Annotated in this window: 68 protein-coding genes and 1 pseudogene; 59 read left to right on the forward strand and 10 right to left on the reverse strand. The window is 39.2% G+C overall.

Annotated features, from left to right (window positions below; translation table 11 throughout):
* Window positions 1-107 precede the first annotated feature (107 nt).
* The 12 genes and pseudogenes from IGI94_RS16755 (at window position 108) to IGI94_RS16810 (ending at window position 9,474) form a co-directional block, all read left to right on the forward strand.
* The gene (locus IGI94_RS16755) at window positions 108-731 is read left to right on the forward strand and encodes a recombinase family protein (protein ID WP_438900060.1); all 624 of its coding nucleotides are present in this window, start codon (window positions 108-110) and stop codon (window positions 729-731) included.
* Between the two features lie 92 nt (window positions 732-823).
* Entirely contained in the window at window positions 824-2,173 is a 1,350-nt protein-coding gene (locus tag IGI94_RS16760; protein ID WP_438900022.1) for a PIN domain-containing protein, read from the forward strand.
* Window positions 2,174-2,338: 165 nt separating this feature from the next.
* Window positions 2,339-2,540, forward strand: a pseudogene (locus tag IGI94_RS16765) (hypothetical protein).
* Between the two features lie 249 nt (window positions 2,541-2,789).
* Window positions 2,790-4,061 (forward strand): Y-family DNA polymerase, encoded by a 1,272-nt coding sequence (locus tag IGI94_RS16770; RefSeq protein ID WP_219295141.1) that lies wholly within the window; start codon window positions 2,790-2,792, stop codon window positions 4,059-4,061.
* A gap of 15 nt (window positions 4,062-4,076) precedes the next feature.
* A complete protein-coding gene (locus IGI94_RS16775; protein WP_438900023.1) occupies window positions 4,077-4,442 on the forward strand; it encodes a hypothetical protein in 366 nt (121 codons plus the stop codon).
* 117 nt (window positions 4,443-4,559) lie between these two features.
* Window positions 4,560-4,928, forward strand: coding sequence for a hypothetical protein (locus tag IGI94_RS16780; RefSeq protein WP_438900024.1), 369 nt, complete (start codon window positions 4,560-4,562; stop codon window positions 4,926-4,928).
* Between the two features lie 484 nt (window positions 4,929-5,412).
* On the forward strand, window positions 5,413-6,255 hold the full coding sequence (locus tag IGI94_RS16785; RefSeq protein ID WP_325844367.1) for a ParA family protein: 843 nt from the start codon (window positions 5,413-5,415) through the stop codon (window positions 6,253-6,255).
* 1 nt (window position 6,256) lies between these two features.
* Window positions 6,257-6,805, forward strand: a complete 549-nt coding sequence (locus IGI94_RS16790; protein WP_438900025.1) for a hypothetical protein — start codon at window positions 6,257-6,259, stop codon at window positions 6,803-6,805.
* A gap of 602 nt (window positions 6,806-7,407) precedes the next feature.
* Window positions 7,408-8,442 (forward strand): replication initiator protein A, encoded by a 1,035-nt coding sequence (locus tag IGI94_RS16795; RefSeq protein ID WP_438900026.1) that lies wholly within the window; start codon window positions 7,408-7,410, stop codon window positions 8,440-8,442.
* Window positions 8,443-8,572: 130 nt separating this feature from the next.
* The gene (locus IGI94_RS16800) at window positions 8,573-8,860 is read left to right on the forward strand and encodes a hypothetical protein (RefSeq protein WP_016612503.1); all 288 of its coding nucleotides are present in this window, start codon (window positions 8,573-8,575) and stop codon (window positions 8,858-8,860) included.
* A gap of 128 nt (window positions 8,861-8,988) precedes the next feature.
* Window positions 8,989-9,141 (forward strand): hypothetical protein, encoded by a 153-nt coding sequence (locus IGI94_RS16805; RefSeq protein ID WP_438900027.1) that lies wholly within the window; start codon window positions 8,989-8,991, stop codon window positions 9,139-9,141.
* A 99-nt stretch (window positions 9,142-9,240) separates the two neighbouring features.
* A complete protein-coding gene (locus tag IGI94_RS16810) occupies window positions 9,241-9,474 on the forward strand; it encodes a hypothetical protein (RefSeq protein ID WP_438900028.1) in 234 nt (77 codons plus the stop codon).
* A 333-nt stretch (window positions 9,475-9,807) separates the two neighbouring features.
* On the opposite strand, the gene IGI94_RS16815 is transcribed toward IGI94_RS16810, so the two are convergent.
* Window positions 9,808-10,599, reverse strand: coding sequence for a hypothetical protein (locus tag IGI94_RS16815; RefSeq protein ID WP_438900029.1), 792 nt, complete (start codon window positions 10,597-10,599; stop codon window positions 9,808-9,810).
* A 967-nt stretch (window positions 10,600-11,566) separates the two neighbouring features.
* Here IGI94_RS16815 and IGI94_RS16820 point away from each other — a divergent pair.
* The 3 genes from IGI94_RS16820 to IGI94_RS16830 all read left to right on the forward strand — a co-directional run bounded on the left by IGI94_RS16820 (window position 11,567) and on the right by IGI94_RS16830 (window position 13,125).
* On the forward strand, window positions 11,567-11,977 hold the full coding sequence (locus IGI94_RS16820) for a hypothetical protein (protein WP_438900030.1): 411 nt from the start codon (window positions 11,567-11,569) through the stop codon (window positions 11,975-11,977).
* A 333-nt stretch (window positions 11,978-12,310) separates the two neighbouring features.
* Complete coding sequence (locus tag IGI94_RS16825) at window positions 12,311-12,577, forward strand: hypothetical protein (RefSeq protein WP_086333124.1); 267 nt, start codon at window positions 12,311-12,313, stop codon at window positions 12,575-12,577.
* Window positions 12,578-12,921: 344 nt separating this feature from the next.
* Window positions 12,922-13,125 (forward strand): hypothetical protein, encoded by a 204-nt coding sequence (locus IGI94_RS16830; RefSeq protein ID WP_086333125.1) that lies wholly within the window; start codon window positions 12,922-12,924, stop codon window positions 13,123-13,125.
* A gap of 198 nt (window positions 13,126-13,323) precedes the next feature.
* On the opposite strand, the gene IGI94_RS16835 is transcribed toward IGI94_RS16830, so the two are convergent.
* Window positions 13,324-13,725, reverse strand: coding sequence for a hypothetical protein (locus tag IGI94_RS16835; RefSeq protein WP_438900031.1), 402 nt, complete (start codon window positions 13,723-13,725; stop codon window positions 13,324-13,326).
* A gap of 5 nt (window positions 13,726-13,730) precedes the next feature.
* Window positions 13,731-14,000, reverse strand: coding sequence for a hypothetical protein (locus IGI94_RS16840; protein ID WP_086333127.1), 270 nt, complete (start codon window positions 13,998-14,000; stop codon window positions 13,731-13,733).
* A gap of 132 nt (window positions 14,001-14,132) precedes the next feature.
* Here IGI94_RS16840 and IGI94_RS16845 point away from each other — a divergent pair, with 132 nt between their 5' ends.
* The 32 genes from IGI94_RS16845 to IGI94_RS17000 all read left to right on the forward strand — a co-directional run bounded on the left by IGI94_RS16845 (window position 14,133) and on the right by IGI94_RS17000 (window position 45,249).
* The gene (locus tag IGI94_RS16845) at window positions 14,133-14,966 is read left to right on the forward strand and encodes a LysM peptidoglycan-binding domain-containing protein (protein ID WP_438900032.1); all 834 of its coding nucleotides are present in this window, start codon (window positions 14,133-14,135) and stop codon (window positions 14,964-14,966) included.
* Between the two features lie 151 nt (window positions 14,967-15,117).
* The gene (locus tag IGI94_RS16850) at window positions 15,118-18,363 is read left to right on the forward strand and encodes a SpaA isopeptide-forming pilin-related protein (RefSeq protein WP_438900061.1); all 3,246 of its coding nucleotides are present in this window, start codon (window positions 15,118-15,120) and stop codon (window positions 18,361-18,363) included.
* 65 nt (window positions 18,364-18,428) lie between these two features.
* On the forward strand, window positions 18,429-18,941 hold the full coding sequence (locus IGI94_RS16855) for a hypothetical protein (protein ID WP_438900033.1): 513 nt from the start codon (window positions 18,429-18,431) through the stop codon (window positions 18,939-18,941).
* A gap of 422 nt (window positions 18,942-19,363) precedes the next feature.
* Window positions 19,364-20,731 carry a peptidoglycan DD-metalloendopeptidase family protein gene (locus IGI94_RS16860; RefSeq protein ID WP_438900034.1) on the forward strand — a complete coding sequence of 456 codons (1,368 nt, stop codon included), beginning with the start codon at window positions 19,364-19,366 and terminating at the stop codon, window positions 20,729-20,731.
* A gap of 70 nt (window positions 20,732-20,801) precedes the next feature.
* The gene (locus tag IGI94_RS16865) at window positions 20,802-21,215 is read left to right on the forward strand and encodes a hypothetical protein (RefSeq protein ID WP_429947946.1); all 414 of its coding nucleotides are present in this window, start codon (window positions 20,802-20,804) and stop codon (window positions 21,213-21,215) included.
* Window positions 21,216-21,236: 21 nt separating this feature from the next.
* Window positions 21,237-21,422, forward strand: coding sequence for a hypothetical protein (locus IGI94_RS16870; RefSeq protein WP_016620731.1), 186 nt, complete (start codon window positions 21,237-21,239; stop codon window positions 21,420-21,422).
* Between the two features lie 12 nt (window positions 21,423-21,434).
* The gene (locus IGI94_RS16875; protein ID WP_438900035.1) at window positions 21,435-21,614 is read left to right on the forward strand and encodes a hypothetical protein; all 180 of its coding nucleotides are present in this window, start codon (window positions 21,435-21,437) and stop codon (window positions 21,612-21,614) included.
* Window positions 21,611-21,949: a hypothetical protein gene (locus IGI94_RS16880; RefSeq protein WP_429962121.1), complete on the forward strand. Its 339-nt coding sequence runs from the start codon at window positions 21,611-21,613 to the stop codon at window positions 21,947-21,949. Before IGI94_RS16875 ends, IGI94_RS16880 begins: the two co-directional genes overlap by 4 nt.
* 28 nt (window positions 21,950-21,977) lie before the next feature.
* On the forward strand, window positions 21,978-23,075 hold the full coding sequence (locus IGI94_RS16885) for a hypothetical protein (RefSeq protein ID WP_438900036.1): 1,098 nt from the start codon (window positions 21,978-21,980) through the stop codon (window positions 23,073-23,075).
* The gene (locus IGI94_RS16890) at window positions 23,050-24,816 is read left to right on the forward strand and encodes an immunoglobulin-like domain-containing protein (RefSeq protein WP_438900037.1); all 1,767 of its coding nucleotides are present in this window, start codon (window positions 23,050-23,052) and stop codon (window positions 24,814-24,816) included. The genes IGI94_RS16885 and IGI94_RS16890 overlap by 26 nt, the downstream gene beginning before the upstream one ends.
* Before the next feature lie 242 nt (window positions 24,817-25,058).
* Entirely contained in the window at window positions 25,059-25,364 is a 306-nt protein-coding gene (locus IGI94_RS16895; RefSeq protein WP_438900038.1) for a hypothetical protein, read from the forward strand.
* Between the two features lie 4 nt (window positions 25,365-25,368).
* Entirely contained in the window at window positions 25,369-26,199 is an 831-nt protein-coding gene (locus IGI94_RS16900) for a hypothetical protein (protein WP_438900039.1), read from the forward strand.
* Between the two features lie 371 nt (window positions 26,200-26,570).
* Window positions 26,571-26,717 (forward strand): SEC-C metal-binding domain-containing protein, encoded by a 147-nt coding sequence (locus IGI94_RS16905; RefSeq protein ID WP_438900040.1) that lies wholly within the window; start codon window positions 26,571-26,573, stop codon window positions 26,715-26,717.
* Window positions 26,718-26,827: 110 nt separating this feature from the next.
* Window positions 26,828-27,046, forward strand: coding sequence for a hypothetical protein (locus tag IGI94_RS16910; protein WP_438900041.1), 219 nt, complete (start codon window positions 26,828-26,830; stop codon window positions 27,044-27,046).
* Complete coding sequence (locus IGI94_RS16915) at window positions 27,043-27,246, forward strand: hypothetical protein (RefSeq protein WP_016619368.1); 204 nt, start codon at window positions 27,043-27,045, stop codon at window positions 27,244-27,246. The genes IGI94_RS16910 and IGI94_RS16915 overlap by 4 nt, the downstream gene beginning before the upstream one ends.
* Complete coding sequence (locus IGI94_RS16920) at window positions 27,230-28,861, forward strand: ArdC-like ssDNA-binding domain-containing protein (protein ID WP_438900042.1); 1,632 nt, start codon at window positions 27,230-27,232, stop codon at window positions 28,859-28,861. Before IGI94_RS16915 ends, IGI94_RS16920 begins: the two co-directional genes overlap by 17 nt.
* The gene (locus IGI94_RS16925) at window positions 28,858-31,398 is read left to right on the forward strand and encodes a VirD4-like conjugal transfer protein, CD1115 family (protein ID WP_438900043.1); all 2,541 of its coding nucleotides are present in this window, start codon (window positions 28,858-28,860) and stop codon (window positions 31,396-31,398) included. Before IGI94_RS16920 ends, IGI94_RS16925 begins: the two co-directional genes overlap by 4 nt.
* Window positions 31,399-31,405: 7 nt before the next feature.
* The gene (locus IGI94_RS16930; protein WP_438900044.1) at window positions 31,406-33,724 is read left to right on the forward strand and encodes a pLS20_p028 family conjugation system transmembrane protein; all 2,319 of its coding nucleotides are present in this window, start codon (window positions 31,406-31,408) and stop codon (window positions 33,722-33,724) included.
* A 1-nt stretch (window position 33,725) separates the two neighbouring features.
* Window positions 33,726-34,037 (forward strand): DUF5592 family protein, encoded by a 312-nt coding sequence (locus tag IGI94_RS16935; protein WP_429960480.1) that lies wholly within the window; start codon window positions 33,726-33,728, stop codon window positions 34,035-34,037.
* Between the two features lie 44 nt (window positions 34,038-34,081).
* Window positions 34,082-36,763, forward strand: coding sequence for a hypothetical protein (locus tag IGI94_RS16940; RefSeq protein ID WP_438900045.1), 2,682 nt, complete (start codon window positions 34,082-34,084; stop codon window positions 36,761-36,763).
* Window positions 36,764-36,778: 15 nt separating this feature from the next.
* The gene (locus IGI94_RS16945) at window positions 36,779-37,921 is read left to right on the forward strand and encodes a lysozyme family protein (protein ID WP_086333144.1); all 1,143 of its coding nucleotides are present in this window, start codon (window positions 36,779-36,781) and stop codon (window positions 37,919-37,921) included.
* Between the two features lie 26 nt (window positions 37,922-37,947).
* The gene (locus tag IGI94_RS16950; protein ID WP_016619375.1) at window positions 37,948-38,250 is read left to right on the forward strand and encodes a hypothetical protein; all 303 of its coding nucleotides are present in this window, start codon (window positions 37,948-37,950) and stop codon (window positions 38,248-38,250) included.
* A 9-nt stretch (window positions 38,251-38,259) separates the two neighbouring features.
* On the forward strand, window positions 38,260-38,910 hold the full coding sequence (locus IGI94_RS16955) for a hypothetical protein (protein ID WP_086333145.1): 651 nt from the start codon (window positions 38,260-38,262) through the stop codon (window positions 38,908-38,910).
* A gap of 2 nt (window positions 38,911-38,912) precedes the next feature.
* On the forward strand, window positions 38,913-39,779 hold the full coding sequence (locus IGI94_RS16960) for a hypothetical protein (protein WP_429962110.1): 867 nt from the start codon (window positions 38,913-38,915) through the stop codon (window positions 39,777-39,779).
* A gap of 23 nt (window positions 39,780-39,802) precedes the next feature.
* Window positions 39,803-40,024: a hypothetical protein gene (locus tag IGI94_RS16965; RefSeq protein ID WP_429962109.1), complete on the forward strand. Its 222-nt coding sequence runs from the start codon at window positions 39,803-39,805 to the stop codon at window positions 40,022-40,024.
* Window positions 40,025-40,168: 144 nt separating this feature from the next.
* Window positions 40,169-40,333, forward strand: a complete 165-nt coding sequence (locus IGI94_RS16970) for a hypothetical protein (protein WP_270290955.1) — start codon at window positions 40,169-40,171, stop codon at window positions 40,331-40,333.
* 3 nt (window positions 40,334-40,336) lie between these two features.
* A complete protein-coding gene (locus tag IGI94_RS16975; protein ID WP_270277384.1) occupies window positions 40,337-40,798 on the forward strand; it encodes a hypothetical protein in 462 nt (153 codons plus the stop codon).
* A complete protein-coding gene (mobP2, locus tag IGI94_RS16980; RefSeq protein WP_438900046.1) occupies window positions 40,788-42,023 on the forward strand; it encodes a MobP2 family relaxase in 1,236 nt (411 codons plus the stop codon). The genes IGI94_RS16975 and mobP2 overlap by 11 nt, the downstream gene beginning before the upstream one ends.
* A gap of 37 nt (window positions 42,024-42,060) precedes the next feature.
* Window positions 42,061-44,208, forward strand: a complete 2,148-nt coding sequence (locus IGI94_RS16985; RefSeq protein WP_438900047.1) for a DUF3991 domain-containing protein — start codon at window positions 42,061-42,063, stop codon at window positions 44,206-44,208.
* 12 nt (window positions 44,209-44,220) lie between these two features.
* Window positions 44,221-44,670: a single-stranded DNA-binding protein gene (locus IGI94_RS16990; RefSeq protein WP_086333151.1), complete on the forward strand. Its 450-nt coding sequence runs from the start codon at window positions 44,221-44,223 to the stop codon at window positions 44,668-44,670.
* A 79-nt stretch (window positions 44,671-44,749) separates the two neighbouring features.
* Window positions 44,750-44,977 (forward strand): type II toxin-antitoxin system RelB family antitoxin, encoded by a 228-nt coding sequence (gene relB, locus IGI94_RS16995; protein WP_086333152.1) that lies wholly within the window; start codon window positions 44,750-44,752, stop codon window positions 44,975-44,977.
* Between the two features lie 2 nt (window positions 44,978-44,979).
* Window positions 44,980-45,249: a type II toxin-antitoxin system RelE family toxin gene (locus tag IGI94_RS17000; protein WP_086333153.1), complete on the forward strand. Its 270-nt coding sequence runs from the start codon at window positions 44,980-44,982 to the stop codon at window positions 45,247-45,249.
* A 23-nt stretch (window positions 45,250-45,272) separates the two neighbouring features.
* Here IGI94_RS17000 and IGI94_RS17005 read toward each other — a convergent pair whose 3' ends face one another.
* From IGI94_RS17005 to IGI94_RS17035, 7 genes are all read right to left on the reverse strand, one after another.
* On the reverse strand, window positions 45,273-45,740 hold the full coding sequence (locus IGI94_RS17005) for a hypothetical protein (protein ID WP_223347183.1): 468 nt from the start codon (window positions 45,738-45,740) through the stop codon (window positions 45,273-45,275).
* Window positions 45,741-45,831: 91 nt separating this feature from the next.
* Window positions 45,832-46,470 (reverse strand): N-6 DNA methylase, encoded by a 639-nt coding sequence (locus IGI94_RS17010; RefSeq protein ID WP_438900048.1) that lies wholly within the window; start codon window positions 46,468-46,470, stop codon window positions 45,832-45,834.
* A 571-nt stretch (window positions 46,471-47,041) separates the two neighbouring features.
* Window positions 47,042-47,449: a hypothetical protein gene (locus IGI94_RS17015; RefSeq protein WP_438900049.1), complete on the reverse strand. Its 408-nt coding sequence runs from the start codon at window positions 47,447-47,449 to the stop codon at window positions 47,042-47,044.
* A 4-nt stretch (window positions 47,450-47,453) separates the two neighbouring features.
* A complete protein-coding gene (locus tag IGI94_RS17020; protein ID WP_438900050.1) occupies window positions 47,454-47,792 on the reverse strand; it encodes a hypothetical protein in 339 nt (112 codons plus the stop codon).
* 1 nt (window position 47,793) lies between these two features.
* The gene (locus IGI94_RS17025; RefSeq protein WP_086333066.1) at window positions 47,794-48,225 is read right to left on the reverse strand and encodes a hypothetical protein; all 432 of its coding nucleotides are present in this window, start codon (window positions 48,223-48,225) and stop codon (window positions 47,794-47,796) included.
* 580 nt (window positions 48,226-48,805) lie between these two features.
* Window positions 48,806-49,336, reverse strand: a complete 531-nt coding sequence (locus tag IGI94_RS17030; protein ID WP_438900051.1) for a hypothetical protein — start codon at window positions 49,334-49,336, stop codon at window positions 48,806-48,808.
* Between the two features lie 1,035 nt (window positions 49,337-50,371).
* Window positions 50,372-50,866: a hypothetical protein gene (locus tag IGI94_RS17035; protein ID WP_438900052.1), complete on the reverse strand. Its 495-nt coding sequence runs from the start codon at window positions 50,864-50,866 to the stop codon at window positions 50,372-50,374.
* 630 nt (window positions 50,867-51,496) lie between these two features.
* On the opposite strand from IGI94_RS17035, the gene IGI94_RS17040 reads away from it, so the two are divergent.
* The 12 genes from IGI94_RS17040 to IGI94_RS17095 all read left to right on the forward strand — a co-directional run.
* Window positions 51,497-51,736 carry a hypothetical protein gene (locus IGI94_RS17040; RefSeq protein ID WP_438900053.1) on the forward strand — a complete coding sequence of 80 codons (240 nt, stop codon included), beginning with the start codon at window positions 51,497-51,499 and terminating at the stop codon, window positions 51,734-51,736.
* A 58-nt stretch (window positions 51,737-51,794) separates the two neighbouring features.
* Window positions 51,795-52,028: a hypothetical protein gene (locus IGI94_RS17045; RefSeq protein ID WP_086333156.1), complete on the forward strand. Its 234-nt coding sequence runs from the start codon at window positions 51,795-51,797 to the stop codon at window positions 52,026-52,028.
* A gap of 32 nt (window positions 52,029-52,060) precedes the next feature.
* A complete protein-coding gene (locus tag IGI94_RS17050) occupies window positions 52,061-52,246 on the forward strand; it encodes a hypothetical protein (protein ID WP_086333157.1) in 186 nt (61 codons plus the stop codon).
* A 22-nt stretch (window positions 52,247-52,268) separates the two neighbouring features.
* On the forward strand, window positions 52,269-52,502 hold the full coding sequence (locus tag IGI94_RS17055; RefSeq protein WP_086333158.1) for a hypothetical protein: 234 nt from the start codon (window positions 52,269-52,271) through the stop codon (window positions 52,500-52,502).
* A gap of 46 nt (window positions 52,503-52,548) precedes the next feature.
* Window positions 52,549-53,469, forward strand: coding sequence for a DNA (cytosine-5-)-methyltransferase (gene dcm, locus IGI94_RS17060; protein ID WP_086333159.1), 921 nt, complete (start codon window positions 52,549-52,551; stop codon window positions 53,467-53,469).
* 63 nt (window positions 53,470-53,532) lie between these two features.
* Window positions 53,533-53,820 carry a hypothetical protein gene (locus IGI94_RS17065; RefSeq protein ID WP_242691847.1) on the forward strand — a complete coding sequence of 96 codons (288 nt, stop codon included), beginning with the start codon at window positions 53,533-53,535 and terminating at the stop codon, window positions 53,818-53,820.
* A 59-nt stretch (window positions 53,821-53,879) separates the two neighbouring features.
* Window positions 53,880-54,605 (forward strand): DNA/RNA non-specific endonuclease, encoded by a 726-nt coding sequence (locus IGI94_RS17070; RefSeq protein ID WP_438900054.1) that lies wholly within the window; start codon window positions 53,880-53,882, stop codon window positions 54,603-54,605.
* Between the two features lie 83 nt (window positions 54,606-54,688).
* The gene (locus IGI94_RS17075; RefSeq protein WP_438900055.1) at window positions 54,689-55,276 is read left to right on the forward strand and encodes a hypothetical protein; all 588 of its coding nucleotides are present in this window, start codon (window positions 54,689-54,691) and stop codon (window positions 55,274-55,276) included.
* 90 nt (window positions 55,277-55,366) lie between these two features.
* A complete protein-coding gene (locus IGI94_RS17080; RefSeq protein ID WP_438900056.1) occupies window positions 55,367-55,789 on the forward strand; it encodes a helix-turn-helix domain-containing protein in 423 nt (140 codons plus the stop codon).
* Between the two features lie 8 nt (window positions 55,790-55,797).
* Window positions 55,798-56,049 carry a hypothetical protein gene (locus tag IGI94_RS17085; RefSeq protein WP_438900057.1) on the forward strand — a complete coding sequence of 84 codons (252 nt, stop codon included), beginning with the start codon at window positions 55,798-55,800 and terminating at the stop codon, window positions 56,047-56,049.
* An 11-nt stretch (window positions 56,050-56,060) separates the two neighbouring features.
* Window positions 56,061-56,294 (forward strand): hypothetical protein, encoded by a 234-nt coding sequence (locus IGI94_RS17090; protein WP_438900058.1) that lies wholly within the window; start codon window positions 56,061-56,063, stop codon window positions 56,292-56,294.
* 18 nt (window positions 56,295-56,312) lie between these two features.
* Window positions 56,313-56,503: hypothetical protein (locus tag IGI94_RS17095; RefSeq protein ID WP_438900059.1), on the forward strand; the 191-nt coding region annotated here is incomplete at its 3' end.

Genomic DNA, 56,503 nt, shown 5'->3' on the forward strand with positions numbered 1-56,503 from the left:
TAAACTTTCAGACATATCTTGAATTAATGTTGTGGTCAGAAACTTTTAAGTTTTTGACCACAATATTTTTTCTTGATATACTTGACTTTGACAGGTGTCAGAAACTTATGTCCAGAAAGTGTGAGAGAAAAATGGCAATTTATGGCTATTCAAGAGTCAGCACCAGCAATCAAGATTACAAAACGCAAATTTTGAAATTAGAAAATGCTGGTGCTGAAAAAATCTTTAGTGAAAAATATACTGGTACAAAAAAAGAAGGTAGAAAAGAATTAGAAGAACTACTTTCAATAGTAGAAGAAGGTGATCTCGTCTTAGTAACAAAGATCGATCGCTTAGCAAGAAGTATCGTTGATTTAAATTCGATTATTTCTACTTTAAACGAATCAGGCGTGACAGTTACTTTTTTAGACAATGCCTTGACGTTTGAACCGAATAAAAAAGATTCTATGCAAACACTGATGATGAATATGCTTGGTAGCTTTGCGCAGTTCGAGCGAGACCTGATAGTAACCAGAACTCAAGAAGGAAAGCAGTGGCATAGAGCCAATAAGAAGAATTACAAAGAAGGGCGCCCAAAGAGAGTTTTGAACGATCGATACAGGCACGCCTTGGATCTAATGGAAACGAACAGTATGAGAGAAGTTGAAAAGAAAACAAATATTTCATTATCCACCTTGAAGCGTATCAAGAAACAAGCTATCACTGAAGGTCTGTATATTGTTGAAGAGTAATAATTAGTAATAAAATAAATTAGAGTAAACTATAATGAGATTAGTAGTGATATAATATTTATATATTTAAATATTTCAAAAAGAGGTAACTCATGAAGAAAAAATTCAAAGTTTTTTATGAAGAAAAAAAATTAGATTTCGAAAGTTTAGATGATACTGCTTTAATTGTTCTAGATGCCAATGTTTTATTACATTTTTTTAGATACTCACAAAAAAGCCAGAAAAAACTTTTTTCAGCACTTGAAAGAGTCAGACACAATCTTTTTATCCCATATCAAGCTGCATTAGAGTATCATTACGAAAGACAAAATGTAACGAGATCAAATAAGAAAAATATTGAAAAATTGACTATGAACTCTGACAATGCAAAAATTGCTTTCCAGTCTGAAATCAAAAGACACATTGAAGAATATGGGGGAACAATTAGAAGTACAGACGAACAATCCATAAGAGAAGAGGTTTTAGAAGAGTTTGATAAATTAACTGATCAATTTTGGGAAGCTTTCAGTGAAAATACTTTGAAAAAACTAACTGACATAATACCAGATAATACTGAAACAGCATATAAAATTGCTGATCTCCTTGAGGACAAAGTTGGAGAACCGCTTTCTCCGAAAGAAATTGACACTATATCTACTGATGGCTCAAGTCGATATTCTAAGAAAATTCCGCCTGGATACAAGGACTCCAACAAAGAAAATGACATAAGAACCTTTGGAGAATACTCTTATGATAAACAGTATGGGGACTTGATTCTTTGGGAAGAGATCAAAAGATATTGTCAGAATAATGGTAATATAGAAACAGTGATTTTTGTTAGTGAGGATGAAAAAGAAGATTGGATCTTTAAATCAAAAGGAGAAAAAGTAGGAGTACGGGTCGAGCTTAAACAAGAGCTACACGAATTAGTAGGGGCAAGACTGGAAATATTTTCTCCTAAAAAATTCCTATATTTACTTTCAAATGAAAAAGATTTGATAAAAGACTATTCGGGCTATTATCGTAGCGATACTCGTCAAAGTATATTATTTATGAGAACTAAACGAAGAATAGACTTGTTGCAGAAACAATTACAATACTTTGAAAGTGATGAACTATCTGATAGACGATTCTATGAAATTAATAAACTAATAGAAAATTCTAATTCTAATATTAGCTCTGAAGAATTATATTCACAATATGTATTGCTTAATGAAATATTTTTTGAAGAGTTTACAGAATTCAGAATGCTTGTATCAGAACGGGTTCCAGCATTTGAGGGTGTTAACATTGAATTATACAATTCAATTTTAAGCCAAATGAACGATATCGAACGTGAGTTTATGAATTATAAACATTTTTACTCTTTAGATAGGTTAAAGCAGAATATTGAAGAAATAAGTTATATCATTAATTCATGTGATTTCATTTATGAGTCCCAACAAACAAGAATAATATTTTGATCTTAATTTGATAGTTAGAATAAAACAAATTGAAAGAAGGAGAGCATTCAGAACTTTCTAAGTTTTTTTCATATTTGTTTGCTATGATATGCTTAGATCTGCGTAATTAGACTTGCGCTGCCCGTTATTGAAGTTTCAGGCAGCGCTCTTTTTGGGGGATCAATAATGGAAGAAGAAAAAATATTTGAGAAACGCTGGCAGCTAGCATCAAGTGAACAAAGAGCAAGATACAATAATTTGATCACCTCCCTACCCCACTGTTGACTGGACATATAAGGAAAAGAAATACTTACTTTGGCTGTGCCAGTTAGATATAGATACCTTTGAAACATTTGAAGTGATCCTAGATAAAATTAAACAGAAATGATCAGAAACAAGCGAAGCCTTCTCTCGGTTCGCTTGTTTTTCTATTTATTGGTTGTCATAGGGCAATTCTAAGCTCGTTTGAAAGAAAACCGATGGATAATCCCCTTGTTTGTACCACTTTAGAATACATGGATGTACGTATTGCCATTGACTCCTATTAGTTACTGAAAAAAAAATTTAAACAAGTCCCTCCCTCTTTACAGAACGAACATTAGTTCGTATAATAAACTGTGACAAAGGAGGGTTTTTTATGTATTTCGATTATCGTTTTGAACCCCGTGGCGATTACTTATGTATCGACTGTAAAAGTTTTTACAGCTCCGTGGAATGCGTAGAAAGAGGCTTAAACCCTTTGACGACCATGCTAGTGGTATTATCTGGATCTGATCGACCAGGTGGACTTGTCTTGGCCGCCTCTCCTGCCGCAAAAAAAGAATTAGGTATTTCCAACGTCACGAGAAAATATGAGCTACCGGATCATAAAGATTTGATTTGTGTGCCACCCCGAATGAACTTATATATCGAAACAAACATAAAAATCGTAAATATTATTCGTCGATATGTTTCTGATGATGACATTCATGTTTATAGTATTGATGAACTCTTTGTACGCTTTGACAAAGTTAAAAACCTCTACGGCAATTGTCGTACAAAGCAATTTGCAAAAGCCTTAATGCAAAGGATACTCGAGGAAACGGGAATCTACACTACTGTCGGGATTGGTGATAACATGCTGCTTGCTAAACTTGCATTGGATAATGCAGCAAAGAAGAATCCGGACATGATTGCAGAATGGCGTTATGAGGACGTCCCTACTACTGTTTGGAAAATCCAAAGTCTGACCGATTTCTGGGGCATTGGCCACCGTACAGCAAAAAATCTCTGGAAACGTGGGATCACTACTGTCGAAGAACTTGCAAATACCCCCCCTTCCAGACTGAAGGCCTCCATGGGTGTGATTGGGCTTCAACTGCACGCTCACGCAAACGGAATCGATCGCAGCGAGATTGATAAGAAATATAAAGTTCTAGAAAAGAGTATTTCTAATTCTCAAATCCTTATGAAAGATTATACAGATAAAAAAGAAGTAATGATTATCATCCGTGAAATGGCTGACTTGGTCGGATCAAGGTTGCGAAAAGAACATGCTCAAACCGAATCAATCGCCCTTTCTATTGGCTACTCCCATGGCGAGTTGTTACCAGGGTTTTCGCGTCAAATGAAGGTACCAGCAACGTCCAACACGAAACAAATCACTAGTTACCTTCTACAGCTGTTTGAGGAACATTACGCTGGTTATGCGGTACGGCATGTCGGTGTATCCTGTTCAAAACTCGTTTATCAGACGAGTTTACAGCTGGATCTATTTTCTGATCCAGAAAAAACAATTCAGCAAGAAAAGCTCGATTTCCTATGTGATGAAATTAGAAGCAGGTATGGCTTTAAGGCGTTGATTCATGCTAGTTCGTTGTTGCCTGGGGCGACAGCTGTTAGCCGCAGTACGAAAGTCGGCGGCCATTAGAAAGGATGGATTGAAATGAGTTACGGTGATTCGTACGATGATCGCGGAATGGTGAAATGGGCAGGATTCTATCTGTCTGAACATACAGACTTAATGAACAAGGATGATAAAAAGCGGCTAACCTCCCCTTCCCAGAAACCACAAATGGAACTGGATGAAATCAATAAAATTATGGAGGAAGCAAGACTGAAGGATAAATTAGTCTGTATTCAGATGGAAGCCAGAGACCTAAATGGCAATTATTTCCCTGACGTCATTGGCAAGATTAAAGGTTTCGACGAATTAGGGATATATATAGAAGAAACAAAAATCGGCTACGATGAGATACGTCATGTGTGCTTATACAGTCAAACAAAGTGGCAATCTAGCAAAGAATTCTAGGAGCATAAATAATGCATTCTCTAATCCAATGCTTATTTGCATATATTACTCAATAAAAAACAAATCAAAACGTTTATTTGATATAATTAGGTAAATAAATTAAAGGAGAGCATTATATTGAATAAGCGTAAAGTTTTCTTGTCCATTTGGACGCTCACATTATTGATTTGGCTAGTTGCATTGATACGATTTGAATTTTTCCTAATCCAGTTAAGCAATTATAACAGCGGTAGTTATAGTTACCTATTCGGTGGTTTTGACGTTCCATTTATGTTACATTTGATAGTATTATTGACAATTATTAGTTTGGCAATCTGGTTATGGACATTACTTCCAGAATTATTGTCCTTGTATTCAAAACAGTTAGTCACAGCTAAAACTAAGATCCATGAAATTACTGCAGAAAAACCAGAGACAAAAGAACCTTCTAATCCTGATGAAGCAAATCCTCAAATTTCAGATTCAGATCACACCAGTGATATCTAAATTAAGTGAATTTATCAAAGAAAAAATCTGTCAGTCATTGAATTAAAGATGACTAACAGATTTTTTTTACCTGAAACAGTTCTACATTAAGAAACATTGATTAAGTAGCGTTCTTTCAAATCGTTTTTTGAATAAGCGATACCTAATCAATTATACTCTTATTACAATTTATTAAAAATTTGATTACGGTATCTATCAATAAAAAAATATGTTTTGATTGAAAGTCACTTAATTCAATTGTCCTCTCTTATCATATATTTTGAGTTTGATTTATGTAGCTTACAAACAATTTTACGTTTGATTAATGGATACTTAAATCAAAAATTTATGACGAGATCATTAGTATTATTGTTAAATACTAATTTTAATGAACTTTCTACTTACAGATATTACTTTGATTACGAGATACTTATTTACATTTTAGAAACTTTAATGTATTATTAGTATATTGAATACGAGATACTTAATCAAAGGAGTGGGATTTATGTCAGCTAATGTAACTGTTGTGGGAAATTTTAAAGGTGGCGTTGGGAAATCAACTACAAGTCAAATGCTAGCTTTCGTCAACTCATATTATAGAAAGAGAAAGACGTTGCTAATCGATCTTGATCCGCAATCAAATGCTTCTGAAATCATGAGCTTTACAGCTGATAATTTAGGTAATAACATTTATCAAACACAAGGCTTTAAGAAAACAATTTGGGACATTCTCTATGAAGGAACATTGCAAGATGCTGTTCTTCCTCTAATAGAAAATCTGGATCTTATTGCAGGAAGTATTGCTATGAGTGATTATTCTGACTTTATGTCGTCGAAGTTTCCAGATGATAAAATAGCTCAATTTGAATATTTCAATAACTTGTTATCACCATTAAGAGATCAATACGATGAAATTTATATTGATGTACCACCTTCACTAGGTACCATAGTGCAAAGTGCCATGTATTTTGCCGACTACGTAGCAATAATGTTACAAACTCAGCCGAAATCAATTCGTGGCGCTGCTGACTATATCGATTACATGGAGTTTTTTACTGAAAGATATAATACTAAATTAGGGATAGCTGGCATTATTCCTTTTATGCTTGACGTAAAAACTAGTACCGAAAGTTATATGTACAATGAGGCGAAAGCACTTTATGGTGATAATTTGCTAAAAACAATTGTTTTTAGAAGTGCTCGTCTTATAAGATATGATGAAACTGGAATAACTCTAGAACGCAAAAAGAATGGAGAGTTAAAAAAAGTAGACGCTAACCCTCATAATACATTTCTTAATATTCTAGATGAACTTAACGAACATATCTCATGGTTTGAGGAGGATTAATATGGCTGAAAGACATTCAAGTTTATTCCCGAATAAAAAGGTACGCCCAAAATCAAATGGAATGAATAACATACAAAAATTCAATGATACATTGCAAGAAAAATCAATCCAAAAAAAATCTAATATTCAACCTGAGAAAAGTATAGTTAAACAAAAGGAACTAAAAAATCCTAATAAAAGTCATAAAGGAAAAGCTGGTAGAAAAGCTGAATACAACGATCCCCGTTTAAAAAAAGATCAAAATACCAAAGTATCGATTAGTACTAAATTGAGAATACAAAGATTAATTTCTCGGAAATTTGATAATAAGTCCGAAGGTGATGTTATTGATTTAGCATTGGATTATCTAGTATCTTCTTTTGATCGAGATGACAGAGATTCCCTTTACAAAGCTTATAAAGAAGATATGAAATCAGTGATTCCTACTATTGAGAAAAAGAATGCTATTGCTAAAGAAAAGGGGATCCCCTATCTGCCAATAACTCCAGAAATAGAACAAGAAACGTTAGAATTTCAAAAAAGTAAATGGGTGTCCCCTAAACTTGATTAAGTAGCTTATTTTCAATATAATCATTTGATTATAGTAGCTGCTAAATTGATTTAAGTTCCCCAAAATCAAAAATAAATCCTTATTTGTTAGGAATATTTTTTGATTGGCAGCTACTTTAATCGATTTTAAAGATACTAAATTCAAAACAAAAAATTGATTGAAGTATCCTTAAATCAAATATAAGTGATTGAAGTACCTTTAAATCACAGTATATTCCTATTGCATAGCAATTCCGCAGTGATTTAGGTATCTTAAAATCAATCATTTTTGATTGTTGAGACTTTAATCAAATACTATAATTTGATTTCACGATACTTAAAACAGGTATAATTTTGATTTAAGTATCTTTAAATCAGATTTATAATGCTGATTTATCAACTATCAGAGTAGCAATAACCTTGATTTACGGATACTAAAATCATATTTTAATTTGAATTACAGGCACACAAATCAATCTAAGTATTTGATTTGTGTGCCTTTAATCATTTTTACTCACAAATGATTGTAAATGTTTGTTAGAATTCTTATGATGAAAGCAAATTCATAACTTTGCTAATTATAGACAGTTAGAAATATATAAAGTACTGAGAAGAGGAAAAACTATGACAGACTTCAATTACTATAAATCAAAAGAAATTTATAGAGAAAAATATTACCAAATGCCTAAAGTCTTTTTTACAAATCAGAAATATTTTGAACTATCTAACGATGCAAAAATTGCATATATGCTCCTAAAGGATCGGTTTGATTATTCAGTGAAAAATAATTGGGTTGATCAAGACGACAATATATATTTTATATTCACAGTCCAAGAGTTGATGACCTTGCTCCAGTGTAGAGAAGGTAAAGTATCAAAGATAAAAAAAGAACTTGAACAAGTTGGCCTGTTAAAACAAAAGAGAGGGCGCCTAAATAATTCAAACGGTACACTTCAAAACTGTCCAAACATGTTATACCTCGGAAAACCAGCAGTCACAACTGAAGATGTTTTTAAAATTTCACAAGAGGAAAATTTAACTGTCACCGAAATTGCGAAAATCGCAAATTCGGCAAAAACCCAATATAACAGCGATACAACCGAAATTGCGAAAATCGCAAATTCGGTAAATCCCACTAATACCAAGGGTTCAACCGAAATTGCGAAAATCGCAGACAATCTATTATATTCTTCTAGTTCTATAGACACTAATAGACACTTACTAGACACTAGAGAAGCAGAACAAGAAGCTGTATTGCTTGAAAATTTTGTCACCCTAATGCAAGACGATAGTATTGCAACATTCGTACCTGAAAATACTTTGTCCTTAATAAAGACATTTTCAAGTACGTTGAAAGACGCTAAGAAGACCGTAAAAATTATTCATAATGCCAAATACAAAGCCGAACAAGTGTTACGAACAAAAATTGTCTTTGAGGAATTGCCATTATACGGAGTGAACACTAACGAATTATATAATACGTTGCTAAAAGCTTATCAAAAACAAAAAACAGAAACAGTAACCAGCATGGATAATCTGATTTTCACGTATGTTAAAAATTGGTTTATTGAAAAAGCAGGGCAGGCAGTCTTACAAGCAAACCAGCAACCAAAGAGTGGTCCTAAGATCCCCATGCATGATTGGTCCGAGTCTGTTTGATGATTGAGAACATGGTAGAAAAGGGGAAAGTCTAAGGTGTGGCTTTAGGTGTCTTCCCCTAGCTGCTTGTTTTGAAGTATGGTATTATTACTGCAAACGTAGTAATAATGCTTAAGGAGGATTACCGGCCATGTCTATCAATACGTACGTATATCCCCATCCTGTCAACGTTTTTGTTATTCGGCAGTTAGGGATGACCATTGATGAATTTTGCGAGCTGCATTCGTATAAGCAGGGGACAGTGTCCAGCTGGATCACTCGAAATCGAACCGTAAAAACACTACCTTGTGATTTCCTTTATTGCTTGTCTCTTTCTTCAGGGAAGTCGATGGACAAAGTTTATCAAGAGCTATTGATACTTGAACAGGATTTCTTGAAGAGTTTGAAGCCCAGGAAAAAAAAGACGAAAATAGATTGAATAGAGACGTTGGTGCCTGATCGATGAGTTGAAAGCGAAATTATCGGCTTTTCTTCACGAAAAATTTGAATTTCTCCTGTAAACTTTTATTAAGTGAAGCTAGTAACTTAAAAAAAGGAGGTGCTGAAATGGGTTTATTAAAGTCTGCTGTAAAGTATAAAGCGGCAAAAAAAGTAACGAACAAAGCTTTTGGTGATGGCGTTTTATCGAGTGTTGTAGCTGCAAAGGCCGTCAAGAAAAGCAATCAACGAAGCAATGAGCGTCGTAACAAGCGTTCCTAATCTTATCCCTTCAGAAAGATCAACTAGACAGTCTAATTGGATTGTCTGTTGTTTCGCTGTCACGTGAATGATAGGATACTGAGAAAGGAGCGGATGAGCATGAACAAAGCAAAGAAAGTAACTCTAGGCTTGAGTTTAGTAGGATTGACTGCTGGTCTAGTTGTCTCTAAGAAAATGATCAACAAAATTCATGGCGTATCAGATCGTCATAAAATAAAAAAAGTAGTGAAGAATAATTTTGACGGAAACGAAAAACTGTTGGATGTTGTAGATCGTTTATCTGAGGATGAGATAAGCACTGTAGCAAGAATTATTAAAAAAAGTGATATTTGACCGTTCGTCTTTATACGAGAAAAAGCGCACAGCTGATTGAAAATTGTGCGCTTTTTCTTGTTTTTTTATCGTTTTAAAGTTGCAATGAGTATGTCTTAAGCTCAATCACGTAAATTATTACGCAAATTCCATTGTTTGATTGGTTCCACTCATGATAGACTAAATAAAAAAATGTAGGAGGCGGCTTATGGAATACAAATATGTTCGAGATAATATACAAATCACAAGACCCAGAAATTAAAATCAAACACTATTGATCTATCAAGAGTAAAATATGTTAAAAGCAAAATAAAAGCCGACTAACTCCTTTTCGCGAGATAGCCGGCTCTTTTGTTAACTTTTACGAAAATAATATAGCGGTTTTCCTAGAGAATGGCCGTCTTTTAACCTGGTGTATGACTGTTCTATTTGCTTGGTTTGATTCATATCAGGAAACAAGATTTGTACAGTTTTTAGAAATTCACCTATTTCGTCTAGAATTTTCTTTTGATCATCAATTGTCTCTGCTGAAAAATAGTTTAGACGATATTCAAAATAATCTGCCAACAGTTTGTATTGATGATCATTGAAGTATTCTATGTATTGTCTATAAACTGACAAAACTTGTTTTGCTTGTTGAAACTGATGTTGGTCAACAAGTATATCAAGAATGTTTGTTAAAGCTTGAGGGAGGTAGTACTGTACTGTTTTTTGAATAGAGTATACTTCCGAAAATTTAATATCGATTAGTTTGGTGACTATTTTTTGAAATAAATGCTCATTTGCTGATAAAAAAATTGTAAAGTCACCGATAAATTGATAATCAAGGGTAGTCAGATAGTCTGTTTTAGCTACCTGATGAAAAATGTTAGTTAAGACTGAGTAATCTACTGGTGGGATTCCAGAATACCGATCATGAAAGTGGTTTTCGATCATTAGCGAAAAACGTAAATGTTCAATTTTTTGATGCTTACTTTTTTCAATTTTTTTGTAAAAACTGTAGATTTTTTCTTCAGTTGGGTGATCTAAGGCGTCGCGGAAATCTTTAATGATTGTAAGATCTTCATGTTCTATTAAGCCAATAACGTCCTCAATATCTTGATTACGCGCGTTTAATCTCAACAGTAGTTTTTCAGTTTCATCCATTTTTAATCTCCTTGATCCATGTTTTATTTTGGAGTAAGAAGATTGAGTAATAATTCCGTCAATTAACTCGGAACGAGAAATTTTCTTTTTCATTCTCAAAAACTCGATTGCTTTCAATTTTATTTTATCCAGAAAATTCAAAACCTTTCTTAATTTAAGGAAATCTTTAGAGATTTTTTCCAAAAATCGAAATTTTTCCTCATTTTTAACGTTTTATAGAACGCGATTTGACAAAAACTTGTCTAATTTTAAAAATTTGGTACGCTTATTTCAGAAGCCGGTATCTAATAATGATTGAGGAGGAATTCACAATGTTCAATACTTTTAATTTATTCGATTTTTTACGTGACATTCAAGTTATTAAGCCTTAACTAAAAGCATTAAATTATATTAATAGTGCTTGTAAAAAATTGTATTTAGTGAATAAAAACAATTAGAAATTTATTGCATATGGTTTATAACTGTGATATTTTGGAATTAACTTAATAACTGATTTTTGTGCGTCTTGTTTCAAAGGCAAACAAAAAGGAGCCACCGATGAACCTCTCGCCCTATCTGGATTGCAGTCCTTTTAGAGGTCATAGAGATCAAAGGTGTCCATTCAACAAACGCCCTTGCTGAACGGATTTGCTCCTCATGTTATAGCAAAGCTACAACGGCATTATTATAGCAAACTTACAAGTAATTATCATGAGATTTTGGAAATTTTTGTTTTTTCTCAAGGAAACTCTCAAATTGGGAAAGAACGATATACAAAGTCTTACGGATAAATACTTGTCTTAAAGCAATGGGGAAGCGATTGTTGTTTATTCAAGCAATTGATTTGGGGCTTTAGGTGTTTTGCAACGTTGTTAGTGCGCGCTATAACACAAGAGGAGGGAATTTCACGTTTACGTGAGATTCCCTCCTTTTTGTTTGTCTTTGCCCGGATAAAGTTGTTAAGAATCACGAGGAAGAAGGTTGTAATATGACGAAGGGTTATGTAATTCGCCTTGAAGAATTAATCACGAAAAAGGAATTAGTTATTCAGTTATTCAACGGACAGCGCTGGAAGTTAAAAGGAGAAAATGCTATCAGATTTTCAACATTTTACCAGGAAGGGAAACCCTATGAAGTAGCATTCTTGGAAGGTCGGACAGACGATGTGTTTGATCAAATCAAACTGATTTTTGATCAAAAGAAACGAGTAATAGCACAACGAATGAATAGTGATTCACCGTTGATTACCACACGAAAAAACGATGTGTTCAAATTTACTCAAAAGGATCCTAGACAAGCAGCATTAGGTATCTATAAACAGATAGAAAAACAACAAGATCAGGAATTCGGCACTGAAATGGCGAAATATTGGTACTCAACGAAACACAACAAACTTTAAAAAAAATAATATGTTGAAACGTCTTACATTTGCTAATTTTTAGCAAGAAAACTTCTGATAACGGTTGATGACGAACGGTTATCAGTTTTAATTGAATAGGGCGTAGGACAGCCCCTCTGAACTAATCAGCATGGCTTAATAAAGGGTTCAGCGACCACGACCACTAATGTGTGGTATGCCAAAATCATTGAAGGATTTGCCAAGACTTGTGCTAAACAACGAGCAAATATCCTGCCTTCATAGGAGTTAGACTTCTCCGGTTGTAAAAGTTTGCGTCTCTTTGTCCTATTGAAAATTAGTAAATGTAAGACGTTTTGAAGGGAGAGGATCTACGTGAAAGGAATTGACGACTTCATTAGCGAAGGCTGGGAAATAACTATGAATGTCTCACGAAGTGCAAAAAAGAAATACAATGTATTTCTCTTTGGAAATAAGAAATTCGATTGGCAATTAGTGGGTGAAGGAGACTCTCACACAGAAATGATGAGTGATCTTATAGAATGTGAGAAAAAATTTGCTGATAAGTTTTTGTACCAACCCATAGACGAAGAAAGGAGTGATCAACGTGAGCCAATCATTTTTAGAGACGAAGCAGTCTGACAAAGAAATAGATCAATTCAGTAAATGGTTTTGGCGAATCGTCTTAGTGAGTTTTGTTTTCATGGTAGTAGGGTCTTTCCTCTTAAGAAGAGAAATACTATTTGGTTTTTTGTGGGGGCCTTTAGGAATGTATGTAGGATGGAACTTGTTAATTTCGGTACTAATTGGTGTAGGCATTAGACTTGTATGAGAAAACACAAGTAATTAATAGTAAATTTATCTCGAATTTGTTAAAATTATTAAATAAACAATGATCTTTTGATTATTTACAATAAAAAATTTTGTTTTATCGTGAAACAAAAAAAAACATTGTCTAACATTAGACAATCGAAAGGAGAATAGCTATGAAATCAGATTTGCTTGAAACACTCGCCACTGGAACATTCATGATCATTGTTGGCTTAATATTACTAATACCAATTATGGCAATATATTATATTGTCTTAGGAATAGGTAAATTAGCGTTACGTTTGATTGTGTGGGCTTTTTTCAAAATGAAAAATTCAACATTAACCCGAGAACAACTTTTGGAAGACCCACCAAACTAGAAAACAAACTATTATTCCTAAATTAAATCAATTATCTTAACTGAGATTTGCCAAGGACAGCATTCCTTCTATCTGCTAGACGTTTTGCACAAGACGGCGTAAAAGAACCACCCTACATGGTTTGCTGCTTCTCATTATGATAAGATCTCTCCTTGATACGTTAATGGGATCCTTGGTAAATTTCAGTTAAGAATTTGCTTATTCTAATGAATAGTAATAATAGGTGCCATGATCGTCGACAGCTAAACCAAAAGTATCACCAATCACGAATAACTCAGGACTTGATTCGAGAGTTTCTAAACTGAATTGATTCGTTTCTGAATCCTTTATGGTTAAGGGAAGTTTGAGTTCCTCTTTTTCTGTGGTAATAGTTGCTTCATTACTATCTATAAATTGAACAAAGGAGATCATGGCTTTGCCAAGATCAACCAAGTCGTTGCTTGTAGCTTGTTGCAACTGCTCAAACGGTGAAAGCTCACTTTTAGACGAGCTTTCTACAGTTTTTCTATAGTCATTCCTAGTATTGCGAGTTTGGTAGATCAAAATGGAACTGATACCAATAAATAGAATTGGTAGAATATAAAAGATTTTTTTCTTCAAGCACTTTATTCTCCTTTCTTAGGTTGATTAGATAAAGAATTTTTACGTGCCTCAATTCTTTTAGCGTAAGCTTCTATATCACTTTTTAAATATAACCTTACTGTTCTTGTTCCTGTACCGTACTCTAAAAAAGGAACAACATATTTCAGATTAATTGCTTGCGAAAAGGCTGCATAACTTTGACCCGTAAGCTTTGCTGCTTCATTCCGAGTTATCAAGTTTTCTTTGGCCCAGGATTGTACATCTTCTAAAGTCTCTAATTTCAATCGATCCACCTCCTACTAATATTGTAATAATAAACTTATTATACTGAACTGAGAAAAAATTTCAAATAACTATTTACATAACATAGTTAGTTTGTTATCATAAACTTATAATACAAAACAAACAGAAAGAAGGAAGAATAAATGAAAATGTTAAAAGTGTTAGCAATCGGAATTACAGTTGGAGGAATGGCATTAGCCATTCATACAGAAAAAGCAGAAGCTGCTGAATGGACGCCTCGTTCATCTGAACAAATTAAGGCAGACATTTCAGGCAACAAATACACGATCGTTTGGGGCGACACGCTTAGTGCTATCAGCGAAGCAACAAATATCACTGTTGAAAAACTAGCAGAATGGAATAGCATTAGTAATGTTGACTTAATCTTTGCTGGCAATACAATTTCATGGGATGGCAATGTTGCTACGATGGAAAATGCCCAAGGAGATACAATTAGTCAGGCCGTGATTCAAGAAACACCAGCAGACAGAGTGGACCCAACAAAACCAATCGGCGGTGGAACTGGATCAAACACTGGAAATAGTGGATCTGGAAATACCAATAACACGACCAATCCTCCAGCAACTAATGATAATGGATCAGGTAGTGGTAATGGAACAGTAACACCTCCTACAGGTGGGGGTAATGGTTCCGGCGATAATGGGACAACCACACCTCCTACTGGTGGAGATAACGGAAATGGTGGTGGCACTGATGTGACGCCTCCAACAGATGTTGATAATGGCGGCGGTGACAATGGCTCAGGTGGTGAAGGAACGGATCCTGAAGAAGAATTGTACCGAGTGACACCTTTAGGTAACAGTGGTATGGAGTTTACTACTGGTGATGAGGCTATGGCGTGGGCTCAGGAACAAGTTATGAATCCCGATAGTGAATGGTTTGGAATGCGACCTTCTCCAAAACCACTATTATGGTCAAATGGCTTAGTACTAAGCTACTCAGTTGATTTTTCATAAAATATATTAACAAGCTTGAGGCACTACGAAATTAATTACTTTCGTAGTGCCTTTTTTGTATTAGAAAGCTGGTGAAACCCATGATTCGAGCTCCGTGTTCAATGATAGTGATATAAAGAAAGCTAATTAATAGGAGGAAATTAAATTGAAAATGAAAAATTTTAAGAAAGTAACGACGTTTCTGGCTTTGTTATTTACCATGGGTCAGCTGTTTGTGTCGCCAGGTCTGGCAGTAGCGGATCATATTGAATACAACAGAATGACCGCCGTTGCTGAAAAAGAAGAGGAAGAACAACAAGAATCGCCCCCAGCTGAAGCAAAAGTATTTCGTGCCAATGACGTTTTAGATCGAACGCAAAATAGTGACGGCCTTCAGTCAGAAAATGCGCGTGCTAATGATAGTCCAGATGCCAGTGAATTACCAGTCGTAGAGACAATTGGTGATTCACTTTTTATTTTGCCTTCAGGAACTGAAGTTACCCCAACAGAGGATATGGAAGACGTTGAGGTATCAGGTGATTTCGACGATCGCTATACAATGGACTATATCCTAAAAAATGCAAAAAGTACCTCAGAACAAGAAGAAATGTTAGCCAAATCAGAAGAGTATGCACGTTTGAGACAAAACTTTACTCGTGCAACTGGTTATACAATTGAAAATATTCGCACGATTGATCATCAAGTATGGCGTAATATGCCCAATGGAAATAACTTTTTACATGATAAGTTTTATATGTATCGGATTCGCGAAACTGGTCAGATTGGATTTTGTATTGAAGAAGGTGTACCAGCAGGTCTAGGCGGTGGGGCAACTCAAAACAACCTAGATCAAGTGATTTCAAATTCTTCACTTAGAGATCGACTTTCACTTACCGCATACTTTGGGTGGTACGGAAATTCAGATCAATCGAATGCACAATATGTAGCAGTCCAACAAATGATTTGGGAAGCATTCGGTGGAGAGACTTTATCTACAACCGTTTCAAACTATGCTAGTCGTAAGCAACATGTTGAATCAGAGATTTCAAAATACAACACACGTCCAAGTTTCCATAATCAACGGATTACTCTAAAAGTTGGTGAAACAGTAACAGTTACAGATACAAATGGCGTGTTCTCAAACTACGCTATGGATAATCTAACTAACACTGCAAATGTTTCATTACGTCAAGAAGGCAATCGGCTACATATTACAGCCAATGCTAACTCTAACGAGTCAGGTGTAATTGCCATTTCAAGAATCCCTACAGATTTCGCAAAAACTCCTTTAGTATATCGTGTTGGAAACGGCCAAAGAGTAGGCGTTTTGCACGTTTTTGATCCAATTAATGTTCAATTAAACATTGAAGTCCTAAAAGAAGGACATGCTGAAGTCTTGAAAGTCGATGAAGAAACGGGTCTCCCACTTGCGGGTGCTGTTTTCCGTTTTGTAACGTCAGATGGACAAGAAAAAGAACTAACCACCGGCACAGATGGAAAAGCGCGTTGGGAAAACCTTATGGTGGATACAACGGTAACCATTACGGAAATCAAAGCACCAAATGGCTATATTTTAAATTCAAACCCACAAACATTGACCATTCGGGCCAATGAAACGACCACTGTAACATTTGATAACAAAGAACAGCTCGCAAACCTTACTATAATCAAAGAAGATGCGGAAACAGGAAACACCCCACAAGGTGCCGCAACACTCTTTGGTGCGAAGTATGAATTAACGGATGCGGATGGAAACTTTGTCGCAACCTTAACGATGGATAATGTTGACGGCCTTTCTCAAGCAGAAATCAAAGGCTTGAAGCTTGGCACTTACTTCCTACAAGAAGTTAAAGCACCAGTTGGGTACAACTTGGATCCAACGAAACATGAAGTTCAATTAACGTATGCTGGTCAAAATGAAACAGTTGCGCTTCACAGCCGTATTGTTACGGACCATGTGATCAAGGGACATATCGAAGGCTACAAATTCGGTTCTCGTCCATTGATTCCAAACAACTTGGCAGATTTATTGGAACGAATCTCAGGAACGAACCAAGACATCAAACCTCCTTTAGAAGGGGTTGAATTAACGGCTACAGCTCATGCAACAGGTCAAGAGTATGTAGTGACAACTGGCGAAAACGGCTTCTTCCGTTTTGAAAATCTGCCATATGACACGTATACAGTATCAGAAACAAAAGGCCCTGATGGTTATCTATTGATTGAACCATTTGATGTTACGATCACAGAAGATGGCTATACGCACTTCTTCTTACTGGAAGACCGAATCATTGAGTCTCGTTTGCACATTGTGAAAGTCGATGAAGAAACCGGTGAAAACATTCCTTATGCCGGCGCACAATTCAAAATCTTTGATACCTGGGCAAATGATGGCGAAGGGGCATTCGTATCGATGCAGCGCCCGAATGATACGGAAAGCACCGACGTCTTTGAAACAAACGAAAAAGGTGAGATCGTCACAACCGAAAGCCTTGCATGGGGCGTTGATCGCTATGAATTGCATGAAGTAAAAGCGCCAGAAGGGTATGTTTTACTTGAAGAGCCAATCGTCTTCAGTGTGACGCAAGAAGATTCTGACGGGATGATCCGAATTGAAGTGCCGAATCGTTTAGCACGTCAAGACGTCCAATTGATCAAACGCGATCGCTTGAACGAACAGCCTTTAGCGAATGTACCATTCAATTTATACCAAATTGAAAAAGATGGGTCTGAAACGCTGGTTGATGAGTTCTTAACGGACGAAGAAGGAATGATTTCACTTGAAGGATTACCTTACGGCGAGTATAAATTCGTTGAAGGGCAACCATTACCAGGGTACCTTGAATTAGAAGAAGACATTGACTTCTCCGTTACTGTCGAAAACGATGGTGAATTGATTGTATTAGAAGTCGTGAACGAACGTGAAGACTTAGAAATTACGACATTGTTTGCGACGGTTGATGGTGAGAAAATCGTGGATCCTACGATCGATAACCGATTGGAAGACAAAGTATGGATCAAAGGGGACGCCATTGAAATTGGGCACACCTATACGATCGTTACTGAATACGTGAATCGCTTAACTGGTGAAGTTGTAAGCCGTGATACAACGCAATGGACAGCGAAAAGCAAAGAAGATGAATTGTCTGTTTTCCTTGATTTACCGGCAAACACCATGAAAGATGGCGACGAAATGACTGCCACTCATGTCCTTTACTATGATGAAGAACAAGAGGAAGAAGTTGGCCGTGAGGTTGATTTAGAGAACATGGATCAAACGGTTCATTTTGTCGCACCAAAACGTGAAGGAGAACTACCGAAAACAGGAAGCACAACTGGTATGATTCTAACTGTACTAGGTGTGATCACTGTAAGTATTGTTGGTGGATTCTACTTCTTCCGTAAGAAACAAGCGTAATATTTGGGCTGCATGAGGGAAACCTTTTGCAGCCATTTTTATAAATTGTGAAAGTAGGGATTGAAATGGTAATTGAAATAAGCTATGGGGTTCTCAGAACTTTATTGGTAGGAGCGTTACTAATCTTTATTGGATTTATTTTGCTGATCCACAATCAAAAGTCTTCTTTTGTCAAAAACGATCCCTTTGAACAAAGCCAATCGTATCTTCTTAATGAAAAAGACAGCGTAAATTACTCTGAAGATAACAATGAAAAATTTGAATCAATAAATTGGTTTTTAGACGTTGAAGGCCCGTATCTATCAATTGAAGTAGTCGGAGATACAATAAAGATAGAGGACAAATCAGAAAGTCGAGAAACAACGGATCATAGATACAGGCATTCAAATGTCCGACCTGCTATGCATCGTACGCCGCCTCAAATAGACGGAGAGATAACAAATGAAAACCAAACAGTATATTTCGGATCTAATGCATCTAGTCTTGATCGATTCATTCTTAAGTATTATTCTCCATTGCTTATTATCTGTTCAATGACCCTTTCATTCTTACTTTATGTACGTTTAGGAAAAAAATAATTTTACTCTTATTGCTAAGGAGGAGAACGATGGATAACTTCCTTTTTCACCTAAAAATGATTGATCTTTGCATGACCCAATCACCGCTCAAACGTCGGATTTATAAAAGGGAATTAAAGAAGCTCCTCACCTTGAGCAAGCAAAAAAGTATTTCAATAGAAACATTGATTGACCTCGAATTATTAGATTTGTTAGGTCAAATTCCTTTAAGGAGATCAATCTTCTCCTCATTCTATAGTCAATTGGAGTTTTACGAGAAACTATCAGAACTCCTATGAACCTAATGCTTTATAAGTTACGTACGCAGCAAATGAACAATCGATTGATCAAAATACTTTTTTTCATATGAACCTGCAAAAATTGATTACACATTGCCTTTTATCTTCGGTATGATAAGAGAGGAAAAAAAGGAGGATTTTTTAGTGAAACAATCAAAAAAATGGATCGCACTTGCACTGGTCTGTAGCCAGTTTTTAACATCTATTCCAGCTTCAGCTGCCCTTGTTGGTCCAGAGGATGCAACAGAATCAGCACCAACCGAAGAACAATCACCGGCTACTCCTGAAGACCAGGAGTCACAACCAAGTGAAACCCCTGAAGAAACACCAAGCGAACCGGTGAACCCACCTGTTGAAGAAGTTCCTGTTGTGCCGGAAGTTCCTGAAGAAACGCCAGAAGAACCTACACCAGCACCGAAACCAGAAGATCCAAAACCGGTGGAGCCACCAAAAGAAGAAACAAAACCAGCACCAACACCGAAGCCGGATCAATCAACGAACCAGGACGCAACGCCGGAGACCGTGCAGCCAGCGCCCGTTGAAAATCAACGTCCGACTTTACCAGAGCTAGCAGAAAGCACGCCAGATGAAGCCAATCAATCGACGGACATTGCAATCACTCCTGTCAAGGAAACGTGGGATTTCATTAAAGAAATCGGCGAAGATGCACGAAAAATCGGTTTAGAAGAAGACCTCTACGGCTCGGTTATGATCGCCCAAGCGATTCTTGAATCTGCCAGTGGTCAAAGTAAGTTAAGCCAAGCCCCTTACCATAACCTTTTTGGGATCAAGGGAACCTATGAAGGAAAGGGTGTCACCTTTAAGACACAAGAAGATGATGGATCAGGGAATCTGTATACGATCGATGCAACGTTCCGTCAGTATGAAGATTACGAAGCGACCTTCAAAGATTATGCGAAGCTTTTAAAAGAAGGTTTAGCGCATGATAATGACTTTTATAAAGGTACCTGGAAGTCAGAAACGGAATCTTATGAAGACACAACAGAATTTTTAACCGGCCGATATGCGACGGATACACAATATGGCGAGAAGTTAAACGCCCTAATTGAAGCCTACGCATTGACTAGCTATGACAAAGAAAAAGCTGAATTACCAGAAGGCACTGACGAAATGATCCACCCTGTGGCTAATCCGGTCGTATCTTCTTCCTTTGGCCCACGTGGGGGAGGATTTCATCGAGGCGTCGATTTTGCGGCACCACTAGGCACACCAATTTTCGCCAGCCTTGCAGGAACCGTGATTCGTTCTGAATACCATGCGTCATGGGGCAATTACGTTGCTATTGAACACGAGAACGGACTAACAACACTCTATGCCCACAACAATCAAAACTTAGTGACCGTTGGTCAAACCGTTGAGCAAGGCGAAATCATTGCTTCAATGGGCAGTACCGGAAACAGTACCGGTCCTCACTTGCATTTTGAAGTGAGTTTATCGCCAAGTTTGGCACAGGATCAATTGATCGATCCTATGACTGTCTTACCAAAATAAGCGTTACCCAAAAGAAAGTACTTCGGTGCTTTCTTTTTTTTATTTCTAACAGAAAGGAAGAAAGAACCACATGACCGAAACCACAGAAGAAAAAGTCCTCCATTTAACCGTTGGAAAGGAAGTACGCCTTGCCTTTGGCCATAAAAAGGAACGTTTGCATTCCATCCAATTGAGTTTAAACAAAGTATCAGAGCTTGTCCGAAATGGATTAGTTTCACAACAAACCCTGACGGAAGTCGATCGTATCGGCTTGATCACGAAAAGCAATCATAATACTTATATCCAAGTAGAGGATATTCGGCAGGTTCCACTTGATCCAACAGAAGTCATGGTGCCAATCAACAAGAAGAAAACGAGAGCAAAATTCAATCCCAATGAATCTTGGGCGCGACAAGGCTGGTTTGAATATATCGTCTCGGAAAACCAAGAAATCTCACGAGGCGATTTGTATATCTTAGATCAACTAAATACTGAAATTAAATAAAAGTAAGGTGGAGAATACAAAATGACACAATTTAAGAAATTAGTAATGCTAATAATTTTCGGAATTCTGTTCTTTGGAGCAGCTGGTACATGTTTTTACCTTTATCAAACAGGAGCAGAACCGAAGACAATGTTGATTATCACGATTGCTTTAGCCGTACCTGTTGGCATTGCAATGATGATCAGCAAGCGAAAAAAGCGGTATTAAGGAGGCAAAACGATGATAGAAGCGCTGACAAAAACGAAGAAGCAAGAAATTGAGAAAAAAACAAAAGAGCTGATCGAAAGCCAAGGAATTGATTATGAGGAGTGGCGGTTTACCCTTCACTTCAACTATCTAATGAATCATATCAACGACCTTAGCGTCACCAATAAACCTGAAGGAGTTTACCCACGATGAATCCATTTATTTTTCAACTTATGACACGCACTGCGATTGCCAATACAAATCCTGGTCAACTATTTAAAAAAATCATGGACGATGTAAGTACCTGGCTATTAGCCGGTATCGGTGTTTATGCGGCTGTTCAATTTATTCTGGGCTGTATGGATTTCATGTCCAAAGAACCACAAAAGCATTCGATGGGAAAAGACCACATGATCCGTGCCTGCATTGGATTGATTGGCGCATTTGCGGCAGCTACAATCATGGCTTATTTAGAAACGCAAGCCAAAAGTTGGGTAGCCATTGTTCACCAAACGGTCATCATGATGGGCATGTACTTTCCTCGATAAGACGATTCAAAGATAGGGGGGGCGTCACTTGATTAGCATATCATTTGATCAGAATCATCGTTTCTCAAAGAAACCGATATCCCTGTACGAAGGGCTTTCCGTACTTTCACAAGTGGAGGACCAGCTAGCGCTAGAAGAAGTAGAAGAGTCCGTGCATATTCGAATCTATTCGAACGAGCAAGATGCCAAACGTCGCAAGAATTCCAACTTTGATGCTGTCATGACCTTGGGACTCGGCTATGGGTACAATCTTCTAGAATTTATCGAAGAACAAGTGGAAATCAACTATTCCAAAGAAGCAGCAGAAGCATTTATTGGTCATTTGGCATCAGAAATCATGGACAGCCAACGAGCAGAACAAAGCCCAGAACCAGTAGCGGCCGATCCACACGAAAATGTCCAACCCAAAAAACGCAGAAAATGGCTTCGACCAGTCCTGATAGGGGGTATTGGAATAATCCTATTATCAGGAATTGGTTATACAGGAATCCACGTATATCAAGGGATACAAGAGACAGAAGCCGTTGAGGATCTCCAATCTAATAAGGATGAGCTGGAATTGCGTCTAAAAGAGGAGTCACCAGAGGTTCTAGCAGATGAATATCCTGAAGAAATTGGAACGATTGCAACGTTATTAGCCGAAGAAAAGCGGTTTGACGAATTGAAAAGTTTCAATCAAGAATGGCCAACGCCCGAAGGATCTTTTGATTTAGCCTTTCATCAAGAGGATTGGGAGACGGTTATTTCATTGGATGAAACCTCGTTGACTGAAGAGCGAAAAGTAATGCTCGCTTACTCTTTCATTCAATTGGATCGACTAGAAGAAGCAGAGATCCTTAATCGTACACTAAAAAGTGAAAAGCTCTCTGTCCTGATCACCGAACAATGGATGGTGCGCGGGATCAAGTATGTACAATCAGGGAATTTCCAGGCAGCCAAAGATATCCAAAAGGAATTATCCGATCCTTACTTAGAGGAGTTGATAGAAACTGGGGAGGCCTGTCAAGAGATGATCGATTTCTATAAGGAACAAAAAGACGATAGAAACAAAGAACTATGGGAAAAACGACTGAAAAATTTAGGAGAGGAGTATTTAGAGCATGAAACACAAAAAACAGCTACTTAATAATAAGAAATCCGTTTTGATTTTCGCCAGTTCCGCTATCTTAGGAATCGGCACCGTCGCACTATTAGGAAACTCACTATCTTCAACGGATGAGACCAGCACTGCTGATACACAAGAGCAGATATCTGAAGAAAGCAGCAATACGACTACGAAGGAGAGGGAATCTCCTAACGTCAAAGAAGGGACTAAAGACAAGGCAGCGAGTATCTTTGACCGTTTTGAACTCGCTCCACCTTTAGGCGGTTTATTTGCAGGTGATCAACGTCGAGAAACCGGAAGTGCAGCATTGCAGCCACAAGAACTTTTGTCGATCGCCAATGCGATTCGTGAGCGTGAGTCACAAGAAACACCGGAAACGCCTGTTACACCACAGCCTCCTGCTTTGCCAGAAGGGCCGCTGCTTCCTGTGCCTGAACCAGACGACGAAGGCGATTTGCCGGTTGTTGAGCCACCGGTTATTGTGGATCCTCCGATCGTAGATCCACCATTACCACCAATTATTCAAGAGACGACACCAACCATAAATGTTTTTGCGCAAACGATCTATTTGAACCAGGGCGATTCATTTTCTCCCTACGATTATTTTTCAGTTACTGATAGTGGGGATTCTTCACCAATCATTGAAGTGTCTTCCTATACGCTCTCAGTTGGTACTCATACCATTTCGATTAAAGCAACCAATCGTTTTGGGAATAGTGCGTCTGCCACGCTTATTGTAGTAGTCAACTCTAGACCTGTATTAACACCTGCAGCTACAGAGATTGACTTAGAAATTCATGACAAAATTGATTTATTAGACTATATCCAAGCAAATGACTTGGAGGATGGAGATATTACTGATTCTGTTCGGGTATCGACCAATCTAGATATGACTAAAGAGGGAAGTTACGAAGCAACATACAGAGTTCGTGATTCTTCTGGGGCAAGTGCAAGACCGGTAACGATTACCTTCCACGTGACCAATGAGGCGCCTGTGATTCATACGCAAGATATTGAGTGGGAGATTGATCAACCATTTAATCCGTTGGATTTTGTGAAGGTAACGGATCGTGAAGACGATCGTGACGGATTGACGATTGAAGCGACTGAAGAACACATTTTAGAAAACAACGTGGATATCAGCAAAGAAGGAACGTACACCGTTCGTTTTGGTGGTATCAGCGATCGGGATGGAAAACTAGCAGAAGAACAAACAATGACAGTTACTGTTGTCAATGAGGCACCAAGTATTTACGTACCGGACATGATAATTGAGACGGGGACAACGTTTGATCAAAACCTCTTTATCAACTCCATCATTGTAAGCGATCGTGAAGACGACAAAAAAGGGGTGTCACCAACGATTGAAGTGGACGATGCAGCATTAAACGCCGTGGATACTTCTTCAGAAGGCGAGTTTTTGATCCCTATCTCAACAACGGATAGTCACGGCAAGCGATCAGAAGCAGTTGGAAAAGTCATTGTGGTTTCTTCGCAAGAACAAGAGCCACCAGTAGAGCAAGAACCACCTCTAGAAGAAAATCTTCCAAGCGACGAAATGAATGTAGTTAATGAAACTTCGGTTGTAGAAATCCAAGCTATTCCTTCTGAAAGTGTTGAATTATCAACTGATTCTGATCAACCTATTGTGGAAGATCCTGTACCTGGTGAACTGGTAATCGAGAAAAACGACGACCTTCCTTCAAAAAGTAACATAGGAAGCGAACAAATTGCTGAAGATTCAGCTTTGGAGAGTTTTTAAATCAGAAAATGAACGAAACGAAAAAGTGTCTTACTAGTGAAATAGTGAGGCACTTTTTTCTTTTTTCGCTGCGAAGTGAGGTACTTAGAAAGGATTGACCAGAGTAGTGTTTTTCATCGGAAGAACAGCACAGTAGAAAGGAACTAATTCATTATGTTTAATAAACTAAAATTTTTGTTGGTTCTCATGCAGAGCTAACAGAGTGGCTAAATGGACAAGATTATTTTGTGGATGAAAACCGCATGAAATCATTCTTAAAAAATGCAGGGAATGCGAATCATTTCGGACCATTTTGGCTAGATACGAAGGAAAATTACGGATGTTTTGGTGAAGGATTTGGCTATCCACCTGATAACGCACCGACCTTTCCAGATACAGCCATGTTCGAGGTGAAAACAGAAGGTTTTTCACAAAAAGAGATCAATGAAGCCTTTTACAAAGCCTACAAATACTTAGATCAGCTAAGACATCGAAATAAGACGAACGAGATTAAAGATTTTATTATCGAAAAGAAGTCCCTTGTCAGAAAACACGAAAGGACTGATTGATCTTATGGAAAATAGTGTTAAATGGTATATCACTAGGAAAATATTATGTGTTTTAAGTCAAATTTGTATATCATTGATGATCTTGCGCCAGACGACAAAGGCTTTCTTGTTGTTTGGTGATAACGAAATAATCTTGTACACCTCTGAAGGATCAACGGTTTCATTGACAACTATGGTTTTAGAAACGTTTTTTGTAGTATTGTTTATAGCTACTCTTTTTATGTTTTTCGCAGAAACGATCCGATCAAATGCGGGCTTAGAATTCCAATCGATAGTAAGACTATTTCTTAAAGTGATGTTTTTATATGCAGCAGGCGGACTACTCGTTTTAATTTTCCTTGATCGAATAGATTTGTCGGAGAAAATTGCTAGTTTGTTTCTAGCGCAAACTTTGTTGAAAAAAATGGATCAATATTTAGACAAGAAAGAGACGGAAGGATTAGTACAATCGGGCTATTTTCAGCTACAACGAAAAACAGCAATTAATGGGCTAATTACAAATATAAATGAAATAGATCCTAATGATCATCAGGAAAAGCAGTTCAGCTTAGTCGAATATTTTTATCAATTTAAATATTGGCCTTGGATGTTAACAGTAGCCATTAAAGATGGTTCTGAGTCAAAATTCATGGATAGTGTTGAAGCTACTTTTAAAAGACTGTTTCTTATATCCTTAACTGTTTATTTTAGTTTCTTAGTTGCGGTGAAGGGTGCGGCCGCTTTCTACTTGCCCGGAACAATAGCTTTACTTTTTCTTTGTGCCATGCGCAAAGATGTATTGTTAATGATCTATTTTTGTAAAGAACAGATGGCAAAAATTAAGAAAAACGGCTGATAACATACAAGGAGGTCTTATTCCATAAGTGAAACAAATACTCACTCAAGCTGTAATTCAGTTTAGGGAGAGTTTATTTGACGGTAGCCGGTGCTGTTTTATTGTTGGCAGTGGCCTTGGATTTTTCATTTTACGAAAAAACAGATGAATAAAAAAAACAAAAGGGAAGAGATCTCATGGTCTTCTCCATTTTTTGAAGGGAAAATTACTATTATGGCTGAAAGATGTAACAAAAAGCGATTAGGCATGGGACAAATTACTATATACAAATTACTAAAAAAAGAAATATCGGGAAAAAAAATAGTTTTGATTAATTTTAAAAAAACTGACAAATGATAGAATAGACATAAAACTAAAAAAGGATTGGTATTATGTCTAGGAACGAAGAGTGTTTTTGTGGAAGTGGGAAAAAACAAAAAAAGTGTCATTCGACTGTATCAGTAGGAAGCAAATTATCTGATATGTATGTTAAATATTATGCTTATGACAACAAAATTGAACAACTAAAGTTGAGATGATTGATGACTGATGGAGGGGAGCTCCTAATCTACTATTAGAAACAACAATATATTTATAAAGTGGTAAGTTAACCCTCTTCTATTTTAAGAAGAGGTTTTTTTAAAAGGAGGTGATACAGTTGGCACTGAAACAAGGTCATAAGCGATTTCAAGGGACATTGAATCAGGACCGTATCCGTAAGTTGGCAGTGATTGTTGAGTCAACCGAGAAGAGCTACACGGAGCTATTGGGCAAGTGGATTGATACCGACTATCTATTAGTCACGCAATGGAATAAAAAAATTACTACCAAACAAACGAAAATAGAAGGAGGAGATTTGTTAGTATGACTGGTAAAAAAAATCTAGTACAGGTGGTTGAAGTGAAGCCAACAACATTGATTGGAAAAGATATACAAACCAATGAAATCCTTCGCGCACCTGTAGATGAAGTCATTGCCGAAGACTTTAAGATGCAATTAGAAGAACGATCCCAAGAGGGTGACGGCTTATTTATGGAAAGGGAGGAATTCCATGGCCAAGTATTCTAAACCCTCACCTGAAGCACTACAAGAGGAAATAGCTGCCCTGACAACATCAAGCCTTGAACATGTCAAAGAATACACGGATTCACCTGAACAGAGATTGAAATTACTCGATTTCATGGGGAATTTCTATCAGTATTCGCTTAGGAATCAGCTATTGATCCAATCCCAGTTTCCAGGGGCAAGTGGTGTCGGAAGTTTTGGTTTCTTTAAAAAAATGGGCTTTTCCGTGAAAAAGGGTGAAAAAGGTATCCGAATCTTACAGCCTAACCCGCAAACCTATTTTAAAACGAAGGCAGGAGAGACGAAACGTTTGATCGACGCAACGCCTGAAGAAAAAAAGGCGTTGGACCGTAAAGAGTTGAAGCAACATACTGTCACCTACTATAAGTTGACATCTGTCTTTGATATTTCACAAACAACAGCTGGTCCAGAAGACTACCCGAAATTGTTTCCCAATCGGCCCTTCTCTTTTGAAATAAAAGATCCGCAACTCCTGAAGGAACTTGATTTAGGTCTGAGACAGGTCGCAGACAAGCTGAATGTTCCGATAAATGATCGTGAGAATTCTCTCTTTCACATTCAAGAATTAGGCTCAGCAAAAGGCGCATTTATCACCAATAACCATGGTCAAAAAGAGATTTTCTTAAGTCACCGGCTTTCTGAAGAAGAACGGATCCCTACGCTGATTCATGAATTGGCTCACGCTGCGCTCCATGACCCGAAAAATCTTCCTGATCAAGGATATTGGACAACGGAAAATGTAACGTCTGATGGTGCGTCGATTAAGGAACTACAAGCAGAAATGGTTTCTTATGTCGTAACCAAGCACTATGGAATTGATACAAGTGAAGAAGCAATCCATTACATGGCTTCTTGGACAAAACACTTAAGTACATTAGAGGAAAAAGAAGAGCCAGCACAGCTGTTGATCCTTGAAGATATTCAACGGACGGCCAAACAATTCGTTGAAACGATCGAAGCGTATCTGTCTCAAGATCTTAGTCGAGAAAATCTTGTCACAAAAGAGAGACAGGAAGAACGTGAAGGTAGTGAACCAACCGTATCGAACGTTACTGCTTTGGAAGAGCAGTTTGCGACATACTATGGTATTGCAGAGGATCCTGCTTTTTCTCGAGAAGAGATTTCACACTATGCCCAGGAAACAACCACCTTGTCAGAAAAAGAGATCCGCGCAAATTTGGCTCTCCATCGAGACGAGAAAATCGTGGACTGGAGCTATACTGGCGAAAAAACAAGCAGTGAGATCAAGTCCTACAAAGAGGACCAACAGCTGAATTTCAGGAAGCGCGTGATCGAGGGACATGCCTTTTATCAAGTGGATGAATCGATTGAAATTATGCTAAAACCCAATATAGACGGTGCGAGCATTGATTTCATGCAATTTGATCAAGTCGGAGACGTGCAGACCTACGTTGTAGGTAATCTCGAACAAGCAGCAGAAAGATTGGCCTCCATGAACGCTAGTCCAACCTTTGATACTCCGTTTATCCAAAAATTCCTTTCCAAGGACAATGATCAGAAATTGAACCAACATATCCTTCACAACCAGGTCATGCGTGACACGTATCAGGAAGAGACAGGACGATCGATGGTATGAAGAAAAAGTTCATGCGTGAAGAAAAAAATATTCTTTTCCTTACTCGTCTGAAGACAGCGGTTCAGAAACTGGATAAAAAGAAAGGGCAGCTCTATATAGGGATTGGTGTCTTTTTCCTCATGACCCTATTAGGGAACTTGATCAGCTCATTTCTTTATAATTTGCAGTATGTTTTACCAATGAAACTGCCTATGCAAAATATTTTCGGGTTTCACCCGATTCTATATCCGTGGATCTACCTCACCCTCTACCTTGCTGGTATTGGGCTATTTTTTTACTTCTGGTTCCGGATTAAAGTAAACTATGAGTCGTTGGAAGAAGGAAACAAAGCGACGCAGCGCTTAACAACAGACAAAGAAATCGTCGCACAGTACGTGGGTGTGCCAATCAGTGCAAGAACTGCTGTAGAAACGTATCCTGGGCCAAGTGGAACGATCGTGAAGCGTATTAAGGATAAAGTCTATATCGATCAAGGCCCTGCTCATAATTTCATCTTAGGCCGTTCTCGATCTGCGAAAGGTCAAACGAAGGTTTTACCTGATATGGATGTGTATTCACGGTCAGAAGAAAAGCCACACCTGGTCTACGCTTCGGGAAAGTACGAACTTGCGGTTGCTGGTATGGGGAAAGGAACCCTTCAAAAACGTGGTTACGAATGCTCCGTACTTAATCTGATCGATTTAGATCGATCCTTGCAATATAATCCTTTGGAATTAGTGAAAGATGCCTATATGAGAGGGCAAGTTGATGAAGCAATCGAACTCTGTAAAACTTTCAGTTATCCGCTTTATCATAACGAAGAAGCAAAAGAGCCAATCTGGGAAGAAACCGCAATGGCGCTTGTTAATGCGATTATCCTAGCTTTATGTTATGAGTTTATTGAAAAGAGTGAAGATCCTTCAAAAACGGAAAAATATATCACCATGTATGCCGTCTCAAACATGTTGGCAGAACTGGGTACCGTAGATGAAAGCGGAGGAACATTGCTAGATAAGTATTTTGATAATCTTCCTGCAGGAAACCCCGCTAAACTAGAATATTCAACCGTTAAATATGCGGATGGTCAAATGCGGGCCTCGATCTTCTCAACCACTCAAGCGAAATTAAGAAACTTTATCGCACCTAAGGTGGCCAAGATGATGGCACGATCGACATTTGATTTTAAAAAATTGACGAAAGATTCTACGCCAATCAATTTTACGGATCAGATAACCGTTAAAGGGAAGGTGGATCCAAGTACTGTTGGCGAATACACCTTGACCTATGAAATTACCAATGAATTCAATGAAACCTTTCAAGCAACGAGAAGGATCTCTATTGTTAAGGGGACAGAATATCAGGCGTTTCCAAATTCAGATGAGTATTTTAAAGGAATTGATCATGTCGAAATGCCGCCTAGTGAATCATTTGATCCAAGAGCAGGCGTTACGTGTTGGTATTACTACAAACCACAAGCTGTTTTCTTGGTCTTGCCAGATTATATCCAGACCAACTATATCATTGCCAGCACATGGATCTCACAACTTTATCATGTTGCCAGTGAGTATGCTTCTAGCTTAGAAGGAGGGAAATTACTCAAACGGATTCGCTTAGGATTGGATGAGTTCGGTAACCTTCCTGGGTTCTCCAATATTTCTTCGATGCTTTCTGTTGGTGCAGGTAGAGGGATTTTAATTGATTTTTATGTGCAACACCCTAACCAATTAATCATGAAATACTCGGATAAAGTGGGAGAGTTCATTGAGGATGAAGCAATGAATAAATTTTGGCTTATGTCCGGTTCTAAGGAGGCCAGAGAAGACTTTTCTGCACTTCTTGGTGAGGAAGAGGTAACAATGAAGAGTCGTTCTGGCGGCCTATTTGACATCAATAAACAATTTACTGAAACGGTTGATACACGTCCACTGTTTACGCCCGCTGAATTGGGACGTCTAAAAGAAGGGGAAGTGATCGTTCATCGATCTATCCATCGTAAAGATTTAGAAGGAAATGACATACGAGCATATCCTATTTTCAATACTGGAGAAGATGGATCGCTGCTCTATGCATACACCTATCTTTACGAGTACTTTGATCCGGATGGCCGTTGGCAAGACCTCGATTTACCGTATGTGCCAAATATTGAGTTGGAGGAATACAGTCGGAGTTTTGTCCAGCGAATCAAGAATCCACTTGCGCAACAAGACATACAACAAAATGAAGAAGAACAAAGAAGGGAGATTGCAGCACTGATGGAAAAACCAGAAGCAATCCTAGATGAAAAATATAAAGGCGTTGACGGGCATAAAATTGCCGCTAACTTATCCTCAATACCGTCTGTTCATTTACCTGAAGAACGGGTAAGTCTTATCGAAAAATATGGCGAAAATGCTGTTTATACTATCCACTCAATGTTAGAAAAAGCGAACCCAGAACGACTGGAGCAGCTTGATCAACTTGAATATTATGAGGAGTACGTCGACTACTTGGAGAAACTTAACAATGAAGCTTTGCTTGAAAAACTACAGTTTTTAGGATACTTTACCGAGCAGAAATGAGGTCACAATGGATGTAATCGACGTTTTACGAGAATTCAGTTCCTTTTTGTTACGATCCAATCTCATCATTTGGGTCTATCGGCAGTTCATGTGGGCATTAGTACAAGTCTTTTCTTTCGTTCTTAACAGTTTAGAGAAGCTTTTAGATGGGGTCTACGAGCTGGTGACCTTTTCTTCTTCTTCCGGAGTCGGTCGCTTTGTTCAGAACAATCGCGTGGCGGTTTTTGCCGTAGGCACATTATGCATGATCCTTTTTTTCTTGGGTTACATGCGGAATTCAAAAAAATACCAATTGCCCACTCTCATGGACAATCTTCTATTAGGAATTGGCGTTATCTTATTAAGCACGACACTGACCGCCTCCTTCCTAACGTCAAGTTTCTCGGTGGCCAAAGCAATATACCAATCAAATGGTAGTACCAGTCAGACGATTATCCGCGAAAATATTTACGACGTTGTATCATTTGATACATTTGGTTGGTCATCGGCTGACAAAGCGACTACGATCGAATATTCAGATGATGCTATGGAATGGCTAGATATCACAGAAGAGGTAAAAGCTTCTGACTTTGACTTTGAAAACAAGATTTCAAAAGAAGTCTTCACAAAAAAAGTCATCGTTAATGCTGAAGGCACGCCTGAAGTCGTGAACTTAAACAAAGGCATGTTTACGATCAATGAGTATTACTATCGTTATTCCTGGAGTCCTTGGACCATTTTAGGTCAGTTGATTCTGTCCATCATTATTGTACTTGCGACTTCATACAAGTATACAAAAGCAATTTACAACGCGTCATTTAACGGGATCATAGCTCCTTTCTTTGCGTTTAGCGATTTAGTAGAGGCTGCCAAAGTGAAGAAGATTTTAATGGGAATTGTCAATACCTGTATCAATGTCATTTTGTTTGCGGTCTCTTTGCGGATGTATCGTTTGATGGTGAATTTTATCAACTCAAACAAGGAAATCGATAGTATTCAAGGGTTTATCCTACAAGTTTTTATCGCTTTTATCGTTATAGAAGGACCGTTTATTATCCAAGAATTGACAGGACAAGAGTCGGGAATCGGCTCAGCGGTCAAACAAACGATGGGAATGGCTGCCCTTGCAGCATATGGCGGCAAGAAAGGATTGCCAAAACTAAAAGATGGCTTTGATAAAATGAAGAATGGTGTCAAACAAGGTGGCTCCTTCATTGGTGGCCTGGCTAGTGGTGCATTCCAACATGCCGGAGAAACCGATACGCTGGATCAAGATATGAAAGCCGCATCATCTGGCAGCAATGATTCATTCAAACCTAAAGATAATGCGCTCAGTCCAGATGAAATGGAAGCCTTTGAGAAAGAGGTCAAGAATGATTTGTCTGGATCTGATAAGGTGACAGATCCACTCACACCTGTGAATGGCGCCACAGAAGCAACGGATTCAGTTGATCAAGAAGAAGTGGGATTAACTAAAGGTAGTCCTTTACTTAGCAGCACGACCAATAAACCGTTATCCAAAGGATCCGACAAACTTGCGGCGGGAACTTCACCATTATCAGGTGGGTCGCTAGGATCACTAAGTGAGGCTTCAGAAGGTGAAGGAACTGAAGCCAAAGAAACCACTAATTCTACTGGCAGAGGCTTTACACCAAACTTGGCAATGGCTAAACCGCTTGATCAAGCAATGGATCAAGCACTATCCGAGGCAGGTGATACGCTAGGACAGCCAATCAGCTTGGGTAGCCAAATGGCGATCAATAAAATGATGGCCGGTGATTCGCTTACTAGCCAAAAACCAGCCGAGGCCATGGGCATGCCAGAACAAGTCAAAGCAGCACCAGGATTGCAGCAACTAAACAATCCTAATGCTGGCAACGTCTTGCGGCAATCGATGGCTGGGAAAGCTGTTCAAAGCATGGCTTCAGATAGTCTAGCGGCAGCACGTCCAGGGGCATACGCCTCATTGGCGGGGGCTTCAAGAACGCCTTCTGCAAGCTTCACGCCGTCAGCTGCAATCGTCAGCAATCTTTCTGCAGGACAAGTATCTTCAGCTGCTAATGTGTCGCGTGCGTTCACCAAGCCACTTAGTCAGGTACATGTTCCTCAACTAGATAGTTTGACCGGTGTCCAGCAGTTTAAGACAGACCTTGCAAACTCATCCAGACCATTAACAACGGATACCGTAGGAGAGGTCATTTCGAACAAATATGCGGATAGAAAAATTGAAAAAGCACAGAAAAACAAAAAGTACCGAGAAACCTATGACTTAGGGAAAAACACTTCTTATAAAGCCTTATCCAACTTCGAACCTAGAAAAAAATATATAGAAAAAGAGGAGGACTAAGATGGAAGAATTGAAAAACGTATCAAGTATCCGCCCCAAACGAGAGATCGTTTGGGGGATCCGTTTACCTGAACTCGTATTTATTATTCTCGTTACAGGATTAGCTTGGATCATACGAGGGATCGTTTATCCACTGTTTGAACTACCTTTTGTCATATTAACAGGCGTCAATATGCTCTACCTGATGAAGAAACCGAAGGATAATCCAACGATCAATAATCTACAAATGTACAAACTGGTTATTCGACGGTATTTGTTAAAGGAATATGCCGGGTATCAGACCATCGATCCTAGAGGTTTTTCTGAAGAGTAAGGCGAATTGCCTTGCTCTTTTTTAGTAAAGGGGGTATTTAACGCGTGAGGAACAAAAGGAAATTTCCGTTAAAGAAACAAGAACCAGAAGTAAACTTTCAATTTACAATTCCTGCTGAAGGGACAAACGAGCGATCAAAATCGCAATCAAAATCGAAACCAGCGAGGGAAAAGCGGCAAATAAAAACACCAGCCAATCAACCACCCTCTCCAGCATTGACGAGGGAAGAAAAACGAGACAAAAGGGAAGAAAAACGAAATAATCGAAAAATTGGAAAAGACTTAAAAAAAATCATTGAGGTACATCCAATTAAGAGTTGGGGTGGAACAGAACAGGAAAATTTTATCAGAAATACCACTGGATTTTTTGAAGTCTATCGTCTGAAAGGACGGAATCTATTTGGCATGAAGCAAGAAGCCTTCATTCGATTGATGGAAGCGTACGGGGCTTTATCAAGCCTGTACGAGCCACCGCTTAAGATCGTATCGATCAACTCGCCTGTCGATACAAGTGCCCAACAAGCCTACTATAAGCGTGAATATCAACGGGCAACGTCGCCCAGGTTAAAAAAGCTATTGGAACGAAAGTACTCGGAACTTGCCTTTATTGGTAAGTATAGGCAAATGGAAGAATACTTCATTTTCGTCTTTGGGTATTCTGAAGAAAAATTGAGAGAAAACGTGAGTACCTTCCATAGCTGCCTAAGTAACAGCATTGAAGTTGAGAGCCTCTCAAAAGAAGATAAAGTACAGTTACTGTTTCGGATGAGCAATCCATCCATGAACCAGGCACCAAATCCGCCTAGAGGTCTTGTTGTAAAAAATAAGCGGATCCTCGAAGAAGGTATAGATGTTGAGTTGCTCGCACGGATCCAACCACAAGGCAATCTCAAATTTGGCGAAACCTATGTTCGAACAGGAACCGGTTATTCTGCCACATTAACGACCTTTCGTCTTCAAAGTGAACCTGATTATTTATGGCTAAACAGTTATACCAAAATCAACGATAAAATCCTATCGGTGGATATCGCAACGCAAGATGATGACAATTTGCGTGCTGCGATCGGTCAAGCATTGAATGAATTATCCAATACGTACCATACCAGCAAAGACGCAACGGCCAGAGAAATCGCCTATGATGATCACCAAGCCTTACTGAGGTTGTCCAAGCAGGTAAGAAAAGGGCGGGAAATCTTAAAGTTCATTATCATTCGGACAAAACTATTCGCCGATACGCTGGAAGAGCTGGAAAAGCGGGTCATTGAGGTACGAAAAGAGTTGAAAAAAGACGAGTTTGGTGTGACGAATGCCACCCTTGAACAAGGGTATGAGTGGCAAGCTATGTTTCTTGATTACCACTCGCAATTGATGTTACCTAATGGCCATAGCGGGCTGGATATCTCCAGTACGGTATTTGGCGCAAGTTTTCCTGCAAACCAAGTATTCCTTACTGATCCACGGGGACAATATATCGGTCTTTCCAATACTGGCGGACAGATGATCGTTGATTTTTTTGAAATCAGTGGTGGGCGCACGTTTTATAATATCTTACTAACCGGACTGATGGGTCGCGGGAAAACGACGCTGATGAAAAAAATCATGCTTGATAACGTTGGACGAGGATACATGGTCCGCGGGTTTGATAAGTCTGGCGAGTTTTCAAAGTTGATCAAAAGCTTAGACGGCACGATCCTTCGATTGGATGGCCAAGACGGACGTTTGAACATCTTTGAGGTGTTTCCGTTGGCTGTTAACGAAGATACGCTTCAGATCGACGAGAAAGCGTGTATGATTTTCCATCAGTCTAAACTGGGGACGTGGTACTCGATTTTGAAGCCTAAAGCCCCTGAAGAAGAATTAGACATCTTTGATAAGATGGTCAGCCGACTATACATCCAAAAAGGATTCAAGGATACGTTTGGGGATGTGAAACAGGTAACTGGCCGCGCGCCAAATGAATACCCGATTCTGTCTGATTTGATCGCGCTGATCGAAGAAGCAATGAAAGCGACTCAAATTAAAGTAGAAGAAGAACACTTGTATAACATATACACTACGCTAACCAAACTGATCGAGACGACCCAAGATATGTTCAATGGTCCAACGAACGTTCCGGACTTATCGAACCAACAAATTCTCTTTTTTAACATCGATGGGTTGTCTAGTTATGATAAACGCTACGTGAACGCCCAATTGTTCAACGCATTCAACTTTTTCCAAAGCAGCTTATTTATCAATGGCCGACGGGAAAATAAACGTTATCAAGAAGGAGAGATCAGCTTTGAAGAGATCAAGCGGGGCATGTTCTTCATGGCTGAAGCGCACAACCTATTAAATGCACGAAACCCGCGAATGGTTGAATATTTTAATACGTTTGCCAGAGAGGCTCGAAAGCGATTTTGCGGGCTTTGTTTGGATACACAAACGGTACGATCGCTTGTTTCAAGAAAAGATACTGGCGCTGAAGATGATGAAATGAACGACATCTATGACTTTATGCAATATCGCTTTTTCTTTCAGCCAGGAGACGAAGAATTGAAGAACCTACGTCAGGCAAATGACGGCTCACTAACGGATACTGAAGTAGAGAAGATCAGTAAATTCCAGCCGAAACAAACCCTTTTGAAAATCACCTCTGGAGAGACCTATGAGATGCGTGTCTTTGCTTCAGAGGAGGAATTGGCATTGTTTGACGGTGGAGGAAAACGCTCGGATGATATCGCATAGATCGGGGGAGTTTACATGCTTGGTCAATACTTAAAAGACCGCTGGAAATTAAAAATACTCTTATGGCTCACACCGTTCTTGCTCGGGATTGCGGCCATCTTGCTTTTCGTTGTTATGATCACCTCCTTTCTTGCGAGTGACGCGCAAGCATCAGAAAGCGCGCCTGTTGGCACTGTGCTAGGGAATAAGAATTTGAGTGCTGAAGTGATCTCTTTACAACCACTCATTCGAAAATATGCCACTGAAAAAGGGATCCCTGATGAAGTGCCCTTTCTCAGTGCAATCATGATGGTTGAGTCTCGTGGTATTGGGCCAGATCCAATGCAAAGTTCAGAGTCAGCGGGCATGGCACCAAACGCGATTAGCAGTGTCGAGTGGTCGATCCAACAAGGAGTCAACCACTATTACAATGCTTTGCAGCTATCGAAAACCTTGTCCCTAGGCGACGATCGTAAGATGATTTCCCAAGCCTATAATTTTGGGACAGCCTATATCTCTTGGTTAGGCAGTACAGGAAATACTCACTCAATCAATGTGGCCGATCGCTATTCACTAACGGTCATGGCTCCGATTCAAAGAAGGAATGGGTTCCCGACTGCAGGTACGCCGTATAACTATCCTAACCCGATCGCGATTCCATACAATGGGGGGCAATTGTACTTGCACTCAGGCAACTTTTTCTATGGAGAGTTGGTGTTTCAATACATTGAACTCGGTGAGGGACAAGCCGGAAGTAACGGTGGTACGAACGGCGATATAGCCATTCTAGAAGCTGTACTAAATAAAAGCCTTTATAACGGAGAATGTTATGGATTAACGGCTTATTATGTGGATCAAATGGGCGGTCCTCGACTCATGGGGTCCGGATTTATGTACGCATGGAAAATCGGTCATGACTACAATTGGGGGGCGCATGGTTGGGAGGTTATTTTCAATCCCAAGTATGAGCAGCTGCAAGCAGGGGATATCATCAATTGGCATCCTGGTGGGGCAGTGTCACCAGGTGTTTATGGTCACACCGGCGTGATCTATAGCGTTGATAATAATGGTAATTTTTCGACCTACGAACAAAACGCGGAGAAGGGACGGGTTTGTGCGAAGTATAACCGGTCCATGAGTTCTGGATCAATCGCCAGCGTCGTCCGCAAAGTGAAGTAAAGTAGAAACTACTGGAGGAAAACCACATGGAAGAAGAACAAGAAAACGTCTTAGTCATTGCCTCAATTTACCTTGATGAAGAGGATTGGCATGAGCTAACGCTCTATGAAAACGTCACAAAACTAGTTGAAAAAACAGATAAAATCGAAGACGAGACCATCCTACAATTTATCTCACAGGGGCGTCTTGAAAGCATCGACTGTTCCGACGTAGAGTGGTATCGATTCGTGTCAACTGATTCTCATCTCGCCAATTATGTACGATCCGGTGATCGCTATGATTGCGAATGGGACTTAGAAGGAAACCGAATAAACGAAGAAACGAAATAGAGGTGCGTAATGAATAAAAAAATAATCGTATCGTGTACTGGGCTGGCCATTCTGTTAGGAGTTGGCGGCCTATTTTTATGGACAGAACTTCGCTCACCAACAGAACCAAGTACGTCATTTTCCACCAATGAACCCACAATTACCTCTTCGTCTAAGGAACAAAGTGACACCCGATTAGACGATCCACAGGCCTTAATTGCTTCTTTGGAGGAACAGAAAAAATTGGTCGAGCAAGCGGAAGCCGCAAGTGTTACTCGCCAAGAAATCATTCGTGTATCAGAACAATTCATTCGAGGATTTTACTCCATTTCTTCTAATGAAACAGAAAAACAATTAGAAGAATTATACCCACTGATGACTGAAACTGCGCAACAATCGATCGCTCCTTTCTACTTAAGTCCGGATGATGATCGTTTGATCACACGTGCATTACTGGGACAAGAGACCTACCTCTTAGATGAATCTTCTACAGACACAGCCACTACTCTTGTACTGGCAAAAATTGATTTAAGGATCGATGGGAACGATCAATACCTGAACAACTATATCGTGAAAGTTCACCTTCATTCCTCAGAAGACGGGTGGCTGGTAGAACGTATCGAAGAGGCCATTCCAACGAATGAAGTGCCAGAAGTTTTCTTTGAAGCGATCGGTGAGTAGGGATGTCAGAATACAAGAATAAATCAAAAATCGAACAACTTCGAGACTGGTATGAAGTCGTTCAGATTCGTAAACGCCGGCATCAGTCAATCTGGTACTTGGGATACTTTTTTCTGATGGTCGTGGTCTACTCTGGCATGATCCTTTCTGGGATTTTTATCAAGTCAAATACAGATGTTGTATCGACACCAGTCGGTCAACTGTACACCCTAAACTCGCGAACCTATACCTTGCATGAAAAGACAATCGATAAAGAAAATAATCGTGCGTTGTTTATTATCACCAATCCTGAAGAGCCGTTAACAGACATCTACAATCAATTAGATGTAACACTCGAATTTATCAATGCTTCGCAACATAAGGCACAGGCTACTGTCATTCAAGGCGACCGAGGATACTATGTTATCCTCTTGGAAAATCTTCCAGAATCCTACACCGCTATGCGGGTTGCATTTGAACTTACCATCAATGATGTGGTGTCTGAAGGGGTAATTTTGGTGAATGAGAAAGAGGAAATTTCTGAAGAGATCCTTGTTCCTTCAGAAGCAGACGTCTTCGCTCAATCTCTTGAATTTATGATTGAAGATCGCATCGAACAAGTAGAAAAAAATCGAACAGTGCAAGAAGAAAATCAGAAAACAATTGAGGAATCAGAAGAAAAAATTTCGATTCTTGAAGAAAGTAAAGCCCACATGACGGACCGAGAAATTATCGAAACCGACGGTTCGATCGAGCAATTGAAACTTGCGATTACGAACCTTGAAGCACGGAATCGAACCATTGACTCAGAGATCGAGGAACTCGAGAAACAAGTTGCCAATTTAAGGGATAGGCTCAATGAATCCGGAGAAAGTCAGTTGAAAAACTGATGTGGCAATGTGGTGGTAAACGTGTGGCAAAGATGTGGCAGTACGCCACAAATGTGGTGGCAGTCATGTGGCAACCATGTGGCAACATGCCACAAATGTGGTGGCAAATGCCCTACCTCTGTACCCACTCAAATCACCCAGCACTGCTGGGTTACACACGAATGTGGGTACAGATTTCCCTTATGCTCTTTCTAAATACCCCCTTGTTTGTCGCTTCGCGCCATCCAGAGGGATTTAGAAACTAGCTCCATTCTTCGAAAGGAGGTCAACCGACCTTGTCAAAATCCACCAAACAATTTGATGAAATCAGGATCAGAAATTTCCCTCCAGACAAAAAAGTCCGGCTCATGAAGCGTGCGCAAAGGGAGGGGAAGAGTCTTCAAGAATTTATGTATGAGCATACGCTGCGCTTAGCCGATGGGGAGGAAATAGCTGCCGTGCAATACAAAATGCTGGAACAACAATCACAGTTGGCACAAATCATTCAAGCAAACACAGAAGCGCTATTGGCACAAGAAACTCGGTGGCGCGCGCTGCTTGGAGAGGAGGAATAATAATTGGAAGACACTTCTACAAATTTTGCAAGAATCAATGCGCGGATTTCACAGTCCACAAAAGAGTTCTTATTATCCTACATGAATGACCACAAATGTCGAAGCCAGGGGGAGGCACTCGACGACTTGGTTGCCCAAGTTCAAAATCAAGAAACGAATCTGTTTGTTGCGGATCTCGTGGCTGAACAAACCGCTGCGCGGGTGATCGATTCTCTTAAGAAAAGTTATTTGGATCCAATGCGGATCCGAACCGGTTACGTTGACAAGCAGACAAAAGCGCTATTAGAAGTCATGAATCATATCATTGTCAAAGGAGAATTTGATCAAGAAAATGTCATCACTACCGACGTCTTAGAAGCCAATGTTTTGACGACTGCACAGGATAAAGTACAAAAAGACATTGAACACTTTAGGCAGCGCAAGGCAAGCTTAGAGGAAAAACGAAAGGCAAGCAATGAGTTATAAGGCAGGAATCGTCATGCGGACGAAGTTCATTTCTCCAGGTGATAAACGATTCAACGGGGCCATCAGATACCTGGACAAGGAACAGTCGAAGCGGATCAATAATCTAGATAAGTATTATGGCATTGAGTTCATGAGCGAGGCCGAAAAAACACCCAAACGAATCTCTGCCTTGTTCAATGGCTACCAAGATTATTTGGATGCAGCGCACCTGGTTGATCTCAAAGATAAGTTTGAATTGGCCAAGGAAAGAGAGAGTCCGATGTGGCAAACGGTTTTTAGCTTTGATCATGAATACCTGAAGGAAATAGGGTTGTATTCACAAGGGGAACATGGCTTCTTAGATGAATCCGCGATTCGTCAAGCGACGATCGGTGCAATGAATAAGCTAGTTGAGGATATGGGCTTTGGCTCTAGCGCTGCCTGGGGGGCAGCTATTCACTTTGACACGGACAATATTCACGTGCATACGATGTTAGTGACGACAGATCCAGAAGGGACGTTGGATCGGATGACCTACAGAAATCAATCGATGTATCGTGCGAAGATCCCTCCGAAGGCAACCCGTGCAATGAAGTCCAAATTTGGTAGTGTGATTATGGATCGCGACGCGTCATTAAGTCGGATTTCTTATTTGATGCGGCATGAGTTAGTTAAAACGAGTATGTCCATCGGTTACTCAAACAACCTCAAGATTATTCAAGGGGTCACCCGCTTGATGAACCAGCTGCCGGATGACCGCAGACTATGGAAATACGGCAACAATGCCATGATTGATTTTCGTCCGCAACTGGATGCTCTTTCAAGGGAAATCATGAATCAAAATAATCCAAGCGCCCTTCAGGAACTTGACTCCTTACTTGATGAACAAAGTACGTTGTTTCAAAAAACATTTGGAGAAGCAACTGTTCAAGAGGGACGGCCTTCTTATAAGCAGCAGCAGTTGTCCAACTTGTATAAGAATATGGGGAACGCCTTGTTGACTGAGATGAAAAAGAGTATGAGCCGCGACGAGTGGATGGCGAAATCTGCTTTTACCCCAGAAGAAGTCAAAGCCTATCTAGAAGAAAAACGGGCGCCTGTACTTGGGAAAAAAGCACTGAATGATTTCAAGAAAGCGATCGATGATTCCCACCAAGAGTTTCTAAGTAAATGTGCCTATGAGCGCGAAGAATGGCGTAAAGCAACGATGAGAAAAAGAGAATTAGAACACGGGAGAGGCTACTGAGGTAGCCTCTTTTCTATGTGTTAAAAGGAGGAACTATATGAGTACACAAGAAAAGAAACGAACGAGAATTTACTCCAAAGCAGAGATTAAAAAAGCAAGCTCGGTCGATATCGTCAGTTACATTCAAGCACACGGTTCTGGCGAGTTAGAAGGTCATGGCCGCTACTTGAAGTACCATGTGAACGGGCATGACTCCTTAATTATTGATCAGAAAAAAAATTACTTTTTTCATAATAGTATTGGACGTGGGGACAACATTCTTTCCTTACTTACACAATATGAAGGCTATTCCTTTCAAAATGCGGTCGGTTTTCTTCTTGGAGAAGAGCTTGAAGCACACAAGGGGTACGATGAATCAGAAGAAAATAAAGGTCCTTATAAACATGCGTATGAGGCAGCCGATTCTACAGAAAAAGTAAGGCACTATTTGGAAAATATACGCGGGATCGATCGGGAAATTATTTCGTACTTAATCGATAATGATTACTTGATTCAAGATAAAAAATACGGAAGCGCGGTTTTAAATTGGAAACAGTATGGACTAGCACAAGAGAAGATCGTTGGTGCGACGAGTATCGTCACCCGAGCCAAGATCACGGATTCGCCCCGTAAGTATATTGGAGAAAATTCCGAGAAACATTATGGGTTTAATATTACTCTTGGCGAACCAAAAGCGATCTACTTCTTTGAAGCAGGGATCGATTTACTCAGCTATTGGTCGCTGCATAAGGACCTGACGGATTGCCGCTTAGTTTGTTTGGAGGGTCGGAAGGAAAAAACAGTCGTTAAAATGATCCAAGAAGGCTACCAAATCTTTGAGACCCTTCCCAAAAATGGCATTTTCTATGGGGTAGACAATGATCCAGCGGGTCAGTCTTTCTACAGTAAATGCGACAAAAAAATCAATATCAAGCAAGAGGTCGGCACGGATACGCTGATTATTAATCAAGCCTTGAATCCTTATGACCATCAAGTCCAACAAGAGGTGCTTGATTCAATCAAACAAGCAGCTACCCTCCACGGGGTAGATCCGAACCTACTCCTAACGATCCAAAAGATTGAGAATAATCTAACAGACACGAACAAAATTTCAAATGACTGGAAAGCCTACGGTTACTTTGCTAAAACCCCTAAGAGTCATGCCAAAGAAGAAACGATCGACCTGACTGATGCCTTAGATACCCTTTGTAAGGACATTAATGAAAAGCATGTAACACTTGAATCGATTGCCGATTTATACCTGGAGAATAAACCGTCAGGATTAGAGCAACAGCTGCTTCAGAGTCGAGCGAACGAACTGTATTCGATGTACGCGAATGATCAAATGGAAGTTGTCCACGAAGTCAGCAAAGATTGGAATGATTTTTTAAAAGAGCAACGCTCAGAAGGATTGATCACGGAACATACGCCTCTGGTCATTCAAGAGCCAGTCGATCAGGTGAATCGAAGAAGTATCAACCAATTCAAGTATTACTTAACCGATAAGAAAGACAATATTGAAATGAAGGCATTGTTGGTGGATCAGTACAGTATAAACCCCAAAATCGTCGATGCGCTTTATAAAAAAGGATTGATGCGTCAGGATATCCATGACCGGATCGTCTTTTTATGGAACGATCAAGGGCGCGTCACAGGCGGTCAATTGCGGGGAACCTTCCAAAGCAAAGAGTTTGGCAAGCTGGGCTATGAACAAAAGATAATGGACTTTTCAGCGGAAGGCTATGGGTTTAACGTAAGCTTGGGAACACCTCAAAGTATCCATTTCTTTCAGTCGCCTGAAGACTTGTTGGCTTACTGGACGTTGAATATCGATCAAGTAAAAGACACGATCCTCTTTGCTTTATCAGATGGCCAAGCCGAACATGTTGTTGATAATATCAATAATAAACTTCAGGCAGGTCATAAAATCCAACAAGTAACGTTTTGTGTCGGAAACAATAAACAAGCACTTGAGTTGTTGGATAAAGTCGCTCAACTAAAAACATTCAACCAGCAGACGTTGTCGCTTCAGACCGAACTTGGATCCGATATTGCCTTTCAGTCCGAACGGCCAAAGATCGGGATTAACTGGATCAATGAATTGATCGCAAAAAAGGACCGAGACCGAGAAGTCAATGCGGTTAAGCAAAAGCAGCAACGAACCGCTGCTCCCCAAAAAGTAGAACAACACTATGCACGATCCTAAGGAGGAAAACAAATGAATCGATTTACTGGCGTTGGACGGCTCGTCCAACAACCAATCGTAAAGGAACTCAAGTCTGGCCTTTCAGTCGCAAATTTCAAAGTGGCCATCCGAAGAGGGTATAAAGATAAAACTGGCAAGGAAGTCACTGACTATCTTCCCTGTATTGCCTGGAGAAAGACAGCAGAATATATTGGAAAGTATGGATCCAAAGGCGTTCTTGTCAGTATCGAGGGCAGAAACGAGACGAGAAGCTATAAAAAAAATGATCAAACCATTTCTGTGATGGAAATCAACGTAGAAACAATCAAGCTACTGGAGTCAAAAGAAGTCGTAGAAGCGCGAAGACAGCGTCAGGCTGGAAATACCAACCCAACTGGGGAGTTACCTGAAGATGGCAGCTACAGTGCCTTTGAAAGTGAATATGAATCAATTCTTGTAGATCCAAATGACTTACCTTTTTGACAAAATATGAACACAAATGTGTTTACACACAATTGTGTTCATGCTATAATTGAGTCAGAAGCAAAGGAGGCGGTAGAATATGGCAACTATAACTGTACGTGTTTCAGATGAAGAAAAAATGTTTCTGGATCATATGGCCAATTTTGAAGGAAAAAGCTTATCTGACTTAATGAAAACAAAGACGCTAGAATCTTTAGAAGATGCATACGACGCTAAAATTGGAGATCTTGCCTATGAAGAATACTTGAAAGATAAAAAATCTAATCCATTATCTAAGTTACTAGAAGAATATGGAATGGTGGATTAGTAATGACGTATTCTTTAGAAACGACGACTCGCTTTGACAAACAACTAAAAAAACTGGATCGTTTTGAAGCAATCACTATTTTGAAATGGTTATCGAAGAATATTGATGGTACAAGTGATCCAAGGAAAACAGGAAAAGCTTTAGTAGGTAATCATGCTGGGAAATGGCGCTATCGAATTGGGAACTATCGCGTTATCGTAAAAATAGATGACGATCAAATGATCATATTAGCATTGGAAGTCGGTCACCGGAGAGGAATATACTCGAAATAAAAAGTAGTATCCTGGTTAGGATACTACTTTTTTCGTTGGAAATTTTTCATAATCATGCGATCTTTGCCTTCTAAAAAACTCTGAAAGTCGATCAATTCCGTGCGTTTTTTCTTTAAAACAGAGTCTTGCATTGATTTGGGATAGATGCCTTCTCGTTCAAAAATCAGATTCTCAATCACATAAATTTTTTTGACAAGGTGATCCAGCTTTTGATCTTCATTCGCGCGAAAAGCCGTATCCTTGGCTTTTCGTGCGATTTTTAACAGATAGTATAACGTTAAGGTCTTTTCTTGCATCAAATCCAGCGTCCCACGTTGTAATACCTCATTCTCATTTTCGAGGATGGGCAGTTCTTCCGGAATTTGAGAGGCTCTCCTGTGATCTGTAGAAACTTCTGAAGGTGAAAACCCTATTTGACAAAAGTCGCACATCAAATGGCTTGTTAGGGTCGTTCCGCAATATTTGCAGGTGTATACCGTTGTTTCATCCATTTTGATTTCTCCTTTAGAATAAGTATTGGATTTACGTGGCTATAGATTCTTCCCTTTTAGTATAACTTACCAGCAGTTTGGGTTAAATAGTTCAGCCAAAAAGGATTGAAAAAGGGGTCTGCCAGGTTGAAAACACCTCATTTGTCAGTGTATTCTTTACCTGGCATTTCGCTTTGATCCCTAGAATAGACAGTTGAACGTAACACATTAATAGGCATGTTTGATCTAAATCTTCACAATGGATGGTTAGTTTTGTCTGACTATTGTACTCTTTATCTTTCAAAGCTGAGGCTAATGCGATTATCATGGATCCCGATCCGCAACAAGGTTCATAATAATGAATGCGGCCCTTCTCTTCAATCTCGGCTATTATTGAAGGTAGGCTGAGTTCCGCCATCAGTCTAGCCACATGATTTGGCGTAAAACACTGGCCCATCGATTTATTTGCCAAGCTAAGTTCCATGTAAATTTCTCCTAACCAGTCAATGGTTTCTGATTCCATAGCATTGACTAGAAGGTCAAGGCATTCACTGAACGTTACAGCTTGTACCGTTGTATATTTGGCTATTGTCTGAAGATACAAAGCCTCTCGTTCTTTCTGGTGCTTACGATCAAGTGTATTTGACAACGTATAGGCCATAAGGTGGATCCAGTCGTTAAATACCCCACCAATTGAATTCTTGCCTGTGATCGATTGCAGCTTATTGATGATTTCTTTCTTTTTGTTCATAAATTGACCTCCTTCAGAAAGGTTTTTGCCTTTCATTGATTTGATGTATTTTTCTTTGATGCAGAAGATGGATCATACCTGGAATGAGCGACAAGGGCTTACAGATGGACCAGCTTCAGCTGGATCCAGGTGTTGTGTATTTACCCTTGTCGGTTGAATGGAAGGTATGGTAAAAGGCGGTGGAACCGCCGTTCTTCTCAAAGAAAAATTGAATCGATGAAAGGTGGAGACCTGGAAGGTCGGTGCGCGACGTAGGAGCGCTAAAGTGAAGGCGATAGCCTGAGAGGCCGTTGGAAACGGCCGGAAAGTGTGCGCAGCACACGCTAGGGGGACCCGACGATCGTCGATCGGTGGGGGAAAAGCGGGCGTCGCCCGCGTTCCTCTTTAATAAACGTCAGCTGTGGCAACAGCTGGCTGAATTTGTCCATATAGCGTAGCGTCAAAGGAAGAGAGCGCAGTCGAAGATGATACGAAGCGAATGACTGTATATGGACAAATTCACTACAAATTGCGCCAGCAATTTGTTTCCAAAAAGCAGGCAAGAATAGGTTTCCCTATTCTTGTTTGCTTTTTATGCAGTTCGAATCAAGCCACCAACTATTGGTTTGAAACCAATGAGTCCAAATTCTGAGTATTCGGGAATATCCAAATTGAAAACATAGGACATTTGAAAGCCTTCATTGAGTTCTTTCCAATCGCCTGACCATTCTTCTTCTCGGTTTGAAACATAGAAGAGAGAAAGCATTTTGCCGATGGCGGTGTAGCTTAAAATAGCGTAATACACGAGATAATCGTGCTTTTCTTCAAACTCTGCGACTAATTGCTTAAAGCTATTATCTAGCCAATAGTTTCCTCCACGTAAAGAATAGGAAACCAAGTCAGCTTGTTCGAATTGTTGAATCGTATCGTCAATGATACCAAGGGCTTTCATACGCTTGATTGCTTCTTTTTTGTATCGTAGTTTTTGTTCGTTTTTCATGGTTTTACACTCCTTCGTAATGTGTTAAAAAGCTAAGAAAGAATCCTAAAGCAACCGCCATAGGCGGGATATCTTTACAAGCTTCAACAAAATCGGCACTATCCAGATAATCAAATTCATATTCACCGGTTTGAACATTAACATTCACCTTTTTACCGAAGTTGCATTCGACTTCAGCCGGACCATACATTTTGTTTACCCAAACTTGGAGAGCAAAGGTTTCATTTTGGACTTCAAGAATGTCATGGCCGGTTTCGTATTTTCCAAGATTTGGTGAATCTGTTAAGGAAGAAAGTAGTTCATTGTCCATGATTTCTAGGATGAAACAATTATTTAAGTTCATTTTAGTCGTCCTCTCTTTCGGTGAATGAATAGAAAGCGCCGTTTACTTTTATTGATTCGAAATAGTCCAACCATTGGCTATCCGTTGTTTTTGCTTTCTTGTCGTCATTAAATCTTTGCCATGTAAGTTCTAACGCTTGATACTCATCAGGCTTAATCGTGCTAGGTTTGATTCCTTTATCAATACACACTAAAGCTTGAAATAGCCATTTGGGGTTTGCCTTCTTTAGCTGTTCAATCGTTCGATAGTAAGTGTCAATCAGATTAAGCTCAACACTGCTTTCAATCATTTCTTCTTGGGCCATATCCAATAATTTTTTATAGTGCTTTTTAGGGACACGTGTTTCGTTATAAGCGAACGTCATATCCTCCATTTTTTGCGCCATTTTGTCTTTAGGCAATCGTGAAAATTCTTCATAATACGTTTGTGGCATGGTTTGACCTCCTACAGAAAGGGTTTGCCTTTCTTTTTTTATATTTTCTTTTGACAGAAAAGATGGATCACTCCTGGAGTGAGCAACAAGGGCTTACAGATGGACCAGCTTCAGCTGGATCCAGCTGTTGTGTATTTACCCTTGTTGGTTGAATGGAAGGTGTGATAGAAGGCGGTAGAACCGCCGTTCTTTTCAAAAGAAAAAATAAATGGAAGGCAGAGATCCCGTTCTGTGGGTTGGGCGCGACGTAGGAGCGCTAAAGTGAAGGCGATAGCCTGAGAGGCCGTTGGAAACGGCCGGAAAGTGTGCGTAGCACACGCTAGGGGGACCCGACGATCGGCGATCGGTGGGGGAAAAGCGGGCGTCGCCCGCGTTCCTCTTTAATAAACGTCAGCTGTGATAACAGCTGGCTGAATTTGTCCATATAGCGTAGCGTCAAAGGAAGAGAGCGCAGTCGAAGACGGTACGAAGCGAATGACTGTATATGGACAAATTCACTACAAATTGCGTCAGCAATTTGTTTCCTGAAAGGGCAAAAAATAACCATTCAATTGGTTGAATGGTTAAATTCATATTATCCTCAAAAATATGCTTTGACGTCGTTCAACGGACTTCTTGATTGTCGAATATCGCTGATATTCTCTTTGATTAACCGTTTAGCAATAATTGCTCTCAATGCAGTGAAAAGAACGTATAACGGGGTTTCGTCAAGATTTTTACTACCTGGTTTTCCAATAGTATAGAATGCCAACAAAGAATTGATGCTAGTTTTGTGTGAATCGAGCATAAATGGGGTATCCAATGAATCTTTGTCTTTGATATATTTTTCAAGCAGATAGTCTAACCAATGCGTGTCAGACTTGCACTTGTCATGAACCTTTCTACCTTCAATTATTTCTTCAAATGAAGCTTGGAAGGGAACTTGGTAGAGCCAGTTTGGAGAAATAATCAAGCCCCGCTTTCTTAATAAATCAAAGAGTTGATCGCCTGATACGACATGTGACATTTCATATAGTGGTAAATCTAAATAATGATTGATAGACAAGCTCCTTAAGTAATTGTCTGCTTGCATGGAGAGTTCCAAATATCCTTGAATTTTATTGTCTCGCATGAGAGTGCCTCCTTCAGAAAGGTTTTTGCCTTTCATTGATTTGATGTGTTTTTCTTTGATGCAGAAGATGGATCATACCTGGAATGAGCGACAAGGGCTTACAGATGGACCAGCTTCAGCTGGATCCAGGTGTTGTGCATTTACCCTTGTCGGTTGAATGGAAGGTATGATATAAGGCGGTGGAACCGCCGTTCTTCTCAAAGAAAAATTGAATCGATGAAAGGTGGAGACCTGGAAGGTCGGTGCGCGACGTAGGAGCGCTAAAGTGAAGGCGATAGCCTGAGAGGCCGTTGGAAACGGCCGGAAAGTGTGCGTAGCACACGCCAGGGGGACCCGACGATCGTCGATCGGTGGGGGAAAAGCGGGCGCCGCCCGCGTTCCTCTTTAATAAACGTCAGCTGTGGCAACAGCTGGCTGAATTTGTCCATATAGCGTAGCGTCAAAGGAAGAGAGCGCGGTCGAAGATGGTACGCAGCGAATGACTGTATATGGACAAATTCACTACAAATTGCGCCAGCAATTTGTCTCCTAAAAGGCAACAAGAAATGAGTAATTTGGTGACTCACTTCTTGTTGCTTTTTTTAATCAATATTCAGAAAGGACTCATATTCCGATTCTCGTTCTTCTATAAACTCGTCGTCTTCGTCATAAAAATAATAATAGTCAATCTCTCTGCAGGTATCTATAACGACTTCGCCATTTTTAATCACATAATACTCGGGAAACCCACACCCTAGTTCCAATGACTTAATGGTGATTTCGAGATTCAATTCTTTTGATATTGAGACAAGGTTGATCGCCCAGTTTGAATGATCGTCGATGAAACATAACTGAACACTCCAAGCACAGTACCCGTCAATCCACAGGTTTGTTTCGTCTGAAAGGTATAGTAAGGCTTCATAGGTTCTGTAAAAGTTACTAGCTATGGAAAGTGATGACCCTGTATTTGATCTTGATTGTGGTACCTGCATAAGTTGTAATAGCTTTTTGATTGATTGTTCGCTACCAGTAATTCTCATATTAAAATCGCAACAATTAGCCAATGTGATCACTCCATTCTTGAAAGTGATCAATTACTTGGTTGTTTACAACTTCTAAATAGCCAAAATCGCTAAATTCTTCTCCACGATAAGCTACTGCTCCGTTTAGTACGTAATTATTTGGCTTTAGTATTCGTTCAATTAGGTATTGTATCCATTCAATATAACAATAAAACTTTTCATTTGTATCCCACTCAAGCGTTTGATTGTCCTCAGCTAGCAGCCATTGACACCAAAGTCCAGGTTGCGTAGATGGTGGTTGATTATAATCGAGAACGGTATCTAATTCGCATTCTTGTCCGTAGTGACCGTCGTCGACGCAGAAAAATTCACCGTCCACGCCACAATCACCATAGCCTTTTTGAATGAGTTGCTCGTTGTCTCTTTTCATTCTTCTAGTGGTTGCTAAACCTCTAAGAAGTGTGGCGATTTCGTCAGTAACTGGACGGTCAATTTCAAAAGCACCGATAAAATCCGTGTGGTATCCCATAATTATTCCTCCTGTGTAATTTTTACAAAGGACTTCCTTTAGAAAGAGGATGTCTCTAACTGAAGGTTCGCTTTTCCTTTGATGGGTTGAATAGATTACAGGTGGAAGGGCAAACAAGGACGAAGAGCTGCACGACCTTCAGTTCGATGCAGCTCTCGTGCATTTAATCCTTGTTTGAACTGAATACCTGTGATAAAAGGCAACGGCGTTGCCGTTTCAACCAAAGGAAAAGAGTCAGGAAGGAAGATAACTCGATCGAAAGGAACGGGGCCGCTGCAAGCGGCCTAAAAGTGTGCGTAGCACACGCAGGGGGACCCGACAATCGTAGATTGTTGGGGGAAAAGCGGGCGTTGCCCGCGTTCCTTTTAAATAAGTCTGATCAAATAATGATCAGACTGGTTCAGTCAATATAGCGCAGTGTCAAAGGAAGAGAGCGCAGTCGAAGATGGTACGAAGCGAACGACTGTATATTGACGGAACCATAGAAAGTTACGAAGAAACTTTTTTCCTTAATCAGTTCCAAAATTCATATTTTAATGGATACGTCTTTAATAGTACTAGTAATATTAAATCGAACATGATATAATAAAGTTACCGGTAACTACATTGCAAATGAAGGGAAGAGATTACGTGGAAAGCAAATTAGCGGAGGAAAAGCTACGATATATCGTAAAACTGGAGGATAAATATCTTGCAAAAATATATGATGGCCAGGGGAATTACAAACTAGTTGACGAGGCAATGCTGAAAGAATTAGAACTCATGCAATATCAACTTTCTGAAGCAGAAATAAAAAATTACGATGATCGCTATTGGCCTTTTTCAATTCCAACAGTCAGCCTAGAACCATATAAGAACCTTCCTTTTTAAGCTTCAGGGAATTAATCTAGTCATCTAATCGACGAGATAACGGAATGAGGTGCGATTCTTGAAACATGTTTGGATTTTGATTTCTCAGCCAACAGGAGATGATCCAAGTCCTGCTATCTTCTCTAGCAGAAAAAAAGCTGAAAAAGCTTTCTGGGATCAAGTTGAATATGACCAAAGAGCAGGACTCAGAACAGAGACCATGGCAGATAATCAAAGTTTGTCATGTAATTCTACATTTGAAGATACAGGGGATCAGGTGGTTCACGAGGTTAAAAGGGTTAGAGTTTATTAAGTGGAAGATATAACGGAATAGGAGGAAAAAATATGAGATACAGTCAAATGGATCATAAAAAAATGTGGGTAGAAAAGTTGGAAAGAGATTTGTCAGAACTCGAATCATTAGGGTATAGCAAAGAATCTGAAGTGTATAAATCCGCTGTAAAACGGACTGACAAAGCCCGAAAAGATCTTAATAATTCACTTAATTTAGTCACTGATGGGAAGAAATAGAAAACTAGAAAGGAATTTATTCATGAGATCGAAAAAAGAGCAGCACCATTTTGACGAGGGATATTTTTCGGCAATGAGAGACGCAATGTCACTTGATATAGAACATTATGGCAATGGTGCAGGGGCAGAACTAATACAAGAATTTAATTTGAGACGTTCCGATTTTTTGAAGTATTTTGAAGCTGAAGATATTCAATTTATAGATAACTATGTTGAAGAAGGATCAAGGCGATATAAAGAAATTTGGTTATCATAATTGTTCTTCTATCCCACCAAAATAATCAACCGGAGGAGTGAAGCCAGTGCTTCAGATTTTAGAACTGTTCGGAGGGATTGGCAGCCCTCGGATTGCATTAAGAAATTTAGGGATACCGACTAAGTCAATAGACTACGTTGAAATCGATCAGAAAGCCGTTGATAGTTACAATGCTATCTTTGCAAACGAGTTACCGTTTAGTACTCAGTCAGTTGTTAATTGGAACCTTAAGCCAGATATTTTGATTCACGGATCGCCTTGCCAGGATGTATCTATTGCTGGTCATCAAAAAGGTGCTGATGAGGGATCGGAAACTAGATCTAGCTTGATGTGGGAAACAATTAAAATCATAGCTGATATGGGTATGTGGAAACCAAGGATTGTGATTTGGGAGAATGTCAAAGGTGTATTGTACAAACACATGCGAAAGAATTTCAATCGGTATCTCGATGAAATGGAAAAACTAGGGTATTCGAATTCATTTGAATTGTTAGACGCAAGAGATTTCGGTCTACCGCAAGCAAGGCAAAGGGTATTTACGATTTCAGTTCTTAATCAAGAACCTTTTAACTTTCAAATTTTGAATCGTAAACCTATGAAAGATATCAAAGAGTTTTTGCTTAATAACGACCAGGTTGATCCAATCTACAACGTAACGCAGCCTAGTGTCTTATCCGTTATCGGAAAAAAAGGAATCAAACGTGCAACAGTGATTCAAGATTATGCTTACACGATAACAACTCGACAGGATCGTACACCAGCACAAGTTATTGACTGTGGGAAAGAACGTTATAGATATCTTACTGAACTGGAGTGCTGGCGACTACAAGGTTATTCAGACGATGATTACTTTGCTGCTGCTTCGACCGTTGAGAGAAACGGAAGATTTCGAATGCCAATGTATAAGCAGGCCGGGAATAGTATTCCAGTTGGTATCTTTGAAAGTCTGTTTGAAACACTAATTTAGTTAGGTATCCACCAAGATAGTTTATTAGTGGAAGAAATAGCAAACTAGAAAGGAAGATAAAAAATGAGATTTTTTGAAATTAATAACCCGTATTTTGCAATTGTAGCAGCTGAAAATGAAGAAAAATGTATTGGATTTTATGAAGAAGTAGTGTGTGACGTAGAAGATAAAGAAGATTTTATGGCTAGTATGAAGGAACTTGAAAAGCCAGATGCGGTCACAAAAGTTGCGAATACAGTGAGTGAAGAAACAGGGGAGCCAGTCGGTAGTGAAGAGGCAGAGGTGCAAGTTTTTGATTGTATTAATGACAATGAACCGACATTATTGGCAGTTGACGGATCGCTGGTTTAGTCAGTTATCCACCAAAATAGATGACTTAGGCAAAATAAATTAACTTGAAGGAGAGTGTAATGAAACATAAGTCAAAATTCATACTAGCAGCATTGATCACTATGTTGGGGGTTACAGCGTCATTAATAGATTTTTCAACAATCGATATAGAGTTGCCTAGTTTCATTAATGATATGCTATACCAGGAATCAATCTCTGCAGAAGAACTAGCCAACATACCAGACTTTGACGGTGAAAATGTTGTTGTAAAGGTAAATCAGAATAGACCAGATTTCACAGAAGAAGAACTTAGCTTGTCGAACGGATATTGGCAAAAGTTTTCTGATCTGGACTATCTCAACCGGGTGGGTAAAGCAGAAGCAATGTTACACAGAGAGTTGATGCCGACTGAAGACCGCGGAGATATTTCTAATGTATATCCTACTGGATGGAATCAAAAGAAACTTGCTGATGGTGTTTGGCTCTATAATCGCTCTCATAGTATTGGTCACCAGATGACTGGAGAAGATGCAAACTGGAAAAATCTTTTTACAGGTACACAGCAATTAAATCAAATCTATATGGTCCAATATGAGAATGAAGTCGCAAACTATCTTCGTCAAACCAATAATCACGTACGCTATCGTGTAACACCTTTATTTCGAGATCAAGAGCTGCTACCGCGTGCAGTACAAATGGAAGCTCAGAGCATTGAGGATGACGAGATAGCCTTTAACATAATCATTCACAACGTACAAGATGGTGTCGCGATTGATTATCAAACAGGGGTTGCCACAGTACAATAAAGTGAACTGGCTTTCTTTCGAAACACTATGCTATCATTATGTTACTTATAACATTATTAGAATAACGTAATGGAGGTAATACAATGGATATTTCGCAAGCTCTAGAAATATTGGAAAGAGAAGGAATAACAAACAGTGTTCAAATGGTTCGTCGATGGATTCGACAAGGAAAAATAAAGGCGAAACTACCTTCAAAAAAAACCGGATATGAAATTGATCCCCATTCACTGGAGAAATTTATTGAACAAAAAAAAGACAAGATTCAAGATATACAGACAATTGACTTCAAAAAAGGGTTTCAGATGGGCTATAAACAAGCAAAAAATGAGTATAAAGAAAAAATGAAAACTATTGTTGTCAGAGGTGGATTCGAAGAACGATTTTCAATTAACCGACTAGAGTTTCATTCAATTGCTGCTAACAGAGAAAGAGACAAAGCGTATTTTTCCCTTGTAGATGACCAACTCTTTGCCTATGGGGTAAAAAGACCGCGGTCTAATATCGAAGTGTATTATCTGGATGGATGGTACGCTTACGAACGAGCAACTATTGTTATCCATGAAGATGATTATAATATTAATCTGGAGGAAGATGAGTTGCTTGAAGATAGAGCTATGAATTTGCTCTCCGAATACTTTAGAATTATTTATATGAATAGTCAAAGAGCATAAAGATCAATCACAAGTAACGTTTCAAAAAACACGATAAAGTGTACTTTATATGCGCACACTTTATCGTGTTTTCTTATAGGAGGTATCCTTTTGAGCGAGAAGAAATATGATTTAATGAGTCACGATTTAATGACAGCCCCTGAAGCGTCTAGGAGATGGGGATACGAGGAAAGCTATGTTCGACAAATGATTAAAAAATACCCTGATAGAATCCCTGAAGGCGAGATACGTATGTTCGGAAAAACCTTGGTTATAACGTCTAAAGGTATGGAAAATCTAACAGGACAGTCCTTAAAGGAATATTGGTACTTTTACATTGAAAAACAACAAATAGTCTTCAAGGAAGTTAAATATAACTCTTATGAAGAAGCATTGGAAAGACTTATGGATGAATTGGGAAAGCGGGGGATTTCAAATTACGTCCCTGCAGCAATAGATGATCAAAATCAACGTATAGGACTTCAACTGGATAATGGAACCTTACTATTTATCACAACAAACGGCAGGAGATGAAATGATAAATGACTGAAGAAAGAAATTGTTATGGTGGGCAATGGAAAGTCCCGATTACACCTTACAACAAACGACTATATTGGCCGCCAAAGTGGGTTCAGTGTGATTGCGGTGAGCTAGCACAGCAAGGAAGAGTACGAAAAAGTGGTTTTTTCTATCCGACTGAATTTTATCAATGTAAAAGTTGTCAACGGACTTACCAACTAATCACAGGTACCAATCGGTTTGTCTTAGTAACTGATGATGCAAAGAAGGATTGAGGTGACTCATTATGCCACTAAAAGGTGAGTTGAACAGCATTTACTACTACAATAATCATGCGATTATCGTTGATAAAGCAGCAAAAGAGTATTGTTATGTGTCAGACCGATCCGGAATTTTGCAAGTAAAAGATATGATTGGTTTCTTTATATGCCACGAGGATCTCAAAGAAAAAGAGAAGCAACTAAAGAGACAAGGATACGAAAAAGTGGCGGCTATGATCGAGAGGTATCCCAAATTATGAAAAAGAGGCGGATCAACTATGACAGATAAGGAAAAACTAGAATTGCTTCTAAACAGTGTTTTTTCAGATATTTCGTTCTCAAAAATTCAAACTCTTGAAAACGGAAGTTTTCATTTGATCGATCGTACATCTGAGATGTGGATTCGAATCGAAGACAACGTTGCACAAATCGCATTTCGGGAAGATTTTCAACCTGTTTTCGAACGAAT

Source organism: Enterococcus sp. AZ149 (genome assembly GCF_051714285.1).
In the GTDB taxonomy this organism is placed as follows: domain Bacteria; phylum Bacillota; class Bacilli; order Lactobacillales; family Enterococcaceae; genus Enterococcus_D; species Enterococcus_D entomosocium.

What these genes read in the sequence shown, in the direction of transcription:
- IGI94_RS16755 (WP_438900060.1), top strand. Translation starts at nt 108, where the DNA reads ATGTCCAGAAAGTGTGAGAGAAAAATGGCAATTTATGGCTATTCAAGA.
- IGI94_RS16760 (WP_438900022.1), top strand. Translation starts at nt 824, where the DNA reads ATGAAGAAAAAATTCAAAGTTTTTTATGAAGAAAAAAAATTAGATTTC.
- IGI94_RS16770 (WP_219295141.1), top strand. Translation starts at nt 2,790, where the DNA reads ATGTATTTCGATTATCGTTTTGAACCCCGTGGCGATTACTTATGTATC.
- IGI94_RS16775 (WP_438900023.1), top strand. Translation starts at nt 4,077, where the DNA reads ATGAGTTACGGTGATTCGTACGATGATCGCGGAATGGTGAAATGGGCA.
- IGI94_RS16785 (WP_325844367.1), top strand. Translation starts at nt 5,413, where the DNA reads ATGTCAGCTAATGTAACTGTTGTGGGAAATTTTAAAGGTGGCGTTGGG.
- IGI94_RS16790 (WP_438900025.1), top strand. Translation starts at nt 6,257, where the DNA reads ATGGCTGAAAGACATTCAAGTTTATTCCCGAATAAAAAGGTACGCCCA.
- IGI94_RS16795 (WP_438900026.1), top strand. Translation starts at nt 7,408, where the DNA reads ATGACAGACTTCAATTACTATAAATCAAAAGAAATTTATAGAGAAAAA.
- IGI94_RS16800 (WP_016612503.1), top strand. Translation starts at nt 8,573, where the DNA reads ATGTCTATCAATACGTACGTATATCCCCATCCTGTCAACGTTTTTGTT.
- IGI94_RS16805 (WP_438900027.1), top strand. Translation starts at nt 8,989, where the DNA reads ATGGGTTTATTAAAGTCTGCTGTAAAGTATAAAGCGGCAAAAAAAGTA.
- IGI94_RS16810 (WP_438900028.1), top strand. Translation starts at nt 9,241, where the DNA reads ATGAACAAAGCAAAGAAAGTAACTCTAGGCTTGAGTTTAGTAGGATTG.
- IGI94_RS16815 (WP_438900029.1), bottom strand. Translation starts at nt 10,599, where the DNA reads ATGGATGAAACTGAAAAACTACTGTTGAGATTAAACGCGCGTAATCAA.
- IGI94_RS16820 (WP_438900030.1), top strand. Translation starts at nt 11,567, where the DNA reads ATGACGAAGGGTTATGTAATTCGCCTTGAAGAATTAATCACGAAAAAG.
- IGI94_RS16830 (WP_086333125.1), top strand. Translation starts at nt 12,922, where the DNA reads ATGAAATCAGATTTGCTTGAAACACTCGCCACTGGAACATTCATGATC.
- IGI94_RS16845 (WP_438900032.1), top strand. Translation starts at nt 14,133, where the DNA reads ATGAAAATGTTAAAAGTGTTAGCAATCGGAATTACAGTTGGAGGAATG.
- IGI94_RS16850 (WP_438900061.1), top strand. Translation starts at nt 15,118, where the DNA reads ATGAAAAATTTTAAGAAAGTAACGACGTTTCTGGCTTTGTTATTTACC.
- IGI94_RS16855 (WP_438900033.1), top strand. Translation starts at nt 18,429, where the DNA reads ATGGTAATTGAAATAAGCTATGGGGTTCTCAGAACTTTATTGGTAGGA.
- IGI94_RS16865 (WP_429947946.1), top strand. Translation starts at nt 20,802, where the DNA reads ATGACCGAAACCACAGAAGAAAAAGTCCTCCATTTAACCGTTGGAAAG.
- IGI94_RS16870 (WP_016620731.1), top strand. Translation starts at nt 21,237, where the DNA reads ATGACACAATTTAAGAAATTAGTAATGCTAATAATTTTCGGAATTCTG.
- IGI94_RS16875 (WP_438900035.1), top strand. Translation starts at nt 21,435, where the DNA reads ATGATAGAAGCGCTGACAAAAACGAAGAAGCAAGAAATTGAGAAAAAA.
- IGI94_RS16880 (WP_429962121.1), top strand. Translation starts at nt 21,611, where the DNA reads ATGAATCCATTTATTTTTCAACTTATGACACGCACTGCGATTGCCAAT.
- IGI94_RS16890 (WP_438900037.1), top strand. Translation starts at nt 23,050, where the DNA reads ATGAAACACAAAAAACAGCTACTTAATAATAAGAAATCCGTTTTGATT.
- IGI94_RS16895 (WP_438900038.1), top strand. Translation starts at nt 25,059, where the DNA reads ATGAAATCATTCTTAAAAAATGCAGGGAATGCGAATCATTTCGGACCA.
- IGI94_RS16900 (WP_438900039.1), top strand. Translation starts at nt 25,369, where the DNA reads ATGGAAAATAGTGTTAAATGGTATATCACTAGGAAAATATTATGTGTT.
- IGI94_RS16905 (WP_438900040.1), top strand. Translation starts at nt 26,571, where the DNA reads ATGTCTAGGAACGAAGAGTGTTTTTGTGGAAGTGGGAAAAAACAAAAA.
- IGI94_RS16915 (WP_016619368.1), top strand. Translation starts at nt 27,043, where the DNA reads ATGACTGGTAAAAAAAATCTAGTACAGGTGGTTGAAGTGAAGCCAACA.
- IGI94_RS16920 (WP_438900042.1), top strand. Translation starts at nt 27,230, where the DNA reads ATGGCCAAGTATTCTAAACCCTCACCTGAAGCACTACAAGAGGAAATA.
- IGI94_RS16925 (WP_438900043.1), top strand. Translation starts at nt 28,858, where the DNA reads ATGAAGAAAAAGTTCATGCGTGAAGAAAAAAATATTCTTTTCCTTACT.
- IGI94_RS16930 (WP_438900044.1), top strand. Translation starts at nt 31,406, where the DNA reads ATGGATGTAATCGACGTTTTACGAGAATTCAGTTCCTTTTTGTTACGA.
- IGI94_RS16935 (WP_429960480.1), top strand. Translation starts at nt 33,726, where the DNA reads ATGGAAGAATTGAAAAACGTATCAAGTATCCGCCCCAAACGAGAGATC.
- IGI94_RS16945 (WP_086333144.1), top strand. Translation starts at nt 36,779, where the DNA reads ATGCTTGGTCAATACTTAAAAGACCGCTGGAAATTAAAAATACTCTTA.
- IGI94_RS16950 (WP_016619375.1), top strand. Translation starts at nt 37,948, where the DNA reads ATGGAAGAAGAACAAGAAAACGTCTTAGTCATTGCCTCAATTTACCTT.
- IGI94_RS16955 (WP_086333145.1), top strand. Translation starts at nt 38,260, where the DNA reads ATGAATAAAAAAATAATCGTATCGTGTACTGGGCTGGCCATTCTGTTA.
- IGI94_RS16960 (WP_429962110.1), top strand. Translation starts at nt 38,913, where the DNA reads ATGTCAGAATACAAGAATAAATCAAAAATCGAACAACTTCGAGACTGG.
- IGI94_RS16970 (WP_270290955.1), top strand. Translation starts at nt 40,169, where the DNA reads ATGTATGAGCATACGCTGCGCTTAGCCGATGGGGAGGAAATAGCTGCC.
- mobP2 (WP_438900046.1), top strand. Translation starts at nt 40,788, where the DNA reads ATGAGTTATAAGGCAGGAATCGTCATGCGGACGAAGTTCATTTCTCCA.
- IGI94_RS16985 (WP_438900047.1), top strand. Translation starts at nt 42,061, where the DNA reads ATGAGTACACAAGAAAAGAAACGAACGAGAATTTACTCCAAAGCAGAG.
- IGI94_RS16990 (WP_086333151.1), top strand. Translation starts at nt 44,221, where the DNA reads ATGAATCGATTTACTGGCGTTGGACGGCTCGTCCAACAACCAATCGTA.
- relB (WP_086333152.1), top strand. Translation starts at nt 44,750, where the DNA reads ATGGCAACTATAACTGTACGTGTTTCAGATGAAGAAAAAATGTTTCTG.
- IGI94_RS17000 (WP_086333153.1), top strand. Translation starts at nt 44,980, where the DNA reads ATGACGTATTCTTTAGAAACGACGACTCGCTTTGACAAACAACTAAAA.
- IGI94_RS17005 (WP_223347183.1), bottom strand. Translation starts at nt 45,740, where the DNA reads ATGGATGAAACAACGGTATACACCTGCAAATATTGCGGAACGACCCTA.
- IGI94_RS17010 (WP_438900048.1), bottom strand. Translation starts at nt 46,470, where the DNA reads ATGAACAAAAAGAAAGAAATCATCAATAAGCTGCAATCGATCACAGGC.
- IGI94_RS17015 (WP_438900049.1), bottom strand. Translation starts at nt 47,449, where the DNA reads ATGAAAAACGAACAAAAACTACGATACAAAAAAGAAGCAATCAAGCGT.
- IGI94_RS17020 (WP_438900050.1), bottom strand. Translation starts at nt 47,792, where the DNA reads ATGAACTTAAATAATTGTTTCATCCTAGAAATCATGGACAATGAACTA.
- IGI94_RS17025 (WP_086333066.1), bottom strand. Translation starts at nt 48,225, where the DNA reads ATGCCACAAACGTATTATGAAGAATTTTCACGATTGCCTAAAGACAAA.
- IGI94_RS17030 (WP_438900051.1), bottom strand. Translation starts at nt 49,336, where the DNA reads ATGCGAGACAATAAAATTCAAGGATATTTGGAACTCTCCATGCAAGCA.
- IGI94_RS17035 (WP_438900052.1), bottom strand. Translation starts at nt 50,866, where the DNA reads ATGGGATACCACACGGATTTTATCGGTGCTTTTGAAATTGACCGTCCA.
- IGI94_RS17050 (WP_086333157.1), top strand. Translation starts at nt 52,061, where the DNA reads ATGAGATACAGTCAAATGGATCATAAAAAAATGTGGGTAGAAAAGTTG.
- IGI94_RS17055 (WP_086333158.1), top strand. Translation starts at nt 52,269, where the DNA reads ATGAGATCGAAAAAAGAGCAGCACCATTTTGACGAGGGATATTTTTCG.
- IGI94_RS17065 (WP_242691847.1), top strand. Translation starts at nt 53,533, where the DNA reads ATGAGATTTTTTGAAATTAATAACCCGTATTTTGCAATTGTAGCAGCT.
- IGI94_RS17070 (WP_438900054.1), top strand. Translation starts at nt 53,880, where the DNA reads ATGAAACATAAGTCAAAATTCATACTAGCAGCATTGATCACTATGTTG.
- IGI94_RS17075 (WP_438900055.1), top strand. Translation starts at nt 54,689, where the DNA reads ATGGATATTTCGCAAGCTCTAGAAATATTGGAAAGAGAAGGAATAACA.
- IGI94_RS17085 (WP_438900057.1), top strand. Translation starts at nt 55,798, where the DNA reads ATGACTGAAGAAAGAAATTGTTATGGTGGGCAATGGAAAGTCCCGATT.
- IGI94_RS17090 (WP_438900058.1), top strand. Translation starts at nt 56,061, where the DNA reads ATGCCACTAAAAGGTGAGTTGAACAGCATTTACTACTACAATAATCAT.